The sequence below is a fragment of the Curtobacterium sp. MCLR17_059 genome, from assembly GCF_003234665.1.
GTDB lineage: Bacteria > Actinomycetota > Actinomycetes > Actinomycetales > Microbacteriaceae > Curtobacterium > Curtobacterium flaccumfaciens.
The window spans coordinates 230687-288357 of record NZ_QKSU01000002.1; the positions used below are offsets into that span (position 1 = coordinate 230687).

Annotated in this window: 53 protein-coding genes (2 of these 53 running past the window's edge); 46 read left to right on the forward strand and 7 right to left on the reverse strand. The window is 71.5% G+C overall.

Annotation, left to right across the window (positions count from 1 at the left end; translation table 11 throughout):
- The 5 genes from DEJ12_RS04870 to DEJ12_RS04890 all read left to right on the forward strand — a co-directional run.
- Positions 1 to 60: the 3' end of a MoxR family ATPase gene (locus DEJ12_RS04870; RefSeq protein ID WP_027465773.1), read on the forward strand. Its footprint begins 912 nt before the window's first position; the window shows 60 of its 972 coding nt (coding positions 913–972); its start codon lies off the left edge, out of view; the stop codon is at positions 58 to 60.
- Positions 61 to 158: 98 nt separating this feature from the next.
- On the forward strand, positions 159 to 1472 hold the full coding sequence (locus DEJ12_RS04875) for a DUF58 domain-containing protein (RefSeq protein ID WP_258370535.1): 1314 nt from the start codon (positions 159 to 161) through the stop codon (positions 1470 to 1472).
- Positions 1469 to 3946: a DUF3488 domain-containing protein gene (locus DEJ12_RS04880; protein WP_111029237.1), complete on the forward strand. Its 2478-nt coding sequence runs from the start codon at positions 1469 to 1471 to the stop codon at positions 3944 to 3946. The genes DEJ12_RS04875 and DEJ12_RS04880 overlap by 4 nt, the downstream gene beginning before the upstream one ends.
- Positions 3943 to 5940 carry a zinc-ribbon domain-containing protein gene (locus tag DEJ12_RS04885; RefSeq protein ID WP_111029238.1) on the forward strand — a complete coding sequence of 666 codons (1998 nt, stop codon included), beginning with the start codon at positions 3943 to 3945 and terminating at the stop codon, positions 5938 to 5940. Before DEJ12_RS04880 ends, DEJ12_RS04885 begins: the two co-directional genes overlap by 4 nt.
- Before the next feature lie 65 nt (positions 5941 to 6005).
- Complete coding sequence (locus DEJ12_RS04890) at positions 6006 to 6794, forward strand: hypothetical protein (RefSeq protein ID WP_111029239.1); 789 nt, start codon at positions 6006 to 6008, stop codon at positions 6792 to 6794.
- Positions 6795 to 6879: 85 nt separating this feature from the next.
- On the opposite strand, the gene DEJ12_RS04895 is transcribed toward DEJ12_RS04890, so the two are convergent.
- Positions 6880 to 7872 (reverse strand): asparaginase, encoded by a 993-nt coding sequence (locus DEJ12_RS04895; RefSeq protein WP_111029240.1) that lies wholly within the window; start codon positions 7870 to 7872, stop codon positions 6880 to 6882.
- Positions 7873 to 7906: 34 nt separating this feature from the next.
- Here DEJ12_RS04895 and DEJ12_RS04900 point away from each other — a divergent pair, with 34 nt between their 5' ends.
- From DEJ12_RS04900 to rbfA, 12 genes are all read left to right on the forward strand, one after another.
- Positions 7907 to 8416: an OsmC family protein gene (locus tag DEJ12_RS04900; RefSeq protein ID WP_071404620.1), complete on the forward strand. Its 510-nt coding sequence runs from the start codon at positions 7907 to 7909 to the stop codon at positions 8414 to 8416.
- A gap of 6 nt (positions 8417 to 8422) precedes the next feature.
- Positions 8423 to 9394 (forward strand): FKBP-type peptidyl-prolyl cis-trans isomerase, encoded by a 972-nt coding sequence (locus tag DEJ12_RS04905; RefSeq protein WP_071404621.1) that lies wholly within the window; start codon positions 8423 to 8425, stop codon positions 9392 to 9394.
- Positions 9395 to 9396: 2 nt separating this feature from the next.
- Positions 9397 to 10509: a 1-deoxy-D-xylulose-5-phosphate reductoisomerase gene (gene dxr / locus DEJ12_RS04910; protein WP_111029241.1), complete on the forward strand. Its 1113-nt coding sequence runs from the start codon at positions 9397 to 9399 to the stop codon at positions 10507 to 10509.
- A gap of 128 nt (positions 10510 to 10637) precedes the next feature.
- Positions 10638 to 11972, forward strand: coding sequence for an RIP metalloprotease (locus tag DEJ12_RS04915; RefSeq protein WP_181433063.1), 1335 nt, complete (start codon positions 10638 to 10640; stop codon positions 11970 to 11972).
- 24 nt (positions 11973 to 11996) lie between these two features.
- The gene (locus DEJ12_RS04920) at positions 11997 to 13469 is read left to right on the forward strand and encodes a cytosine permease (RefSeq protein WP_111029243.1); all 1473 of its coding nucleotides are present in this window, start codon (positions 11997 to 11999) and stop codon (positions 13467 to 13469) included.
- Entirely contained in the window at positions 13466 to 14026 is a 561-nt protein-coding gene (locus DEJ12_RS04925) for a cysteine hydrolase family protein (protein ID WP_111029244.1), read from the forward strand. Before DEJ12_RS04920 ends, DEJ12_RS04925 begins: the two co-directional genes overlap by 4 nt.
- A 56-nt stretch (positions 14027 to 14082) precedes the next feature.
- Complete coding sequence (ispG, locus tag DEJ12_RS04930; RefSeq protein ID WP_171907786.1) at positions 14083 to 15237, forward strand: flavodoxin-dependent (E)-4-hydroxy-3-methylbut-2-enyl-diphosphate synthase; 1155 nt, start codon at positions 14083 to 14085, stop codon at positions 15235 to 15237.
- Positions 15238 to 15913: 676 nt separating this feature from the next.
- On the forward strand, positions 15914 to 17665 hold the full coding sequence (locus DEJ12_RS04935) for a proline--tRNA ligase (RefSeq protein WP_111029245.1): 1752 nt from the start codon (positions 15914 to 15916) through the stop codon (positions 17663 to 17665).
- Positions 17666 to 17808: 143 nt separating this feature from the next.
- A complete protein-coding gene (gene nusA, locus DEJ12_RS04940; protein WP_071414715.1) occupies positions 17809 to 18804 on the forward strand; it encodes a transcription termination factor NusA in 996 nt (331 codons plus the stop codon).
- Between the two features lie 68 nt (positions 18805 to 18872).
- The gene (locus tag DEJ12_RS04945; RefSeq protein ID WP_031259737.1) at positions 18873 to 19184 is read left to right on the forward strand and encodes a YlxR family protein; all 312 of its coding nucleotides are present in this window, start codon (positions 18873 to 18875) and stop codon (positions 19182 to 19184) included.
- Between the two features lie 74 nt (positions 19185 to 19258).
- The gene (gene infB / locus DEJ12_RS04950) at positions 19259 to 22111 is read left to right on the forward strand and encodes a translation initiation factor IF-2 (RefSeq protein ID WP_110864590.1); all 2853 of its coding nucleotides are present in this window, start codon (positions 19259 to 19261) and stop codon (positions 22109 to 22111) included.
- 113 nt (positions 22112 to 22224) lie between these two features.
- A complete protein-coding gene (rbfA, locus tag DEJ12_RS04955) occupies positions 22225 to 22698 on the forward strand; it encodes a 30S ribosome-binding factor RbfA (RefSeq protein WP_111029246.1) in 474 nt (157 codons plus the stop codon).
- Here rbfA and DEJ12_RS04960 read toward each other — a convergent pair.
- On the reverse strand, positions 22695 to 23621 hold the full coding sequence (locus tag DEJ12_RS04960) for an A/G-specific adenine glycosylase (protein WP_372444888.1): 927 nt from the start codon (positions 23619 to 23621) through the stop codon (positions 22695 to 22697). The genes rbfA and DEJ12_RS04960 overlap by 4 nt on opposite strands.
- A 52-nt stretch (positions 23622 to 23673) precedes the next feature.
- On the opposite strand from DEJ12_RS04960, the gene DEJ12_RS04965 reads away from it, so the two are divergent.
- Genes DEJ12_RS04965 through DEJ12_RS04985 form a run of 5 tightly spaced genes read left to right on the forward strand, consistent with a single transcriptional unit; the run spans position 23674 to position 26939 of the window.
- Positions 23674 to 24120 (forward strand): hypothetical protein, encoded by a 447-nt coding sequence (locus tag DEJ12_RS04965; RefSeq protein ID WP_071414719.1) that lies wholly within the window; start codon positions 23674 to 23676, stop codon positions 24118 to 24120.
- Positions 24121 to 24142: 22 nt separating this feature from the next.
- Positions 24143 to 25105, forward strand: a complete 963-nt coding sequence (gene truB, locus DEJ12_RS04970; protein WP_071244775.1) for a tRNA pseudouridine(55) synthase TruB — start codon at positions 24143 to 24145, stop codon at positions 25103 to 25105.
- Positions 25102 to 25467 carry a hypothetical protein gene (locus DEJ12_RS04975; protein ID WP_071403707.1) on the forward strand — a complete coding sequence of 122 codons (366 nt, stop codon included), beginning with the start codon at positions 25102 to 25104 and terminating at the stop codon, positions 25465 to 25467. The genes truB and DEJ12_RS04975 overlap by 4 nt, the downstream gene beginning before the upstream one ends.
- A gap of 45 nt (positions 25468 to 25512) precedes the next feature.
- Entirely contained in the window at positions 25513 to 25968 is a 456-nt protein-coding gene (locus DEJ12_RS04980) for a hypothetical protein (protein ID WP_071403708.1), read from the forward strand.
- Between the two features lie 8 nt (positions 25969 to 25976).
- Positions 25977 to 26939 carry a bifunctional riboflavin kinase/FAD synthetase gene (locus tag DEJ12_RS04985; protein ID WP_071414720.1) on the forward strand — a complete coding sequence of 321 codons (963 nt, stop codon included), beginning with the start codon at positions 25977 to 25979 and terminating at the stop codon, positions 26937 to 26939.
- 99 nt (positions 26940 to 27038) lie between these two features.
- Here the strand turns inward: DEJ12_RS04985 and DEJ12_RS04990 are convergent, their stop codons facing one another.
- Together DEJ12_RS04990 and DEJ12_RS04995 are read right to left on the reverse strand one after the other, a co-directional pair.
- Complete coding sequence (locus tag DEJ12_RS04990) at positions 27039 to 28271, reverse strand: DUF349 domain-containing protein (RefSeq protein ID WP_173034022.1); 1233 nt, start codon at positions 28269 to 28271, stop codon at positions 27039 to 27041.
- Positions 28272 to 28384: 113 nt separating this feature from the next.
- Complete coding sequence (locus DEJ12_RS04995) at positions 28385 to 29197, reverse strand: peptidylprolyl isomerase (RefSeq protein WP_181433064.1); 813 nt, start codon at positions 29195 to 29197, stop codon at positions 28385 to 28387.
- 132 nt (positions 29198 to 29329) lie between these two features.
- On the opposite strand from DEJ12_RS04995, the gene DEJ12_RS05000 reads away from it, so the two are divergent.
- The 9 genes from DEJ12_RS05000 (at position 29330) to aroB (ending at position 39910) form a co-directional block, all read left to right on the forward strand.
- Positions 29330 to 30682, forward strand: a complete 1353-nt coding sequence (locus DEJ12_RS05000; RefSeq protein ID WP_110864582.1) for a replication-associated recombination protein A — start codon at positions 29330 to 29332, stop codon at positions 30680 to 30682.
- A 234-nt stretch (positions 30683 to 30916) separates the two neighbouring features.
- Positions 30917 to 31546, forward strand: a complete 630-nt coding sequence (rpsD, locus tag DEJ12_RS05005; protein WP_017887166.1) for a 30S ribosomal protein S4 — start codon at positions 30917 to 30919, stop codon at positions 31544 to 31546.
- 421 nt (positions 31547 to 31967) lie between these two features.
- Positions 31968 to 32150 carry a hypothetical protein gene (locus tag DEJ12_RS05010; protein WP_027465751.1) on the forward strand — a complete coding sequence of 61 codons (183 nt, stop codon included), beginning with the start codon at positions 31968 to 31970 and terminating at the stop codon, positions 32148 to 32150.
- Positions 32151 to 32209: 59 nt separating this feature from the next.
- Positions 32210 to 34867 (forward strand): alanine--tRNA ligase, encoded by a 2658-nt coding sequence (gene alaS / locus DEJ12_RS05015; RefSeq protein WP_111029247.1) that lies wholly within the window; start codon positions 32210 to 32212, stop codon positions 34865 to 34867.
- Between the two features lie 8 nt (positions 34868 to 34875).
- Positions 34876 to 35319, forward strand: coding sequence for a Holliday junction resolvase RuvX (gene ruvX, locus DEJ12_RS05020; RefSeq protein WP_181433071.1), 444 nt, complete (start codon positions 34876 to 34878; stop codon positions 35317 to 35319).
- Between the two features lie 93 nt (positions 35320 to 35412).
- On the forward strand, positions 35413 to 36975 hold the full coding sequence (mltG, locus tag DEJ12_RS05025) for an endolytic transglycosylase MltG (RefSeq protein WP_181433065.1): 1563 nt from the start codon (positions 35413 to 35415) through the stop codon (positions 36973 to 36975).
- 42 nt (positions 36976 to 37017) lie between these two features.
- Entirely contained in the window at positions 37018 to 38238 is a 1221-nt protein-coding gene (gene aroC / locus DEJ12_RS05030) for a chorismate synthase (RefSeq protein ID WP_110858979.1), read from the forward strand.
- Positions 38235 to 38816, forward strand: coding sequence for a shikimate kinase (locus DEJ12_RS05035; protein ID WP_181433066.1), 582 nt, complete (start codon positions 38235 to 38237; stop codon positions 38814 to 38816). Before aroC ends, DEJ12_RS05035 begins: the two co-directional genes overlap by 4 nt.
- Positions 38813 to 39910, forward strand: coding sequence for a 3-dehydroquinate synthase (gene aroB, locus DEJ12_RS05040; RefSeq protein WP_111029250.1), 1098 nt, complete (start codon positions 38813 to 38815; stop codon positions 39908 to 39910). Before DEJ12_RS05035 ends, aroB begins: the two co-directional genes overlap by 4 nt.
- 9 nt (positions 39911 to 39919) lie before the next feature.
- Here the strand turns inward: aroB and DEJ12_RS05045 are convergent, their stop codons facing one another.
- Positions 39920 to 40099, reverse strand: coding sequence for a hypothetical protein (locus DEJ12_RS05045; RefSeq protein ID WP_110864577.1), 180 nt, complete (start codon positions 40097 to 40099; stop codon positions 39920 to 39922).
- Between the two features lie 313 nt (positions 40100 to 40412).
- Between DEJ12_RS05045 and DEJ12_RS05050 the strand changes: the two genes are divergently transcribed.
- From DEJ12_RS05050 to DEJ12_RS05115, 14 genes are all read left to right on the forward strand, one after another.
- Positions 40413 to 42104 (forward strand): AarF/ABC1/UbiB kinase family protein, encoded by a 1692-nt coding sequence (locus tag DEJ12_RS05050; RefSeq protein ID WP_181433067.1) that lies wholly within the window; start codon positions 40413 to 40415, stop codon positions 42102 to 42104.
- Positions 42105 to 42252: 148 nt separating this feature from the next.
- Positions 42253 to 42816, forward strand: coding sequence for an elongation factor P (gene efp, locus DEJ12_RS05055; protein WP_017887175.1), 564 nt, complete (start codon positions 42253 to 42255; stop codon positions 42814 to 42816).
- Between the two features lie 11 nt (positions 42817 to 42827).
- A complete protein-coding gene (gene nusB / locus DEJ12_RS05060) occupies positions 42828 to 43280 on the forward strand; it encodes a transcription antitermination factor NusB (RefSeq protein ID WP_111029252.1) in 453 nt (150 codons plus the stop codon).
- A 24-nt stretch (positions 43281 to 43304) separates the two neighbouring features.
- Positions 43305 to 43904 (forward strand): bifunctional pyr operon transcriptional regulator/uracil phosphoribosyltransferase PyrR, encoded by a 600-nt coding sequence (gene pyrR / locus DEJ12_RS05065; RefSeq protein ID WP_017887177.1) that lies wholly within the window; start codon positions 43305 to 43307, stop codon positions 43902 to 43904.
- Positions 43904 to 44878: an aspartate carbamoyltransferase catalytic subunit gene (locus tag DEJ12_RS05070; protein ID WP_071403715.1), complete on the forward strand. Its 975-nt coding sequence runs from the start codon at positions 43904 to 43906 to the stop codon at positions 44876 to 44878. Before pyrR ends, DEJ12_RS05070 begins: the two co-directional genes overlap by 1 nt.
- Positions 44875 to 46233 carry a dihydroorotase gene (locus DEJ12_RS05075; RefSeq protein ID WP_111029253.1) on the forward strand — a complete coding sequence of 453 codons (1359 nt, stop codon included), beginning with the start codon at positions 44875 to 44877 and terminating at the stop codon, positions 46231 to 46233. The genes DEJ12_RS05070 and DEJ12_RS05075 overlap by 4 nt, the downstream gene beginning before the upstream one ends.
- Positions 46230 to 46793 carry a hypothetical protein gene (locus DEJ12_RS05080; protein ID WP_111029254.1) on the forward strand — a complete coding sequence of 188 codons (564 nt, stop codon included), beginning with the start codon at positions 46230 to 46232 and terminating at the stop codon, positions 46791 to 46793. The genes DEJ12_RS05075 and DEJ12_RS05080 overlap by 4 nt, the downstream gene beginning before the upstream one ends.
- Positions 46790 to 47989 (forward strand): glutamine-hydrolyzing carbamoyl-phosphate synthase small subunit, encoded by a 1200-nt coding sequence (gene carA / locus DEJ12_RS05085; RefSeq protein ID WP_111029255.1) that lies wholly within the window; start codon positions 46790 to 46792, stop codon positions 47987 to 47989. Before DEJ12_RS05080 ends, carA begins: the two co-directional genes overlap by 4 nt.
- Positions 47989 to 51282 carry a carbamoyl-phosphate synthase large subunit gene (gene carB / locus DEJ12_RS05090; protein WP_111029256.1) on the forward strand — a complete coding sequence of 1098 codons (3294 nt, stop codon included), beginning with the start codon at positions 47989 to 47991 and terminating at the stop codon, positions 51280 to 51282. The genes carA and carB overlap by 1 nt, the downstream gene beginning before the upstream one ends.
- Before the next feature lie 11 nt (positions 51283 to 51293).
- Entirely contained in the window at positions 51294 to 52178 is an 885-nt protein-coding gene (gene pyrF, locus DEJ12_RS05095) for an orotidine-5'-phosphate decarboxylase (RefSeq protein WP_111029301.1), read from the forward strand.
- The gene (gene gmk, locus DEJ12_RS05100; RefSeq protein ID WP_239001435.1) at positions 52175 to 53098 is read left to right on the forward strand and encodes a guanylate kinase; all 924 of its coding nucleotides are present in this window, start codon (positions 52175 to 52177) and stop codon (positions 53096 to 53098) included. The genes pyrF and gmk overlap by 4 nt, the downstream gene beginning before the upstream one ends.
- A gap of 27 nt (positions 53099 to 53125) precedes the next feature.
- A complete protein-coding gene (rpoZ, locus tag DEJ12_RS05105; RefSeq protein ID WP_017887186.1) occupies positions 53126 to 53389 on the forward strand; it encodes a DNA-directed RNA polymerase subunit omega in 264 nt (87 codons plus the stop codon).
- 5 nt (positions 53390 to 53394) lie between these two features.
- Positions 53395 to 54606: a methionine adenosyltransferase gene (metK, locus tag DEJ12_RS05110; RefSeq protein ID WP_110858970.1), complete on the forward strand. Its 1212-nt coding sequence runs from the start codon at positions 53395 to 53397 to the stop codon at positions 54604 to 54606.
- An 8-nt stretch (positions 54607 to 54614) separates the two neighbouring features.
- Positions 54615 to 56597: a primosomal protein N' gene (locus DEJ12_RS05115; RefSeq protein WP_111029257.1), complete on the forward strand. Its 1983-nt coding sequence runs from the start codon at positions 54615 to 54617 to the stop codon at positions 56595 to 56597.
- Positions 56598 to 56720: 123 nt separating this feature from the next.
- Here DEJ12_RS05115 and DEJ12_RS05120 read toward each other — a convergent pair whose 3' ends face one another.
- Positions 56721 to 57176 (reverse strand): DUF4383 domain-containing protein, encoded by a 456-nt coding sequence (locus tag DEJ12_RS05120; RefSeq protein ID WP_111029258.1) that lies wholly within the window; start codon positions 57174 to 57176, stop codon positions 56721 to 56723.
- A 14-nt stretch (positions 57177 to 57190) separates the two neighbouring features.
- Positions 57191 to 57520: a hypothetical protein gene (locus DEJ12_RS05125; RefSeq protein ID WP_111029259.1), complete on the reverse strand. Its 330-nt coding sequence runs from the start codon at positions 57518 to 57520 to the stop codon at positions 57191 to 57193.
- 134 nt (positions 57521 to 57654) lie between these two features.
- Between DEJ12_RS05125 and fmt the strand changes: the two genes are divergently transcribed.
- Positions 57655 to 57671, forward strand: partial view of a methionyl-tRNA formyltransferase gene (gene fmt / locus DEJ12_RS05130; protein ID WP_111029260.1) — the 5' end (the start) only. 919 nt of this gene lie beyond the right edge of the window; 17 of the gene's 936 nt are visible here — the first part of the coding sequence; the start codon lies at positions 57655 to 57657; its stop codon lies beyond the right edge, outside the window.

Consider the following 57671-nt stretch of genomic DNA (forward strand, 5'->3'; position numbering starts at 1 on the left):
AGCGTCATCGCGCAGCTCCTGGTGGAGACCCCGCCGCCCGCCGACCGAGTCACGACGTGACGGACCGCCGGCCCGTCTCCACGCGCTCGCGCCGTCCGTCCTCGACGCGGTCGCGTCGTGGCACGACGGCGTACGAGCGCACGGGGACGGTCACCGGCATGACCAACGTCCGGACGCGCATCGTCGGTGACCGCGAGGGCGTCGCAGCGGATGCGGTCATCGGGATCGTCCGGCTCTGGGCAACGGCCTGGAGGCTCGTCCTGCGTCTCTGGGGCGAGGTCTCCTCCGTCGTCACCGGGCTCGGGTGGACGGTCGCCGCCCTGACGCTCGTCGCGTTCGTGACCGGCTACCGGTTCGGCCTGCGGGAGATCGTCGTCGTCGGGTTCGCCGGCGCCGTGCTCGCGGTGGTCGCCGCGGTGGCGTTGATCGGCCGGTCGCGGCTGGTGATCCGGATGCGGCTGCCGCAGCACCGTGTGGCGGTCGGCGACGACGCCGGCGTGATCATCACGGCCGAGAACCCCACGCGTCTGCCGTCGGTGCCGACCACCGTCGAGGTCCCGGTCGGATCCGGCCTCGTCGACGTCGCCATCCCGGCCATCGGGCCGCACGGCACCTTCGAGCGGGAGGTCCCCGTCCCGACGCTCCGCCGCGGGGTGCTCGACGTCGGTCCCGTGACGGGCGTCCGCGCCGACCCGGTGGGACTCGTGCGCCGCGAGCTCGTCTGGACCGCCCGTGAGCAGGTCATCGTGCACCCGCGCACCATCGCGATCCCGTCGACGAGCACCGGCTTGGTGCGCGACCTCGAGGGGCAGGCGACGACGGACCTGTCACCCGCGGACATCGCCTTCCACGCCATCCGCGAGTACATGCCCGGCGACGACCCGCGCACCATCCACTGGAAGTCGACCGCCAAGTCCGGCGCGCTCATGGTCCGGCAGTTCGAGGACACCCGTCGCTCGCACCTCGTCGTCGCGCTCGGCATCGCCCGCGGTGAGTTCGCCGACGACGAGGAGTTCGAGCTCGCCGTCAGCGCGGCCGCGTCCCTCGGCGCGCGGGCGATCCGCGACGGCCGTGAGGTCTCGGTCGTGGTGTCGCGGCGCACGCCCGAGTTCGCGAAGCGTGCCGTGTACGCGGTGCGGACGCTCCCCACCGTCACGCCGACGCGCCTGCTCGACGACTTCGCCTCGGTCGGCCTCGCTGACGCGTGCCTGCCGATCGCCGAGGTCTCACGGATCGTCGGGAGCGACACCGAGGGCATCTCCGTCGCGTTCCTCGTGGTGGGGTCGACCGTCGGCCTGCCCGCGCTCCGACTCGCCGCCACGCGGTTCCCCGTCGGGGTGGAGGTCGTCGCGGTGATCTGCGAGCCCGAGGCCCAGCCGCGGTTCCTGCGCGTCGCGGGTCTGACGGTGATGACCATCGGCTACCTGGACGACCTCCGGCACGCCCTGCACCGATTGGCGTCGGCAGCATGAGCGCCGCACCCGTGACCACCCCGGCCCCGGCACCGGACCGGGCGAGGCGCTCGACCCGACGGTCCGACCGTCGCGACGCACGGCGGCTCGTGCCGTTCCGGCTCGCCGGCGGCACGCTGGCGGTCTGGCTGTTGCTGGCCGTCGCGAGCACGTCCTGGTGGCCGGTGTACCGGGACGGCGCGATGATCACCGCCGCGGTGACCGCGATCGTCATCGGGACGGTCGTCGCGCTCCTCGGCACCCTGTTCCGGCTCCCGACGGCCGTCGTGGCGATCGCGACCGTCGCCGCCTTCACGCTCACGGGCGTCCCCGCCGCCGTGCCGAGTCAGGCCAACGGCCTGCTGCCCACCGGACGCGGCCTGCTCGACCTCTTCGCCGGCGTCGCCCTCGGCTGGAAGCAGCTGGTGACCATCAGCCTGCCGGTGGGCTCCTACGAGGCGCTCCTCGTGCCGTACTTCGTAACGCTGCTCGTGGCCACGGTGACCGCCGTGAGCGTGGCGACCCGCGCCTCCAGGCAGGAACTCGCGAGCATCCCGGCACTGGTGCTCTTCGCGGTGGGGGTGGTCGTCGGGCCGAGCCGGCTCGACACGTCGATCGTGACGGCGGTCGTCCTGGTGGGCCTCGCCCTCGTCTGGGCGCTGACCGTGCGCCACGCACGGCGCGCCGTCGCGGTGGCGACTACGATCGGTGCACGCGTGCCGGTCGCGCGGTCGATCGTCCGCCCCGCCCTCGTGGGAACCGGCACCATCGTGGCCGCGGCGGTCGTCGCGACCGGACTCGGCCTGGTGGCACCTCCGTCCGGTGAGCGCACCGTCGCACGCACCGACGTCGTGAAGCCGTTCGACCCACGCGACTACGTCAGTCCGCTCAGCGGGTTCCGCGCCTACGAGGAGTCCACCGCCTCGGACGCGACCCAGCTCCGGGTGACCGGCCTGCCCGAGGGCGGGTTCGTGCGCATCGCGACGCTCGACACCTACGACGGCGTCGTCTACCGCGTCGGCGGGGCCGACGGTTCGGCCGGCTCGGGCACCTTCGAACGTGTGCCGACCGCGGTCGACGTCCGCGGTGTCCGGGGCACCACGGTCGACGTCGGTGTGACGGTCGACGGGTACCGCGGGGTGTGGCTGCCGACGGTCGGTGACCTGGAGCGCGTGGAGTTCACCGGGCAGGACGCCGACGACGAGCGCGGCGCCTTCTTCTACAACGGATCGACCGGCACCGGCGCCGTGGTTGGCGGAGTCGGGGACGGCACGTCCTACGACCTGACGGCGGTGCTGCCCGACCAGCCGACGGAACGCCAGCTGGCCACCGCGCGCCCGGGGAGCGCCGCCGTGCCCACCGCACGGGACGTCCCCGACGCCGTGCGCGACACCGTGGAGTCCACGACGAAGGACGTGTCGGCACCCGGTGCGAAGCTCCTCGCCGCGGTGCAGTCGCTGCAGCGGAACGGGTACGTCAGCCACGGTGTCGGCGACGACCGGATGAGTCGGTCCGGTCACGGTGCCGACCGTGTCCAGGAGCTCCTCACCGCACCCCTGATGATCGGGGACCAGGAGCAGTACGCCGCGGCGGCTGCACTGATGGCGGACGAGATCGGCTTCCCCGCACGGGTCGTGATGGGCTTCACGGCCGGGGGAGACTCGGGCCGCGACGGCACCGCAGCGCCTGGCGGGACGACGACCTTCCGTGGGTCCGACGTCACGGCCCGCATCGAGGTGGACACCGCGCAGTGGGGATGGGTGATGCTCAACCCCAACCCCGAGGTGCGCGAGATCCCGAACGAGCAGCAGCAGACCCCGCAGCCGGTCACCCGACCCGAGACGGTGGTGCCGCCGCCCCCGGTCGACCGGCAGGACCAGGACCAGCAGACGCCCCCCGAGAGCGACCGGAACACGCCGCCGGTGCAGCCGCTCTGGCTCCAGATCCTGCTCGCGGTGCTGCCCTGGGCCCTCGGGACCCTCGGCGTGGTCGCGCTCGTCCTGCTGCCGTTCGCCGTGATCGTGCTGCTGAAGCGACTGCGGCGCCGCCGACGGCGGAACGCCACCACGCCCCGCGGCCGCATCGTCGGCGCCTGGGACGAGTACCGCGACGCACTGCTCGACCGCGGGCACGACGTGCGGCAGGCAGCAACCCGACGCGAAGCCGTGGTCGGTGCACCGGGCGACGGTGGCGCCGGACTCGCCGCGCTGGCCGACCGCGCGGTGTTCGGTCCGAGTGACGCCGACCAGACCACCGCCGACCGCATGTGGGCGGCGACCGACGATGCGATCGGTTCGCTCCGGACAGGGCGGACCAGGCGGGAGCGGTTCCGCACCGCCGTCTCGCTCCGGTCCCTGCGGGGAACGGGACGCCGTCCGACGGCACGGTCCCGTCGGAGGACCGACCGCCAGGCTGCGTCGGGGCGCGGCGACTACGATGTCCAGAGGCCGGACGAGCGTCGTGGACGGCCGAGTGAGGACAGAGGCACCACGTGATCAGATGCGAACACTGCGGATCGATGCTCCCGGACGGAGCGATCTTCTGCGGTGAGTGCGGTCGCGCGGTCACCGCCGCCGCGAGCCGTCGCCCGGTCGCGCCGACCCCCGTCGAACAGGCACCGCCGCCACCGTTGCAGCAGCCCGACGCCCACGGCCGACGGTCCGACCCGGCTTCCGACGCCTGGTTGCCCGAAGCCACGCTCGATCCCGCCACGCGTGCCTGGCTCACCGGTGCCGACCGTCGCGGGACCGAACCGCCGGCACCCGTGCCGGTGCAGCGTCCTGATGCCTTCGCCCCGCGCCAGGCCCCCTCCCACGTGCACGGTGCCGGCTCCGGGCTCGAGGACTGGTCGGGTGCGCCGGGCGAGTCCGAGCCTCCCCTCGACCCCGACGCGTACCCGTCCGAACCCCTCGATGCGGACGACCCCGAACGCACGCGGATCGCCCCGGCTCCCGGTCGCCCCGAGACGCCCGAGGACCCGATCCGCGATGCTCCGTCGTCGGTGTCGGACCAGGCGATGCGACAGCCCGTCGAGTCCCAGCCCGTCGAGTCCCAGCCCGTCGAGCCGCCGCCCGCTGCCGAGCCCTCCGTTCCGGTGTGGGCGCCGCCCGCTGCCACCGCACCCCCGGCGGCACCCGCCGGTCCGTCCTGGTGGGTCGGTCGCGGTACCCCGGCTGCCGAGGCGCCGGCCGATCCGGTCGTACCGCCGATGCCGGGAGCACCCGCCGAACCTGCTGGCGAGCAGGACGCTGCGGCTCCTGCGCCCGACGAACACGGCGCACAGGAACCCCATAACGCACAGGATGCCCAGGAACCCCGGGACGCACAGGGTGCCCGGGACGCCTCCGAGCCGGAGCCCGACGAAACGATCGTGGCGGCGTCGGAGACCAGCGCCACCGACGACCAGCCGGCCGTCGTGTCGCCCCCGCAGCCCGGGGACACGGCCGTGGTCGAGCCACTGATCGACCGTCGACCGCCCCGTCCGGCCCCGCTCGTCACCCCGGGCATGCACGAGACGACCATCTGCCACGTCTGCGGCAACCGGCTCGAACCCGACGACATCTTCTGCGGCGAGTGCGGAGCCGTCCGTCCGGCGGTCACCGCGGCCTTCACCGGCCCGGTCATGCCGCTGCCGATGACCCGACCCGACTGGGCCGCCGAGGAGTCCGACGGCACGCAGGCCTCCGACGCGGGCAACGCTGCGGACGAGCCGGACGTGCTGGACGAGCCCGACGCGGATCCGGCCGAGTCCGCGGGTCCGAACGGGTCCGACGAGCGCGCTGCAGGCGACGAGCCGGACGACGAGATCCCGGTGGACGACGAGTCCCTCCGCGCCGAGGTCGAGCAGTCCGATGCTGGCCGACGTCCCCGCGGAGCGCACGCTGCACCGGTGATCGAGCCGGATCCGCCGACCGAGGCGTCCGCCGTGCCGCACGCGCCGATCCCGCCGGTGCCCGGTTCCGCCACCGTCCCGTCCTCGGCACCGTCCGCCGACACCGCGGGCGTGCCCTCCGCTGCACCGCTGCCCCCGATCCCGGGAGCGACCGGACCCGCGCTGCCGCTCCCGCCCGTCGACCGGTCGGAGTCGCCCGCAGTGGCCGGCGCGCTCGACGACCTCGACGAGGACGTCGACGAGACCCGCATCGTCGCGAAGACCCCGACGCGGGCACCGTTCGTGCTGCACTTCAGCACGGGTGAGCGGCTCGGCGTCCACGGCACGGGCCTGCTCGGCCGGCTGCCGCGACCGCAGCCGGGGGAGCGCTACGACGACCTGCTGACCGTGCACGACCCGGGCAAGTCCGTGTCGAAGACGCACCTCGAGCTCGGCCGCGACGGCGACGACCTGTGGGTCTCCGACCGGTTCTCCGGCAACGGCACGGTCGTCCGGCACATCGACGGATCGATCCGCCGCTGCGAGCCCGGTCGCCGGTACCGCGTCGAGCGTGGTGCCCGCGTTGACATCGGTGAGCAGTTCTTCCTGGTGCAGTAGGCGACTTCTCCACAGATCGGGTCCCGGGCCAGCGCTGAGCTGCTCGTTCCTGGTGCGATGGGGTCATGTCCCGGTTCACCGCACGTTGCGTGATCGTGGGGGCCGCGGTCGCGCTCGTCGTGGCCGGGGTCCTCGCGCCGATCAGCGGCGCGGGGCAGGGCGTCCTGCTCGGCGCGGGTGCGTGCTGCGCGCTGGTCGACGTGGTGCTGCACCGTTCGGCCTCGCCGGACCCGGACCCGGACCCGGTCGCGGTCGCGGTCGTCGCGCCGCCCGGGCCCGACCAGCCTGCCGAGTCCGAATCGCTCGGTGCGCCGGAAACGCTGACGGGCATCGTTCCCGAGGACGGCGACGGCACGCTGGCACTCGTCCTCGGGCACGGTCCGGGCGGCCGCGTGCTCCGGGTCGACGCCGCGTCCCACGTCGTGGTCGTCGGCGCCGGAGCACTCGCCGTCGCGGTGTTCCGCGGGCTCGCCGAGCAGCTCAGAGCCGCTGCCGTCCACACCGAAGAGGACCTGCGCTGGGCTGCTTCCCCCGAGGGCCTCGACGCCGTGCGGACCAGCAGCCCCGAACCAGCCCCGAGCGCCCGGTCAGCGAGCACCCGGGCAGCGAGCAGCCTGTCAGTGCACCCCCTGCCATCGGGGACCTCGGTCGCGGTGCGGATGGGGGCCGACGGCCGACCGCACGGGTCCGTGGTGCTCGTGGCCGGACTCGGATCGGCGCCTCGTCAGCAGGACGTCACCGTCGAGGTCTCACGGTACGGCTGCTCCGTCCGTCGACCCGACGACCACGCGGTCGTCCGGGTGTCCCCGGCGCTGCCGGTCCTCGTCCCCGACCCCGTGAGCGCCGATCGATGACCACCGCCGACTCTTGACCAGCGCTGACCCTTGACCAGCGCCGACCCTTGACCGGCGCTGACCCTTGACCAGCCCCGAGCAACGATCAGCGCAACCCGGCGCCGACCCGCACCGCGCCGACGGGCACGCCACCGCCGAGCACCCGCTCACCGGTCGCCTCGAGCACCTCGGCCACCCCGTCCGACGCCACGAGCCCGTTCCGCTCGAGCAGCGCCAGGGCCGCCAGGGTGCCGGCCCGCTGCGAGCCGTCGAGCACCTTCACGGCCACGGCGGCGCCTCCGGGCAACCCCATGACCATGACGCCCTCGGCACCGAGCTTCGCCAGCACCTGCAGTCGCTCGATGGTGACCGTGTTCGCGCGTCCGACGCCGTCGATCGCCCACGGGTGCGCCAGGACCGCATCGGTCAGGGCAGCGGAGTCGTCGTCGGCCCGTGCCACGACACCGGCGAACCCGCGTGCCAACCCCGTCAGGGTGAGCGGGAACACGGGGGCGCCGCAGCCGTCCGTACCGACCAGGTCGACGGTCTCGTGCGTGTACTCCTCGACGACGGAACGCACCCGCTGCTGCAACGGGTGCTCGATGTCGAGGTACGTGGCTTCGTCCCACCCGTTCACCCGGCAGGCAGCGAGCATGCCGGCGTGCTTGCCGGAGCAGTTCATCGCCAGTCGGCGGGGGCCGTCCATCGTCCGGGCGGTCCCGCGGTCGAAGGGCATGTCGGGCGGGCAGCCGAGGTCGGATTCGACGTGGTCGAAGGACTCGAGCATGTGCAGGGCGAGCGCCTGGTGGGCCGCGGTGCCGGCGTGGCTCGCGGTGGTGAGGACGAGTTCCTCGTCGGAGAACAGCGCACCGGCACCTCGGACGGCCAGGGCCTGGAACGGCTTCATGGTGGAACGCGGGTAGATGCTCGCGGTCACGTCGCCCACGGAGTCGATCACGGTGCCGCTCGCGTCGACGACGACGCCGGCGCCGACGTGCCGGCTCTCGTCGAACCCTGAGCGTTCGAGCACCGCCAGCTCGACAGAACCGTCGGCGGTGAGAGGATGGCGATCACTGCGGACTTCGGGGCTCACCGTCATGCCGCCATGCTAGCCAAGGCGAAGGGGCGCACCCGTGCACGACCACTCCTACGAGGTCTCCGTCAGCTGGACCGGCGACCGCGGGACCGGCACCTCCGGGTACCGCGACTACGGCCGCGAACACGTGGTCTCCGCGACCGGCAAGCCCGACGTCCCCGGCTCCGCCGACCCGACGTTCCGCGGGGACCGTGACCGCTGGAACCCCGAGGAGATGGTGGTCGCGGCGCTGGCCCAGTGCCACATGCTCAGCTACCTGCACGTCGCGGTGACGAAGGGCTTCACCGTCGTCGACTACCAGGACACCGCGACCGCGTCGCTCCGCCTGAACCGCGACGGTTCGGGTGAACTGACCGAGGCGACCCTGCACCCGGTCGTCACGATCCTCGAGGCCGACCGGGTCGCGGACGCCGAAGCAGCACACGTCACCGCCAACGAGCTCTGCTTCATCGCGCGGTCCGTGGCGTTCCCGGTGCACCACGAGCCGCAGCTGGTCGTCCGACCTGCGTCATTGGCAGGGGACTCTTCGACAGGTGGGGCAGACTAGGTCCTCGTGAAGCGTCTCCGCCTGCTCCCGATCGCCATCGTCCCCGCCGTCGTGCTGGGACTCGCCGCCTGCTCCGGCTCCGGTTCGAACGGGTCCTCGGCTTCGCCGACCCCGTCGGCCAGTGCCACGGCCTCGGCGATCACCTCCTGCCCCGACCCGGGCAAGTCGTCCGATGCCATCAAGGCGACCGGGTCGTTCGGCGGACCGAAGGCCCCGACCGTGAAGTTCTCGTCCGGCCTGTCCGCGAAGACGCCGCAGGCCACCCGCCTCGTGAAGGGCAAGGGCGCGGCGCTCGACGAGGGTGACTACGCGCAGGTCTCCTACAGCGTGTACGAGGCTTCGGACGCCAAGAAGCTCGGCACCGTCGGCTTCGACGAGGGCAACCCGCAGGTGCTCTCCGTCGGCGGATCGGGCTTCGGCGCGCTCCTCGCCTGCTCGAAGGTGGGCGACCGCGTCGCCGCGGTCGGACAGTCCTCGGCACTCGGCTTCAACACCGGCGGTGAGATCGTCGTGGTCGCCGACGTCGTCGCACAGACCCCGACCAAGGCGACCGGCACCCCGCAGGACCAGGACCCGGGCCTGCCCACGGTCAAGGACAAGGCCTCGGGCGAGCCGGAGATCACGGTCCCCGACGGCGTCAAGGCGCCCACGAAGACCACGGTCGAGGTGCTCAAGCAGGGCGACGGCACCGAGATCGCCGACGGCGACACCGCACTCGTGCAGTACAAGGGCGTCGTCTACGACACCGGCAAGGAGTTCGACTCCTCGTGGTCGAAGGGTGTCCCCACCACCTTCACCGTGTCGGAGAGCGCGCTCATCAAGGGCTTCGTCACCGGGCTCGTCGGGCAGAAGGTCGGCTCGCAGGTCCTGATCGTCGCCACGCCGGAGGACGCCTACGGCGCGAACCCGCAGGAGGGCTCGGGCATCCCGAAGAACGCCACGCTCGTCTTCGTGGTCGACATCCTCGCCAAGGGCTGACCGTGACGGACGGCCGCCTCGGCAGCACCGGTCCTGATCGTCGGCGCATCGTCGTCCTCGGCAGCACCGGCTCGATCGGCACCCAGGCGCTCGACGTGGTCGCCCGCAACCCCGACCGGTTCGAGGTCGTCGGGCTCACCGCCGGCAGCAACCGCGACCTCGTCGCCGAACAGGCCGCCCGGTTCGGGGTCCGCGACACGGCGTTCGGCGCGGCCGACTCGGAGCAGCTCGTCCGGAGCGTCGAGGCCGACGTCGTCCTGAACGGCATCACCGGCTCGGTCGGCCTCGGCCCGACGCTCGCGGCGCTCGAGAGCGGTGCCACCCTCGCCCTTGCGAACAAGGAGAGCCTGATCGTCGGTGGCTCCCTCGTGCAGCAGGCCGCGGCGCCCGGGCAGATCGTGCCCGTGGACAGTGAGCACTCCGCCATCGCGCAGGCGCTGCGCTCCGGCGCCGACGCCGAGGTGCAGCGGCTCGTCCTGACGGCGAGCGGCGGTCCGTTCCGTGGGCGCACCCGCGAGCAGCTCCGTGACGTCACCCCCGCCCAGGCACTGGCGCACCCGACCTGGGACATGGGTCTCGTCGTCACGACGAACTCCGCGACCCTGGTCAACAAGGGGCTCGAGGTCATCGAGGCCCACCTGCTCTTCGACGTGCCGTACGACCGCATCGACGTCACCGTGCACGCGCAGTCGATCGTGCACTCCATGGTCGAGTTCGTCGACGGCTCCACCATCGCCCAGGCGTCGCCGCCGGACATGCGTCTGCCGATCGCGCTCGGCCTGGCCTGGCCGGACCGGGTGCCCGGCGTCGGCGTGCCGCTCGACTGGACGACCGCGAGCACGTGGACGTTCGAGCCGCTCGACCAGGACGCCTTCGGCGCCGTCGCCCTCGCCAAGCGGGTGGGTGAGCTGGGCGGCACGTTCCCGGCCGTGTTCAACGCCGCGAACGAGCAGGCCGTCGCCGCGTTCCACGCTGGTGCGATCGGTTTCCTGGACATCGTCGACACGGTCGAGCGCGTCGTCGAGGAGCACACCGCGGGGGAGCCGTCACTCGACGGGGTGCTCGCGGCGGAGCAGTGGGCCCGCACCGCTGCGGACCGCGCGCTGACCCGCTGACGCGAGTCGCGCCTCCCGTCCGACGCGGAGGCGGCAGACCGCGGACGTGACGCACCGGCCTGGAGGCCCAGCTCGCCTCTCAGACGGCGCTCGGCTCCGTCATGGAATCAGTCCCGTACTCTTTCCCGGTGACCGTCGAATCCGTCCTGCTCTTCGTCCTCGGCGTGGTCGTCTTCATCATCGGCCTGCTGGTCTCGATCGGACTCCACGAGCTGGGGCACCTGTCCTTCGCGAAGCTCTTCAACGTCAAGGTGACGCAGTACTCGCTGGGCTTCGGCAAGGCGATGTGGTCGTTCAAGCGGGGTGAGACCGAGTACGGGATCCGCCCGATCCTGCTCGGTGGGTACATCTCGATGGTCGGCATGCTCAAGCCGCGCGCCTCGGGCCGGGCGAACGCCATCACGAACACCGGCATGTACGGCGCGTTCGTGCAGGACGCCCGCCAGGCCAGCGCCGAGCAGATCGCGGACTCCGGCGGTGACGACTCCCGCGCCTTCTACCGCCTGACGCCGTGGAAGCGGATCATCGTGATGGTCGCGGGCCCGGCGATGAACCTGGTGATCGGCATCGTGCTGTTCGGTGTGCTGCTGTGCGGGTTCGGGGCGCCGACGACGACCTTCACGTCGAGCGTCGGGTGCGTGCTGCCGAACAGCCAGACGACCGAGTGCTCGCCCGGCGACGCGGTGTCCCCGGCGAAGCAGGCCGGCATCGAGTCCGGCGACGTCGTGCTCTCGGTGAACGGTGAGCAGGACCCCACCATCACCCGCGTCTCCGAGGTCTTCCAGGAGTCCGCCGGTGAGCAGGTCACCGTGGTCGTCGAGCGCGACGGTGCCCGCAAGACCCTCGAGATCACCCCGACGACCGCCACCCGCGACGTCTACGACTCCGAGGGCAAGGTCGTCAAGAACGACGACGGCACCACGAAGACCCAGCGCGTCGGCGTGGTCGGCGTCAGCATCGGGCAGTCCCTGGTGCGGCAGTCCCCGGCCGAGGTGCTGCCCGCGACCGGCGCCCAGATCGCGGCGTCCGCGCACCTGATCATCGACCTGCCGCAGCGCCTGGTCGCCGTGTGGAACGCCGCGTTCGGTGCCCAGGAGCGGTCGCAGGACAGCCCCGTGTCGGTGGTGGGCGTGGGCCGTGCAATCGGCGAGGTCTCGTCGATGAGCGGTGTCCCGGTGGTCGACAAGGCGTACACGATCCTCGGGCTGCTGGCCTCGCTCAACATCGGCCTGTTCGTGCTGAACATGGTGCCGCTGCTGCCGCTCGACGGCGGACACATCGCTGGTGCGCTCTGGGAAGCGATCAAGCGACGGTCGTTCAAGCTCGTCGGCAAGGCGGATCCGGGGCCCATCGACCTGGCGAAGACGATGCCCCTGACGATGGTCGTCGTGGTGCTGCTGGCGGGGATGAGCGCGCTGCTGATCTACGCCGACATCGTGCGGCCGGTGAACCTGTTCGGGTAGTCGCTCCGGCGCTACGCTCAGCGGATGACCACAGCCGCCCCGAACCCTCCCGAGGTTCGCACCGTCGAGCGCCAGGGCCTCGACGTCATCGCCGAGTCCGATCGGAAGGGCACCCCACGGGGACTGTTCTGGCCGTGGTTCGCCGCCAACATCTCCGTGCTCGGCATCGCCTACGGGGCGTTCGTCATCGGGTTCGGCATCTCCTTCTGGCAGGCCACCGCCGTCTCGGTCGTCGGGGTGGTGTTCTCGTTCCTGCTGTGCGGCGTGGTCGCGATCGCCGGCAAGCGGGGGTCGGCGCCGACGATGGTGCTGAGCCGTGCGGCGTTCGGCGTGCGGGGCAACCGGGTGCCCTCGTTCCTCAGCTGGATCCTCACCGTCGGGTGGGAGACCTCGCTCGCCGCACTGGCGGTCCTGGCGACCTCCACGGTCTTCACCGAGCTCGGCTGGGACGGCGGGGTGCTGACGAAGGTCGTCGCGCTGGTCGTCGTCGCCGCGCTCGTGGTCGGGGCCGGCGTCGCGGGCTTCGACGTGATCATGCGCCTGCAGACCTGGATCACGGTCATCACGGGGGTGCTCACCGTCGTCTACATCGTGCTCGCGGTGCCCTCCATCGACTTCGCCGCGATCGCCGCGATGCCGTCCGGCAGCGGTCAGCAGGTCATCGGGGCCCTGGTCCTGGTGATGACCGGCTTCGGCCTCGGCTGGGTGAACGCTGCTGCCGACTACTCCCGGTACCTGCCGCGGGCCGCGTCCACCGGTGGGGTCGTCGGGTGGACGACCTTCGGCGGCGCACTGGCCCCGGCGATCCTCGTGGTCTTCGGCGTCCTGCTCGCCGGGTCGTCGCCGGACCTGAACGCCGCCATCCAGGACGACCCGATCGGCGCGCTCACCACCATCCTGCCGATCTGGTTCCTCATCCCGTTCGCGATCGTGGCGATCCTCGGGCTCGTCGGGGGAGCGGTCCTCGACATCTACTCGTCGGGCCTCGCGCTGCTGAGCGTCGGCGTGAAGATCCCGCGGCCGGTCGCAGCCGGGGTCGACGGAGCGTTCATGGTCGCCGGCGCCGTGTACATCGCCTTCTTCGCGACCAGCTTCGCGAAGCCGTTCCAGGCGTTCCTGATCACCCTCGGCGTGCCGATCGCGGTGTGGGCCGGCATCTTCGTCGCGGACGTCCTGCTGCGCCGACGCGCCTACGCAGAGGCCGAGCTCGACGACCGCCGCGGCCGCTACGGTGACGTCCGGTGGGGCGCGATCGCGCTGGTCCTGGTCGGCACGGCCCTGGGCTGGGGACTCGTGACGCTCTCGTCGCCCGCGTGGTTGACGTGGCAGGGCTACCTGCTCGGCCCGTTCGGCCTCGGTGGCCGCGAGGGGCCGTGGGCCTACGCGAACCTCGGCGTCCTCGTCGCCCTGGTCGTCGGGTTCCTCGGCACGCTGCTGTTCGCTCGCGGCTCGATCCGCCGCCAGGAAGCACTCGCCACGCCGGACGACCTGCGATGAGCGCGGAGATCCCCGACGACGCCTGGCTCGTCGTCATCGACATGCAGCAGGTCTTCACCGGCGAGAACCCGTGGGCCGCCCCGCGGTACGACCACGCCGGCGCCGGCATCGAGCGGCTCCTCCCGCGGTTCACGGGCCGCACGGTCTTCACCCGCTTCGTGGCTCCGGCGGAGCCCGAGGGTGCGTGGGTGCCGTACTACCGCGACTGGCCCTTCGCACTGGTCCCGGACACCGACCCGCTGTACGCGCTCACCGAGCCGTTCGCATCAGCCGCCGCGGACCGGAACGACCCCGTCGTGACGGAACCGACCTTCGGCAAGTGGGGGACGAGCCTCCAGGCCGTCGTCGGCGACCACCCGCACCTGGTGCTCACGGGGGTCTCGACCGACTGCTGCGTGCTGTCGACCGCGCTGGCGGCGGCCGACGCGGGTGCGACGGTGACCGTCGTGGCGGACGCCTGCGCCGGCGCGACCGACGAGGACCACGACCGAGCGCTCGCGGTGATGCGGCTCTACGCCCCGCTCATCACGGTCGTCGACTCGGTCAGGGAGCTCTGAACAGACGCACGGGGACCGGACCCGGCACGGTCAGACCGAGCGCGTAGAGTGCTCACGTGCCCGCAGTCAACCTCGGTATGCCCAAGTCCCCCGAAACCCTCGCTCCGCGTCGCAAGTCGCGGCAGATCCGGGTCGGCAAGGTGCTCGTGGGCGGCGACGCCCCGGTGTCCGTGCAGTCGATGACCACGACGCAGACCACCAACATCAACGCGACGCTGCAGCAGATCGCCGAACTCACGGCCTCGGGCTGCGACATCGTCCGGGTCGCCGTGCCCACGCAGGACGACGCCGACGCGCTGGCGATCATCGCGAAGAAGTCGCAGATCCCCGTGATCGCTGACATCCACTTCCAGCCGAAGTACGTCTTCCAGGCGATCGACGCCGGCTGTGCCGCCGTCCGCGTCAACCCGGGCAACATCCGCAAGTTCGACGACCAGGTCGGCGCGATCGCCAAGGCAGCCAAGGATGCCGGCGTCTCGCTCCGCATCGGCGTGAACGCGGGGTCGCTCGAGCCGAGCCTGCTGCAGAAGTACGGCAAGGCCACCCCCGAGGCGCTCGTCGAGTCCGCGGTGTGGGAAGCCTCCCTGTTCGAGGAGCACGACTTCCACGACTTCAAGATCTCGGTCAAGCACAACGACCCGATCGTGATGGTCAAGGCCTACCGGCAGCTCGCCGCCGCCGGCGACTGGCCGCTGCACCTCGGCGTGACCGAGGCCGGCCCGGAGTTCCAGGGCACCATCAAGAGCGCGACCGCGTTCGGCATCCTGCTGGCCGAGGGCATCGGCGACACCATCCGCGTGTCCCTCTCCGCCCCGCCCGCGCAGGAGGTCAAGGTCGGCCTGCAGATCCTGCAGTCGCTCAACCTGCGCGAGCGCAAGCTCGAGATCGTCTCCTGCCCGAGCTGCGGTCGCGCGCAGGTCGACGTGTACCAGCTCGCGAACGACGTCACGAAGGGGCTCGAGGGCATGACCGTCCCGCTCCGCGTCGCCGTCATGGGCTGCGTCGTGAACGGCCCGGGCGAGGCGCGCGAGGCCGACCTCGGCGTCGCCTCGGGCAACGGCAAGGGGCAGATCTTCGTCAAGGGCCAGGTCGTCAAGACCGTGCCCGAGGCCGAGATCGTCCAGACCCTCATCAACGAGGCGAACCGCATCGCGGACGAGATGGGTCCGGCCGCCGCCACCGGCACGCCCCAGGTGATCATGGCGCCGTAGGCGCGACCACCCTCCGGACCGGAGGCCCGGTGCCAGCTGGCACCGGGCCTCCGGTCCGTCGTCGTGCGGCGCCGACGCTGGCGCCAGCGCCGGTCGGCACGGTGCGCGCTTCGCGCTTCCGTGCCGCGTTGATCGCCCCGTGCGAGGCTGCAGGCGCGCACGGAGCGGCTGGTGCCGCACCGGCCGATGAACCTCGCACGGTGCGGCTCCGCTCCGCGACGACTGCGACGCGCGTGCCGGACCGGGGCCCGGCTCGGGGGCCCGTTGCGGCTGCTCGACGTGCGTCCCCTCCGCACGGTGCGGACTTCGCGAGCGGCCGCCGGGCTGATCGCCCCGTGCGAGCGTTCAGGCGCGCACGGAGCGGCTGCCGCCGCACGGGCCGGCGAACCTCGCACCGTGCGGCTCCGCTCCGCGACGACTGCGACGCGCGTGCCGCAATGGGGCCCGGCTCGGAGGCCCGTTGCGGCTGCTCGACGTGCGTCCCCTCCGCACGGTGCGGACTTCGCGAGCGGCCGCCGGGTTGATCGCCCGGTGCGAGCCTGCAGGCGCGCACGCAGCGGCTGGCGCCGCACGAGCCGGCGAACCGCGCACCGTGCCGAACCGCGCCGCCAGCGCCCAGCGGCGGGGACACTGCAGGGAACCCGCGCCGTCGGCCCGCCGCCACTAGGCTTGCCCCGTGGTCACACGGCTTTCGCATCTGTTCCTCCGTACGCTCCGCGACGACCCCTCCGACGCCGAGGTGACGAGCCACAAGCTGCTCGTCCGCGCCGGGTACGTCCGTCGCCAGTCCCCGGGGATCTTCGCCTGGCTGCCGCTCGGCCTCCGGGTGCGCGCCAAGATCGAGGCGATCATCCGCGACGAGATGGTCGCAGCCGGTGCGCAGGAGGTCCTGCTGCCCGCGCTCCTGCCCCGTGAGCCGTACGAGGCGACGAACCGCTGGACCGAGTACGGCGACGGCATGTTCCGCCTGCAGGACCGCAAGGGTTCCGACTACCTGCTCGCACCCACGCACGAGGAGATGTTCGCGCTCCTGGTGAAGGACCTGTACTCGTCCTACAAGGACCTGCCGGTCACGCTGTTCCAGATCCAGGACAAGTACCGCGACGAGGCCCGGCCCCGCGCCGGACTCCTGCGCGGCCGCGAGTTCACCATGAAGGACGCGTACTCGTTCGACCTCACCGACGAGGGCCTCGAGCGCAGCTACCAGGTCATGCGCGACGCGTACGAGAAGATCTTCGCCCGCCTCGGCCTCGACTACGTCATCGTCAAGGCCGACGCCGGCGCGATGGGCGGCTCGAAGTCCGAGGAGTTCCTGCACCCGATCGGCGTCGGCGAGGACACCTTCGTCCGCAGCGCCGGCGGCTACGCGGCCAACGTCGAGGCGTACGTCACCCCCGTCCCCGAGTCGCTGCCGATCGAGGGCCAGCCGGAGCCCGTGCTGCTGCCGGCGTCGGACACCCCGACGATCGACACGCTCGTCGCCCACGCGAACCAGGTCGCGCCGCGCGAGGGTGCACCGTGGACCGCGGCGGACACGCTGAAGAACGTCGTCCTGGCGCTCACCCACCTCGACGGCACGCGCGAGGTCGTGGTCGTCGGCCTGCCCGGTGACCGCGACGTCGACCTGAAGCGCGCCGAGGTGTCGTTCGCCCCCGCCGAGGTCGAGGCCGCCGGCGACGACGACTTCAAGAAGCACCGCGGCCTGGTGAAGGGCTACATCGGCCCGCAGGTCCTCGGCGCCGACAGCGCCACCGGCCTCCGCTACTTCGTCGACCCGCGTGTGGTCGACGGCACGAGCTGGATCACCGGCGCCAACGAGCGCGGCGTGCACGTGTCCGGCCTCGTCGCCGGCCGTGACTTCGTGGCCGACGGTGTCGTCGAGGTCTCCGACGTCCGCGCGGGTGACCCGTCCCCGGACGGCTCCGGCCCCCTCGAGACCGCGCGCGGCATGGAGATCGGGCACGTCTTCCAGCTCGGCCGCAAGTACGCCGAGGCGCTCGGTCTCAAGGTGCAGGACGAGAACGGCAAGCTCGCGACGGTCACGATGGGCTCGTACGGCATCGGCGTGACCCGCATCCTCGCGATCCTGGCCGAGTCCCACAACGACGAGAAGGGCCTGGTCTGGCCGAAGAACGTCGCGCCGTTCGACGTGCACATCGTCGCCACCGGCCGTGACCAGGTCGCCTACGAGCTGGCGGCGTCCGTCGTCGCCGAGCTCGAGGGCGAGCGGTTCGACGTGCTGTACGACGACCGCCCCAAGGTCTCGCCCGGCGTGAAGCTCCGTGACGCCGAGCTGCTCGGCATGCCGATCGTCGTCGTCGCCGGCCGCGGCGCCGCCGAGGGCGTCGTCGAGCTGTGGGACCGCGCGACCGGCGACCGCCGCGACGTGCCGGTGGCCGAGCTGCTCGACGCGGTCCGCGCGATCTAGACGCGACCCCTGACGGACAGCAGGCCCGTGGCGACCCCGCCACGGGCCTCCTGTCCGTTTCCTGGTTCTGGGGTACGCTTGTGGCCGACTTCTGCGCAGTTCCACCCCGCAGGAGCGACTCATCTGAATACGGAGGCACCTCGGTGAAGATCGATCTCGCAGTCCTGCGACTCATGGAGCGCGAGCGGGAGATCCCGTTCGACGAGCTCGTCCAGATCATCGAATCTGCCATCCTGACCGCCTACCAGAAGCACGCCGACGAGAACGGCGAGCCGGCCCACGCGCAGTCGCGTGTGGAGCTCGACCGCAAGTCCGGCGAGGTCAGCGTCTACGTCCCCGAGCTCGACGACGAGGGCACCGTCATCGGTGAAGCCGTCGACCAGCCGAGCGACTTCGGACGCATCGCGGCCTTCGCGGCGAAGCAGGTCATCAACCAGCGCCTGCGCGACATCGGCGACGACAAGATCCTCGGCGAGTTCCGCGGCAAGGAAGGCGACATCGTCGCGGGCGTGGTCCAGCAGGGCCCGAACCCGAAGATGGTGCACGTCGACCTCGGCACGATCGAGGCGATCCTGCCGCCCGAAGAGCAGGTGCCGGGGGAGTCGTACAAGCACGGCTCCCGCATCCGCGTCTACGTGACGAGCGTCGCCCGCGGCAACAAGGGCCCGCAGATCATCGTGTCGCGCACGCACCCGGGCCTCGTCCGGAAGCTCTTCGCACTCGAGGTCCCGGAGATCGCGTCCGGTGTCGTCGAGATCACCTCGCTCGCCCGCGAGGCCGGCCACCGCACGAAGATCGCCGTCAAGGCGAACGAGCCCGGCGTGAACGCGAAGGGTGCCTGCATCGGCGAGCTCGGCGCACGTGTCCGTGCGGTCACGAACGAGCTCGGCGCCGAGAAGATCGACATCGTCGACTACTCGTCCGACCTCGCATCGTTCGTCGCGAGCGCCCTGTCGCCGGCCAAGGTGACCAGCGCGTTCGTGCTCGACGCCTCGACGAAGGCCGTCCGCGCGCTCGTGCCGGACTACCAGCTGTCGCTCGCGATCGGCAAGGAAGGGCAGAACGCCCGCCTCGCCGCGAAGCTCACCGGTGCCCGCATCGACATCCAGCCGGACTCCATCCTGGACGGAGAGGACTAGGACGATTTCGCTCCCGGCGCGCCCTGCGAGGGCGCGCCGGATCGCGCACGTCCGAGGCAAGGAGTAGAGTGGTTCCCGTCAGAACGTGCATCGGCAGTCGTCGTCGCGCTTCCCGATCCTCCCTCCTCCGAGTCGTCGCCCTGAGCGATGGCCGTGTCGTGGCGGATCCGAAGGCAGTCATGCCGGGCCGGGGAGCGTGGCTCACACCGACCGTCGATGCCTACGATCTGGCCGTCAAGCGCAGGGCTTTCCGCCGTGCGCTCCGGTTGGATCGCGATCCCGACACGTCCGCGGTGCTCGACCACATCGTCGGTCTCCCACAGGAACCGGCCGAGCGCCCGGACATGACAGAACAGGCTGAACGGCTTATGGACAACTGATGAGCGGCTCGAAATGAGACCCGTCATCCATTGAGTCCTGCCCCTTCACGGGGTGGGACCCGTGAAGGAGAACAGTGGCTAAACCACGCGTACACGAGATCGCAAGCGAACTCGGCGTCGACAGCAAGACCGCACTCGAGAAGCTCAAGGAGCTCGGCGAGTTCGTCCGGGGTGCCAGCTCGAGCATCGAGCCCCCCGTGGCACGGAAGCTCCGTGCCGCCCTCCAGGCAGACGGCGCCCCCGCGGCGAAGCCCGCCGCCTCGGCCTCCGCGCCGAGCGCACCCGCCAAGGCCAGCGCGCCGAAGTCGAGTGCACCCAAGCCCGGCGGTCCCCGTCCGGGTCCGGCTCGTCCGGCACCGGCTCCCGAGCCCGAGGCCCCGGCAGCACCCGCTGCCGACGTCCCCGCACCGGCCGCACCGAAGTCCGTCGCCCAGCGACAGGCCGAGGCCGAGGCCGCGCAGAAGGCCCGTGCCGAGAAGCAGGCCGCTGAGAAGCAGGCCGCCGAGCAGGCAGGCGGGTCGACCGACGCTGCTCCGAAGTCCGACGCCGTGAAGCCGGGCACCAGCCCGAAGGCTCCCGCGGCAGCCGGTCCGAAGCCGGGTGGCCCCAAGCCCGGTGCACGTCCGGGCAACAACCCGTACTCGTCGAACCAGGGCATGGGCTCGCGCCCGCCGCGCCCCGGCAACAACCCGTACTCGTCCAACCAGGGCATGGGCCAGCGCCCGGCCGCCGGCGCAGCCGGTGGCGGTGGCATCCCGCGTCCGCAGCCCCCGCGTCCGGGCACGCCCCGTCCGGGTGCTCCGCGTCCGGGTGGTCCCGGTCAGGGCAACCGTCCCAACGGCTTCGGGCAGCGCCCGGGCCAGGGTGGTGGCCGTGGCGGCCCCGGTGCCCGTCCGGGTGCCGGCGGCGGTGCCGGTGGTGGCTTCCCGCGTCCGGCCTTCAGCGGCCCGCGTCCCGCCGGTGGCGGTGGCCGTGGTCGTGGCCCCGGTGGTGGTACCGCCGGTGCGTTCGGTCGCGGTGGCGGCAAGAGCCGTGCCCGCAAGTCGAAGCGGACGAAGCGCGCCGAGTACGAGATGCGTCAGGCCCCGTCGCTCGGCGGTGTGCAGGTCCCTCGTGGCGACGGCAACACGGTCGTCCGACTCCGTCGTGGTGCGAGCATCTCGGACTTCGCGGACAAGATCGACGCCATGCCCGGCAACCTCGTGACGGTGCTGTTCCACCTCGGTGAGATGGCGACCGCGACCGAGTCGCTGGACGAGGCCACGTTCGAGGTCCTCGGTGACGAGCTGGGCTACAAGATCCAGATCGTCTCGCCCGAGGACGAGGACAAGGAGCTCCTCGAGGGCTTCGACATCGACCTCGACGCAGAACTCGAGGACGAAGACGACGACGTGCTGCAGCAGCGGCCGCCGGTGGTCACCGTCATGGGTCACGTCGACCACGGCAAGACCCGCCTCCTCGACGCGATCCGCAACTCGAAGGTCGTCGAGGGCGAGGCCGGTGGCATCACCCAGCACATCGGTGCGTACCAGATCGTCGCGCAGCACGAGGGCATCGACCGCCCGATCACCTTCATCGACACCCCGGGTCACGAGGCCTTCACGGCCATGCGTGCCCGTGGTGCCCAGGTGACGGACATCGCGATCCTCGTGGTCGCGGCGGACGACGGCATCATGCCCCAGACCATCGAGGCGTTGAACCACGCGCAGTCGGCCGGTGTGCCGATCGTCGTCGCGGTCAACAAGATCGACAAGGAAGGCGCGAACCCCGCCAAGGTCCGCCAGCAGCTCACCGAGTACAACCTGGTGGCCGAGGAGTACGGCGGCGACGTCATGTTCGTCGACGTGTCGGCGCGGCAGAACATCGGTATCCAGGAGCTCCTGGACGCCGTGCTGCTCACCGCGGACGCCGGTCTCGACCTGCGTGCGAACCCCGACAAGGACGCCCGTGGTGTCGCGATCGAGGCCCGGCTCGACAAGGGTCGCGGTGCAGTCGCCACGGTCCTCATCCAGTCCGGCACGCTCCACGTCGGTGACGCCATCGTGGCGGGCACGGCCTACGGCCGAGTCCGTGCGATGACGGACGAGAACGGGGTCGCGGTCAAGGCCGCGACGCCGAGCCGCCCGGTCCAGGTGCAGGGTCTGTCCTCGGTGCCCCGCGCCGGCGACACCTTCCTCGTCACGGAAGAGGACCGCACGGCGCGTCAGATCGCTGAGAAGCGTGAAGCCGCCGAGCGCAACGCCCTGCTGGCGAAGTCGCGCAAGCGCATCTCGCTCGAGGACTTCACCCGTGCGCTCGAAGAGGGCAAGGTCGAGTCGCTCAACCTCATCATCAAGGGTGACGTCTCCGGTGCCGTCGAGGCACTCGAGCAGTCGCTCCTGGACATCGAGGTCGACGACAGCGTCCAGCTCCGCATCCTGCACCGCGGTGTCGGTGCGATCACGGAGTCGGACATCGACCTCGCCACGATCGACAACGCCATCGTCATCGGCTTCAACGTCCGTCCGGACGTCAAGGCCCGTGAGCGTGCGGCGCGCGAAGGCATCGACGTGCGCTTCTACTCGGTCATCTACAACGCACTCGACGACATCGAGCAGTCCCTCAAGGGCATGCTCAAGCCCGAGTACGAAGAGGTCCAGTCGGGCGTCGCCGAGATCCGCGAGGTGTTCCGTTCCTCGAAGTTCGGCAACATCGCGGGTGTCATCGTCCGCTCCGGCACGATCACGCGCAACGCCAAGGCGCGCGTCATCCGCGAGGGTGTGGTGGTCGCCGATGGCCTGGCCATCGAGTCACTGCGTCGCTTCAAGGACGACGTGACCGAGGTCCGCACGGACTTCGAAGCCGGTATCGGTCTGGGCAAGTTCAACGACATCCAGATCGGCGACGAGGTCGAGACGACCGAACTCGTCGAGAAGCCGCGCGACTGATCGCGTGACTCCTCTGGGCCCCGGCCTCCCCACGCGGGAGGCCGGGGCCCGACCCCTTTCCCACGCAGGACCACCGGCGGGAAGCGTCCCGCCACTGCCTCAGGAGGCACCCAATGGCCGATCCGCAGCGCGCACGCAAGATGGCGGACCGCATCAAGGAAGTCGTCGCACGTCGACTCGACAAGGGTCTGCGGGACCCGCGACTCGGGTTCGTCACGATCACCGACGTCCGTGTGACCGGTGACCTGCAGCACGCGTCGATCTTCTACACCGTCTACGGCACCGACGAGGAGCGTGCGGACTCCGCCGCGGCGCTCAAGGCCGCGACCGGCATGCTCCGGTCCGAGGTCGGCAAGAACATCACCGCCCGGCTCACGCCGTCGCTCGAGTTCATCGCCGACGCCCTGCCCGAGACCTCGGCGCACATGGAGGACCTGCTCGTGCAGGCCCAGGTGCGCGACGAGCAGGTCCGCGCAGCCTCGGTCGGTGCGACGTACGCCGGCGACGCCGACCCGTACAAGCGCGACGAGGGCGACGACGCCGACGACGCTGCCGAGACCGACGGCTCCGCCGAGCCGCGTTCCTAGACCCCGGGCAGCTGGTAGCCGCTCGCGTCGTCCCCGACGGCCAGTCCGTCACGCAGGAGCGACGCGAGCGCCCGGTCCCGCTGGTCGGCGTCCGGCCACACCGGTTCGATCTCGGACCGGGTGACCGGCACGTCGCTGGCGCGCAGCTCGGCCATGATCAGGCCGCGCACCTGGCGGTCACTGCCGGCGAACTTCGCCTGCCGCGGAGCCCGCGGCCCGTCGTGCTCCGGGTACCCGGCCGCACGCCACGCGCAGCGGTCCGCGATGGGGCACGCATCGCACGCGGGGGAGCGGGACACGCACACGAGCGCGCCGAGCTCCATCACGGCGGCGTTCGTGGCGGCGGCGTCGTCGCGGTCCGCCGGCAGCACGGACTCCATGAGCGGGAGGTCCTGCTTCGCCTTCGCCGGCCCGGGTTCGCCCTGGCCGAGGACCGCACGTGCGAGCACGCGGCGCACGTTGACGTCCACGACCGGGTGCCGGTCGCCGTACGCGAAGACCGCGACGGCGCGGGCGGTGTAGTCGCCGATGCCCGGCAGTGCGAGCAGCGCGTCGACGTCGCGCGGCACGACGTTGCCGTGGTCGGTCGCGATCGCGGTCGCCGCCGCGTGCAGCGCGAGCGCGCGTCTCGGGTAGCCGAGCCGGTCCCAGGCACGCACCGCCTCGGACGGGGGCGAGTCCGCGAGGTCGCGAGGCGTCGGCCACCGGGTGAGCCACGCCTCCAGTCGGGGCACCACGCGCGCGACCTGCGTCTGCTGCAGCATGATCTCGCTGACGAGCGTCCCCCACGCGGGGAAGCCGGGGCGGCGCCACGGCAGGTCCCGCGCCTGCTGCCGGAACCACGCGATCAGCGGGGTCGCGATGTCGGGCCGTTCCGGCGTGGCCGGCTCCTGCACACCGCGTCGCGCGGTCGGTTTGTCCACATCCGGTCTGGAGGCCCGACTCGCGTTCACCTCGACAGCCTACGGTGGACGCATGGCACGCTGGGCACCCGAAGAGACCGACACGATGGCTGCGATCGCTGCAGAGGCGATCGCGCAGGTCGGCACGAACCGCACCGTCATCGGCGTCGACGGGCAGGACGGCACCGACCTCGAGCGGGTCGCGGCCGCGCTCGTCACCGGTTTCGAGCAGCACGGGATCTCCGCGATGGCGGCCGCCGCGCCGTCCGCCGACCAGGACACGCTCCGGTCCGACCTGGTGACGCCCTTCCGCACGACCGGAGCCGGTGACGGTGTCCTGATCGTGCACGGGCGGGGCATCCTGGCCCCCGGGGTCCGTACCCTGTGGCGCTGGTCGCTGTGGGTCGAGCAGGAGTCCGGCCGACTCGAGCGTCGTGCCGACGTGAAGATCGCGGCCTCCGCGGTGCTCGACGTCACCGATCCCGAGCACCCTCGCCGCGAGTGGAACGACGCCTGCTGACCGGCGCTGGTAATCTCGCCTGGTGCTCGAAACCGCGCCGGACGGCATCCTCCTCGTCGACAAACCGCAGGGGATCTCCAGCCACCGGGTGGTCTCCATCGCCCGTCGGCGCCTCGGCCTGAAGAAGGTCGGCCACGCCGGCACCCTCGACCCCATGGCCACCGGGCTGCTGCTGCTCGGCATCGGGCCGTCCACCCGGTTGCTGACGCACCTGGTGGGCCTCGACAAGACCTACACGGCGACCATCCGGCTCGGTGTCTCCACGGACTCCGACGACGCCGACGGCACGCCGACCGCTGCGGTCGGTGTGGCCGCTGCGGACGTCTCGGACGACGCCGTCGAGACCGCCGTCGCGGCGCAGCGGGGCGTGATCGACCAGGTCCCGTCCACGGTCAGCGCGATCAAGGTCGACGGGCGCCGCGCCTACGACCTGGCGCGCAAGGGCGAGGCGGTGGAGCTCAAGTCCCGCACGGTGACCGTCTCGCAGTTCGACGTGACGACGCGGAACGAGCGGACCGTCGCCGTCGACGGCACCGACGTCGCCGTGGTGGACCTCGACGTCGTCGTGACCTGCTCGTCGGGCACCTACGTCCGTGCGCTCGCCCGTGACGTCGGCGCTGCCCTCGGCACCGGGGCGCACCTCGTCGCCCTCCGTCGGACCCGCGTCGGACCGTTCGACGTGCAGGACGCCATCGACCTCGAGGACGACGCCGTCGACGTCCGCGCCGCGCTCGCACGTCCGGCGGACATCGCCCGGCGACTCTTCTCGTCGGTGACGCTCGACGCAGCCTCGGCGAAGGACCTCACCGACGGCAAGCGTGTCGCGGCCGAGCATCCCGACTCGGACGGACCGGTGGCAGCGGTCACCGCGTCCGACGACCGGCTGGTCGGCCTCGTCTCCGTCCGCCGGGGGCTGCTCCGGGTCATCACGAACTTCCCGACGCCCGGTGCGTCGTCCTCCTCGCAGACCGGAGCCCGCGCGTGATCGAGTGGTACATGTGGGTGCAGCTGGTGCTCGCCGTCGTGGTGGGGCTCTTCGCGGTCGTCGTGGGGTTCATCGGCTGGAAGCCGAACGACTACACGGTCGGCGCGCTCGTGCTCATCGAGTTGCTGCTCCTTGCGCAGGGCGTCATCTCGATCGTGCTGCCGGCGACGGGCAGTCCGCCCGACGGCAACGCGCTCGAGTTCGGGGTGTACGCCGTTTCGGTGCTGCTCGTCCCGCCGGCCGCGGTCGTGTGGGCACTGATCGACCGCACGAAGTGGAGCACCGTGGTGCTCGGCGCCGGGGCCTTCACCGTCGCGGTGATGGTCTACCGGATGTACCAGATCTGGTTCGCGCTGAACTGACGCCGGAGGTCATGCGCGCAGCCGCGCGTCGGTAGAATCGGTGCAATGGCGACCAGATCCTCACTCGCGACCGGCATCGGCCGCGTCCTCATCGCCGTGTACGGCATCCTCGCGCTGGCGGCGACCGGACGCAGCGTCGTGCAGATCATCGAGAAGTTCTCGTTCGCACCGTTCGCCTACACGCTCAGTGCCATCGCTGCCGTCGTCTACATCGTCGCGATGATCGCCCTCATCGTGCCCGGCCGGTTCTGGTACCGGGTCGCCTGCGTCACGATCGTGTTCGAGATGACCGGCGTGCTCGTCATCGGCACCCTGTCGCTGTTCGACCGCCAGCTGTTCCCCGACGACACCATCTGGTCGTACTACGGCTTGGGCTACGCCTTCGCGCCGCTCGTGCTGCCGATCGCCGGGCTCTGGTGGCTCCGCAAGCACCACCGCACCGCGGTCACCGAGCCGTCGGCACCGGCTGCGTCCTCGTCCACCGCCCCGGCGAGCGAGTAGGAGCCGCCGTGCAGTTCTACGAGGACACCGCCGACGTGGCGGACGGGTTCGGCCCGAGCGCCGTCACCATCGGGAAGTTCGACGGCGTGCACGTCGGGCACCGAGCCGTCATCGCACACCTCGAGCGCGCCGCCCGCGAGCACGACCTCGTGGCCACCGTGGTCACGTTCGACCGCCACCCGCTCAACGTCATCGACCCGCCGCACGTCCCGCCGGCACTGACCAGCACCGCGCAGCGCCGCGAACTGCTCGAGGAGGCCGGGGTCGACGCCACCCTGCTGCTCCGCTTCGACCAGGAACTGCAGTCGAAGTCGCCCGAGGCGTTCGTGTCCGAGATCCTCGTCGACACCCTGCACGCCCGGCTCGTCTTCGTCGGCAGCGACTTCCGCTTCGGTGCGAAGGGCGCCGGTGACGTCGCGTTGCTGCGGACCCTGGGGGAGCAGCACGGCTTCACCGTCGAGCTCATCGACGACGTGGACCTCATCGACGACGTCCGACCCGACGGTGAGCGCCGGGTGTCCTCCACCTGGATCCGGGAGCTCCTGGGCCAGGGCCGCGTGGCCGAAGCCGCACGACTCCTCGGGCGGGAACACGCCGTGCGGAGCGTCGTGGTGCACGGCAACCAGCGAGGCCGTGCGATGGGGTACCCCACAGCGAACCTCGACCCGGCGTGCGAGGGCTTCGTCCCCGCCGACGGTGTCTACGCCGCCCGGGTGCTGCACGACGGCACCGTCTACCCGGCGGCGGTGTCGGTCGGCAACAACCCGACGTTCGAGGGTGTGCCCGCGAAGCAGATCGAGGCGCACCTGCTCGACGTCGACATCGACCTGTACGGCGATCGGATCTCCGTGCTCTTCGTGTCGTACGTGCGCGGCATGGTGAAGTTCTCGTCGATGGACGAGCTCGCCGCGCAGATGCGGCAGGACGACCTGGACATCCGGCTGCTGCTCGGACTGCCCGCGCCGGTCTGACCTGCCGAGCACACTGGTTCCCCCGTACGACGACGCCCCCGTACGACGACGCCCCCGTGACCGATCGGTCACGGGGGCGTCGTTCGTCGGGGCGGAAGCTCAGCCGCCCAGGGCGTCGAGCCAGATCTTGCGGGCGTCGAGGGCTTCCTGCGCGTCCTTGATCTTCCGCGCGTCACCGGTGGCCTGCGCCGCGGCGAGCTCGGACTGGAGCTTGCCGATCGCGTCTTCCAGCTGGCTCGCGAGGCCGTTCTGACGGGCCTTGCGCTCCGGGTTCGATTCCTTCCAGTGCGCGTCCTCGAGCCCACGGACGTGGTCCTCGATGGCACGCAGGCGGTCCTCGACCCGACGGACGTCACCGCGGGGGACCTTGCCGATCTCGTCCCAGCGGCGCTGGATGCCGGTGAGGGTCTTGCGCGCGGCGACCCGGTCGGTCGCCTGCAGGAGCGGCTCGGCCTCGGTCAGCAGGGCCTGCTTCGCCTCGAGGTTGGCGGAGAACTCTTCGTTCTCGGCTGCGCTCTCGGCGTGGCGCTGCTCGAACAGCACGTCTCCGGCGGCCTTGAAGCGTGCCCAGAGCGCGTCGTCGTGGCGCTTGCCGGCACGTCCGGCGTTCTTCCAGTCGTCGAGCAGCTGGCGGTAGTCCGGGATCGCATCGGAACCGCGGGGCGCGAGGGCCTCGGCCTGCGCCACGAGCTCCTGCTTGCGCGTCCGGGCGTCACGGTGCTGTGCGTCCAGCTCGGAGTAGAAGGCACGACGGTGCTGGTCGACGGTGGACCGTGCTGCGCGGAACCGCTTCCACAGGTCGTTCGCCTCGTTCTTGGGGATCCGCGGCCCGTCGTGCTGGTGCTGCTGCCAGCGCGCGAACACGTCGTCGAGCTGCGCCGTGATCTGCTTCCACTGCGCGCGTGCGGGGTCCACCGCGGCGAGTGCCTCGGCTTCCTCCACCAGGGCGGTGCGGTGCGCCAGGGCGTCCTGCAGGGCCTGCTGCGCCTGCTCCGCCTGCTCCTTGGTGAGCGAGCCGAGCTGCTCGGTGAGCGCGCCCACGCGGGTCTCGAGCGACTTGATGTCACCCACCACGCGCGCGTCGGCGACCAAGGCGGTCAGGTGCTCGACCGTCCGGGCGACGTCGTTCGCCGACGCACCGCGCTGGACGCGCTGCTCGGCGATCTTCACCTGCCCCTCGAGGTCGGCGTACTTCCGCGCGAAGTAGGCGAGGGCTTCTTCGGGGGTGGCGTCCGGGTACTCACCGACAGCACGTTCGGTCTCTTCGTACCGGACGTACACGGTCCCGTTCTCGTCGACCCGCCCCCAGGTCGTTGCTTCGTCAGATCCCACAGGTCTCGCCTCGATCGTGGTCGTGCATCGCCGACGTCACCGTCGGCACGGTCAGGTCGTCAGCCTATTGCACGGACGGGCTCCGCCGCCCGACCGGTGCGACGGGTTGTGGACTACTTCTGCTCCGCGATGCTCGCGTCGGTGATCTTCGTCGCCACCTTCGGCTCGCCGGTGCCGTCGCGGCCGGGGGACGCGATGCCCTTCGAGGCGATCTCCGACTCGAGCTCGGACAGCCCGCTCGTGACCTTGCCGACGACCGTGTAGCCGCCCGTGGAGCCGTCGAGCGTGGTGTCCCCGTAGACGATGAAGAACTGCGTCGACTGCGAGTACGGGGAGTCCGACCGCGCGATCGCGATCGTGCCCTTCTCGTAGACGCCGTCCTCCGGCACGTTCTCGAGCGGGCCGTACTCGAAGCCGGCGTCGCCGGTGCCGTCGCCGTTCGCGGAGCCGCACTGCAGGAACTTCAGGCCGTCGCTGTCGGCGAGCCGGTGGCAGGTCGTGCCGTTGTAGAACTGCTGACGGATCAACGAGATCTCGACGCTCGCGGCCTGCGGTGCCTTCGCACCGTCCAGCTCGATGCCGAGGTCGATGCTCTTGTTGAGCGTGAGGCTGCCGGTCCAGGTCGCACCCTTCGCGATCGACTTGCTCGGCACGTCGCCGGTGTTGGCGGCCGTGGCGCTGGCCGACGGCGTGGCCGTCGACGACGCGGAGGCGCTCGGGGCCGGGGCGTCCGATCCCCGCGATCCGGCGAAGGCGAGCTGCGACCCGGTGGCGAGGGCCGCGACGAGGACGAGGGCACCGGCACCGATCAGGTTGTCCCGCACGCGGCGGCGTCGCTGCCGCTCGTGGAGGCCCTGGCGGGCCTGGTAGAGGCGGAGGCGCTCGCGCGCCTCTCGGTTGTCACGCGCTGGGTTCTTCGGTGCCACGGTGCTGGTCTGCCCTCTCGTCGCAGTGTGCAACGAGCGTAGCCGAACGGTCACCACCACCACCTGGCGGGAGGCGCGGCCTGCGTCGGTGGACCGGCCTACGATTGCAGGATGGCAGCGGATCGTTCGGGAATGCACGCGCCCACCACGGGTGGTCGCGCCGGTCTCGCGCAGGGTTCCGTCCCGCTCGCCGTCCGGATGCGCCCCACCAGCCTCGACGAGGTCGCCGGTCAGCAGCACCTGCTCGGCCGGGGTTCGCCCCTGGTGCAGCTCGCCACCGGCACGCGTGAGAACCCCGGCGGGGTCTCCGTGATCCTGTGGGGCCCACCCGGCACCGGCAAGACCACGCTGGCGCAGGCCATCGCACGGCAGTCCGGTCGCGAGTTCGTCGAGCTCTCCGCCGTGACCGCCGGCGTGAAGGACGTGCGCGAGGTCATGGAGAAGGCCCTGACCCACCGCGACCTGTACGGGTCGACCACGGTGCTGTTCCTCGACGAGATCCACCGGTTCAGCAAGGCCCAGCAGGACGCCCTGCTGCCCGGCGTCGAGAACGGGTGGGTCATCCTGATCGCCGCCACCACCGAGAACCCGTCGTTCTCGGTCATCTCGCCCCTGCTGTCCCGCTCGCTGCTCCTGACGCTCAAACCGCTCACCGATCCCGACCTCGGCATGCTGGTCGACCGCGCGGTGGAGGACCCCCGCGGGCTCGGCGGTGCCGTCGTCCTCGGTGACGAAGCCCGCAGCGCGATCATCCGCCTCGCGTCCGGTGACGCCCGACGTGCCCTCACCGCGCTCGAGGCCGCGGCGGCGTCGGCCACCGCCGCACAGGACGAGGACGACGACACCGTGCCCGTCGTCGACGCTGACACCGTCGCGGCCGCGGTCGACCGTGCGCTGCTGCGCTACGACCGACAGGGCGACGAGCACTACGACGTCATCAGCGCGTTCATCAAGTCGGTGCGGGGGAGCGACGTCGACGCCGCCCTGCACTACCTCGCCCGGATGATCGAGGCCGGCGAGGACTCCCGGTTCATCGCGCGGCGGATCATCATCTCCGCGTCCGAGGACATCGGCATGGCCGACCCGCAGGCGCTGCCCATCGCGGTCGCCGCGGCTCAGGCCGTGCAGCTCATCGGGATGCCCGAGGGGCGGATCCCGCTGGCCGAGGCCGTCGTGTACCTGGCGACGGCGCCGAAGTCGAACGCCGCCTACAACGGCATCAACCAGGCGATGGCCGACGTCAAGGCGGGGCGCATGGGCACGGTCCCGATGCACCTGCGCGACGCGCACTACGCCGGGGCGAAGCGCCTCGGGCACGGCAAGGGGTACGTCTACTCCCACGACGCCGAGCACGGGGTCGCCGCGCAGCAGTACCTGCCGGACGCCCTCGAGGGCACCGAGTACTACACGCCGACGGCCAACGGCTACGAGCGCGAGGTCGGGCCGCGGCTCGAGCGACTCCGGAAGATCACACGCGGCCACTAGCGTCGGTGCTTCTGCGCTCGCCCCGATGCTGCTAGCATTGCCGGGCCTACGTCCTGGTCCTCGAGCACGGCTGCGTCGAGGACAGAGTGCCACTCCGGTGGTACGGGGGCAGAGGTTCGGACTGTAGCCGTCCGATCCCACAGGCTCATCCCTCTGGATCCCGTCGTCGGGGCCACCGGCGCTCGCGTGCCCGGCCTCCGGTGAGTATTCAGTTCGAACAGAGAAAAGGACCCTGTGTCTACCAAGTCACGTACCCGCAGCAAGACCCGCCTGTCGCGCGCACTCGGCATCCCGCTGACGCCGAAGGCCGCCCGTTACCTCGAGAAGCGCCCCTACGGGCCCGGTGAGCACGGCCGTACGCGCCGTCGTGCGGACAGCGACTACGCCGTCCGCCTCCGTGAGAAGCAGCGTCTGCGCGCCCAGTACGGCATCCGCGAGAAGCAGCTCCGCATCGTCTTCGAAGAGGCCCGCAAGACGAAGGGCCTGACCGGTGAGAACCTGGTCGAGCTCCTCGAGCAGCGCCTCGACGCCCTCGTGGTCCGTGCCGGCTTCGCCCGCACCACCGCGCAGGCCCGTCAGCTGATCGTGCACCGCCACATCCTGGTCGACGGCAAGCTCGTCGACCGCCCCTCCTTCCGCGTCAAGGAGGGCCAGCTGATCCACGTCAAGGCAAAGTCCGAGTCGATGGAGCCCTTCCAGGTCGCCGCTGCCGGTGGCCACCAGGAAGTCCTCCCGAAGGTCCCGGGCTACCTCGAGGTCGAGATCGAGAAGCTCCAGGCCCGCCTCGTGCGTCGCCCGAAGCGCGCCGAGGTCCCCGTGACCTGTGAAGTGCAGCTCGTCGTCGAGTACTACGCAGCTCGCTGATCCACTGATCACACCCGAACGGCGGGTCGTCCTCTCGAGGGCGACCCGCCGTTCGGCGTTCCGGCACCGCCTCCGCTTCGCAACACGCCGTCGTCTCATCGACGCGCCTCCGGATGCGCGAGACGCCTCTGGTTTCGGCGGCGTCCTGCCGACACGACGGCGTCTTGTGTGGGGCAGTGGACGTGAGCAGGGGCGGACGGGAGGCGCGGGGTGCGCCGTGCGCACGGCCTCCAGCCCGGCCCCTGGTCGGTCCGCAACACGCCGTCGTCTCATCGACGCGCCGCCGGGTGCGCGAGACGCTTCTGATTTCGGCGGCGTCCTGCCGACACGACGGCGTCTTGCGGACGGGGACGCGCGGAAGTGCCCGGCGACTAAGCTTGTCCGGGCATGCACCGCCCGGGTGCACAGAGGGAGAGGCACCGTGAAGCAGCTGTTCTTCGTCGCCGTCGGCATCGTCATCGGGTTCGCCGTCGCACACCGGGTCGCCCAGACCTCCGGTGGCGCCCGGCTCTTCGCCGAGGTGAACGCCAAGACGAAGGCCTTCACGGGTGCCGTCGCGGACGGCTACCGGTCGCGCGAGGCTGAGCTCCGTACCGACGTCTGAGCGCTCCGACCGAGCAGCCTCGACCCTCCTCCACCCACGACCTGAACCCAGGAAGCACCATGCAGACCGCAGAGATCCGCCGCCGTTGGCTCCAGTACTTCGGTGACCGCGGCCACACCGTCGTCCCGTCCGCGTCCCTCGTCTCCGACGACCCGTCGCTCCTCTTCACGGTCGCCGGCATGGTGCCGTTCATCCCGTACCTGACCGGTCTCATCCCGGCGCCGTTCCCGCGGGCGACGAGCGTGCAGAAGTGCATCCGCACGAACGACATCGAAGAGGTCGGCAAGACCCCTCGCCACGGCACGTTCTTCCAGATGAACGGGAACTTCTCGTTCGGCGACTACTTCAAGGAGCAGGCGATCCAGTTCGCCTGGGAGTTCCTGACCAACCCGGAGACCGAAGGCGGACTCGGCTTCTCGCCGGACGACCTCTGGGTCACCGTCTACGAAGAGGACGACGAGGCGATCGGCTTCTGGAAGCAGCACTCGTCGCTGCCCGACGAGCGGATCCAGCGCCTCGGCAAGGACACCAACTACTGGTCGACCGGACAGCCCGGACCCGCGGGTCCCTGCTCGGAGATCTTCTTCGACCGTGGCCCCGAGTACGGCATCGACGGCGGCCCGGCGACGGACGACGACCGCTACGTGGAGATCTGGAACCTCGTCTTCATGCAGTACCAGATCGCCGACGTGCGGTCGAAGTACGACTTCGAGATCACCGGCGAGCTTCCGAACAAGAACATCGACACCGGTATGGGGCTCGAGCGCGTCGCCTTCATCAAGCAGGGCGTCGACAACATGTACGAGATCGACCAGGTGCGCCCGGTGCTCGACCGTGCAGCCGAGATCTCCGGCCGACGCTACGGCGCCGTGCACGAGGACGACGTGCGGATGCGCGTCATCGCCGACCACGTCCGTTCCTCGCTGATGCTCATCGCCGACGGCGTGAGCCCGTCGAACGAGGGCCGCGGGTACATCCTCCGTCGTCTGCTCCGTCGCACCGTCCGCGCGATGCGCCTGCTCGGTGTCGAGGCGCCCACGTTCCCCGAGCTCTTCCCGGCGTCCCGGGACGCCATGCGCGACGCGTACCCGGAGGTGGCGTCCGACTACGACCGGATCTCCCGTATCGCCTACGCGGAAGAGGAGACCTTCCTCCGCACCCTGGCGCAGGGCACGACCATCCTCGACGTGGCCGTCGAGCGTGCGAAGCAGGACGGCGCCCCGTCGATCGGCGGTGACACGGCGTTCCTGCTGCACGACACCTTCGGGTTCCCCATCGACCTGACGATGGAGATGGCCGAGGAAGCCGGGGTCCACGTCGACCGCACGGCGTTCGAGACCCTGATGTCCGAGCAGCGTGCCCGGGCGAAGGCCGACGCGAAGAGCAAGAAGACCGCGATCGCCGACCTGAGCGTGTACAGCGCGTTCCGGGCCAAGGGCGAGACGACCTTCCTCGGCTACGACGCGCTCGAGGCCGAGACGCACGTGCTCGGCATCATCGTCGGCGGTGTGAGCGTCGACCGTGCGGTCGCCGGTGACATCGCCGAGGTGATCCTCGGCGAGACCTCGCTGTACGCCGAGTCGGGCGGCCAGGACGCCGACCAGGGCTCGATCGTCGGCAACGGGTTCGACCTCGAGGTCCTCGACGTCCAGCGACCGGTCTCCGGACTGTGGAGCCACACCGTGCAGGTCCGCTCCGGCGAGGTCGGCGTCGGTGACGCCGCGAGCACCGTCGTCGACGCGGAGTACCGCCGCGGCGCGACCCAGGCACACTCCGCGACGCACCTGGTGAACGCGGCGCTCCGCGACATCCTGGGGCCGGAGGCGCTGCAGGCCGGTTCGTACAACAAGTCCGGCTACATGCGCCTCGACTTCTCGTGGTCGCAGCCGGTCTCGCTCGAGACGCGCTCCGAGATCGAGGAGGTCGTGAACACCGCGATCCGCACCGACCTCGAGGTCTCCACGCGCATCCTGCCCATCGACGAGGCGAAGGCCCTCGGGGCGCAGGCCCTGTTCGGTGAGAAGTACGGCGCCGAGGTCCGCATGGTCGACATCGGCGGCCCGTGGTCCCGCGAGCTCTGCGGTGGCACGCACGTCGCCTCGAGCGCGCAGATCGGGCTCGTCAACCTGGTGGGGGAGTCGAGCGTCGGTTCGACGAACCGCCGTGTCGAGGCACTGGTCGGGCTCGAGGGGTTCCGCGACCTCGCCGTCGAGCGCACGATCGTGTCGCAGCTCTCCAGCGCGCTCAAGGCTCCCCGTGCCGACCTGCCGGCGCGCGTGCAGAACCTGATGGAGGACCTCCGGTCCGCCCAGAAGAAGCTCGCCGAGTACGAGTCGGCGAACCTGCAGCAGCGCGTGCCCGCCATCGCCCGGAACGCCACCACCGTCGGTGCCACCACCGTGGTCGCCGAGACGGTCGACGGCCTGCAGTCCGGCGACGACCTGCGCTCGCTCGCCACCGGCGTCCGGGGCCAGCTCGGTGACGGCGCGGCCGTCGTCGTGCTCGGTGCCGTCGTGGGCGGCAAGCCGATCGTGATCGTCGCGACGAACGACGCCGCCCGTGCTGCGGGCGTGCAGGCGGGCCCCCTCGCGAAGGAGGCCGCCGGCGTGCTCGGTGGCGGTGGCGGCGGCAAGCCGGACCTGGCGCAGGGCGGCGGGACGGACGCAGCAGCGCTCCCCGCGGCGCTGCGTGCCGTGACCGCACGGCTCGCGGGCTGACCGTGGGCATCCGGTCCGGGCGGCGGCTCGGCGTGGACGTCGGACGCGCCCGGATCGGGGTCGCCGTGTGCGACCGCGACGGCCTGCTGGCGACGCCGGTCGAGACCGTCCGTCGTGACGACTCGAAGGACCTCCGGCGCATCCTGGAGCTCGCGGACGAGTACGACGTGCTCGAGGTCGTCGTCGGGCTGCCGCTGTCGATGTCAGGTGGGGACACGGCCTCCACCGAGGACGCCCGCGTGTTCGCCGCCCGGATCGCGGTGCGTCGACAGGTGCGCCTGGTCGACGAACGACTGTCGACCGTGACCGCCCAGCGAGGGCTGCACCAGGCCGGCAAGAACACGAAGAAGTCCCGGGCCGTGATCGACCAAGCAGCCGCTGTTATCATTCTGCAACACGCGCTCGACCACGAGCGCAGTGCCGGTGCCCCTCCGGGCACCACGCTTCCCTGACAGGGCTGCCCGGTACCGCACATGGGTGCTCTCGTCGTCAGCTGTGAGGACGACGGTGCCCAGGTGGAGTTCCCGACCGAGAGACCGAGGACGTTGGCAGACGATCTGGACTGGAACGCGATCATCGCGCCCGGCAACGACGCCGAGCGGCGGAAGGCGACTTCCGACCGCGCGACAGGCACCGATGACCGCGACGACGCTGGTCAGGTGACCCCACCGCCGGCGCCTCCGTTGTCCCGACGCGAAGCCCGCGCCCTCGAGGCCGAACGAGCCCGCGTCGCAGCGACCGAGGAGCCGCCGGCCGCCGAACGGACCACCGAGGCTCCGCCAGCCGCACGCGACGAACGCCCTGCGTCCCCCGCCGACGCACCGATCGCCACCCGCCCCGAAGACCTGCACCCCGAGGTCGCCGCACTGCTGACCGGCGAGCTGCCGACCGAGTCCGCGGCGACCGCTGCGGCCGGCGGATCCGGAGCCGACGGGACGGACGACGGTGACGCGACCGGCGGCGGTGGTGCCGCGGGAGGCGGCGGACGCGGGGGACGAGGCGGCGGAGGACGCGCCTCCAGGCCGCCCCGCGAGCCACGGCCGAAGCGCCGGCGTGGACCGCTCGTCGCGGGGCTCGTCATCGTCGCGGTCGTGCTCGCTGCCGGCGTCGGGGCGTACACGTTCGCCGCACCCAAGATCCAGCAGCTCATCGCGGCGATCAGCGGCGCGCAGGAGCCCGACGACTACACGGGCAACGGCACCTCGAAGGTGACCATCACGATCAAGCAGGGCGACATCGGCGAGAACGTCGCCGCGACGCTGCAGCGCAGCGGCGTCGTCAAGGACTCGAAGGTGTTCTACAAGCTCCTGCTGGCATCGCCGGACGTGCAGTTCCAGCCCGGTTCGTACGCGCTGAAGAAGCAGATGAGCTCGAAGTCGGCGCTGGCGGCCCTGCAGGACAAGGACAACCGCGTCCAGGCGTCGATCATCATCCCGGAGGGCACGGCACTCGCCGACATCAAGGCCGGGATGGTCTCGAAGGCCGGCCTGACCGAGAAGCAGGTCGACGCGGCCGCGAAGGACCTGTCGGCCTACGACCTGCCGTCCGGCGTCACGACGCTCGAGGGCTGGCTCTTCCCCGCGACCTACCCGATCAACCCGGGCTGGACCGCCGAGCAGTACTTCAAGTCGATGGTCGACACCATGAAGGAGCACCTGTCCGCCGCCGGCGTCAAGGAGGCCGACCAGGAGCGCACCATCGTCTTCGCGTCGCTGGTGCAGAAGGAAGCCGGTCTCGCAGCCGACTACCCCAAGGTCGCCCGGGTGTTCCAGAACCGCCTCGACCAGGGCATGAAGCTGCAGTCCGACGCCACGGTTGCGTACGGCACGGGCAACACGCACACCGTGACGACCACGGACGCCGAGCGTGCGGACGCCTCGAACGAGTACAACACCTACGCGCACGAGGGGCTCCCGCCCGCACCGATCTCCAACCCGGGTGACATCGCGATCAAGGCCGTGACGAACGAGGCCCCGGGCAAGTGGCTGTACTTCGTGACGGTCGACCTGGAGTCGGGCAAGACCGTCTTCTCGGACACCTACGACCAGCACCTGGTGGCGGTCGAGCAGTTCCAGGCGTGGCTCCGGGCGCACCCCGACTACCAGTAGGCGACGACGTCGCACGGACGATCGCTGTGGGAGGATTGCGGCATGCTTCGTTGGTTGACTGCTGGTGAGTCCCACGGACCCGAACTGATCGCCATGCTCGAGGGCCTGCCCGCGGGTGTCCCGGTGTCGTTCGAGTCCATCCGTGCCGATCTCGCGCGCCGCAAGCTCGGCTACGGCCGTGGCTCGCGGATGAAGTTCGAGCAGGACGAGCTGCACGTGTCCGGCGGCGTCCGGCACGGCTACTCGCTCGGCAGCCCGATCGCGATCCGCATCGGCAACACCGAGTGGCCGAAGTGGGTCGAGGTCATGAACCCCGAGCCGATCGAGTCCACCGAGATGTCCCGCGGGCGGAGCGCGCCGCTCACCCGACCGCGTCCGGGCCACGCTGACCTGGTCGGCATGCAGAAGTACGGCTTCGACGAGGCGCGCCCGATCCTGGAGCGGGCGAGTGCCCGCGAGACCGCCGCACGCGTGGCGCTCGGTGCCGTCGCCAAGTCGTTCCTGGCCGAACTCGGCATCCGCTCGGTGGCACACACCCTGCAGGTCGGGACCGTCCGGGTCCCCGACGGCACGGACCTGCCGCTGCCCGACGACGTGGACCGCCTCGACGAGGACCAGCTGCGTTGCTTCGACGCCGAGACCTCCGCACGCATGGTCACCGAGGTCGAGGCCGCGAAGAAGGACGGCGACACCCTGGGCGGCGTCGTCGAGGTGCTGTTCTACGGCGTCCCGCCGGGCCTCGGCTCGCACGTGCACTGGGACCGCCGGCTCGATGCCCGCCTCGCAGCGGCGATCATGGGGATCCAGGCCATCAAGGGGGTCGAGGTCGGTGACGGCTTCGCGACCGCCGGTCGCCGGGGCTCCGCCGCGCACGACGAGCTGTACCGCGAGGACGGCGAGATCTACCGCACGAGCGACCGCGCCGGTGGGACCGAGGGCGGGATGTCCACGGGCACCGTGCTGCGCGTCCGCGCCGGGATGAAGCCGATCGCGACCATCCCGCACGCCCTGCACACGGTGGACGTCGTCTCCGGTGAGGACGCCTCGGCGCACCACCAGCGTTCGGACGTCTGCGCCGTGCCCGCTGCCGGTGTCGTCGCCGAAGCGATGGTGGCCCTGGTGCTCGCCGACGCGGTGCTCGAGAAGTTCGGCGGCGACAACGTCGTCGAGACGAAGCGCAACCTCGACGCCTACCTCGCGGCGATCCCGGAGACCCTGCGCACACGCCGGACCGAGCCGTCGGCGACGTCGACCGACCTGTGAGCACCGACGTCCGACGCGCCGACGCGCCCGTGGTCGTGATCGGCCCGATGGGCGCCGGCAAGTCGAGCGTCGGCAAGCGGGTGGCGAAGGCCCTCAGCGTCCCGTTCACGGACACCGACCGGGTCATCGTGCGCGAGCACGGGCCGATCCCCGGGATCTTCGCCGACCGCGGCGAGCCGGCGTTCCGCGCGCTCGAGGCCCAGGCGGTCCGGGCAGCGCTGGCCACCGGCGGCGTCATCGCCGTGGGCGGGGGAGCCGTCACCCACGCGGACACCCGGCAGGCCCTGAGCGGCGCGCGCATCGTCCTGCTCACCGTGTCGCCCGAGGCCGTCGCCGACCGGATCGCCGGGTCCGACCGGCCGCTGCTCGCCAACGGCGGGATCGACGCCTGGCAGACGATCATGGACGAGCGGGCGGCCACCTACGCCGAACTCGCGCACGTCGTGGTCGACACGTCCCGCCGGCCGATGTCCCGCGTGGTCGACGAGGTCGTCACGTGGCTGCGCAGCGACGCCGGCACCACCGCCGCGCCCGGCAGCACGACCAGCAGCACCACCAGCACCGAAGGAGCACCGTGACCGAGTCGACCCTGCCCGCCGGGACCACCGAGATCCGGGTCGGCGGTGACGACGGCTACACGGTGGCCGTCGGCACGGACCTGCTCGGTGCCCTGCCCGCGATCCTGGGCCCGCGTGTCGCCAAGGTCCTCATCGTGCACTCGCCGACGCTCGGTGCCCGGGCGAACGAGCTCCGTGCGCTGCTGGTCGAGGCCGGGCTCGAAGCCCTGATCGCCGAGGTCCCCGACGCCGAGGGCGCCAAGCGCGTCGAGGTCGCCGCGTTCTGCTGGCAGATCATGGGGCAGGCCGACTTCACCCGCACCGACGCGGTGATCGGCCTCGGTGGCGGTGCGGTCACCGACCTGGCCGGCTTCGTCGCCGCGACCTGGCTGCGCGGTGTGCCGTACGTGGCCGTCCCGACCAGCGTGCTCGGCATGGTGGACGCCAGCGTCGGCGGGAAGACGGGCATCAACACGAACGAGGGCAAGAACCTGGTCGGCGCCTTCTACGCCCCGCGTGCCGTCGTCGTGGACCTCGACCTCGCCCGCACGCTGCCGCGCAACGAGATCCTGACCGGGTTCGCCGAGATCGTGAAGGCCGGGTTCATCGCCGTGCCCGAGATCCTGGACATCGTCGAGGCCGACGTCGACCGGGTCACCGACCCGACGACCGCGGAGTTCCGTCGGGTCGTCGAGCTCGCCATCGCGCTCAAGGCCGAGGTCGTCTCGGACGACTTCACGGAGCAAGGGCGACGCGAGATCCTGAACTACGGCCACACCCTCGGGCACGCGATCGAACACGCCGAGCGGTACCAGTGGCGCCACGGTGCAGCGGTTTCGGTCGGCATGGTGTTCGCCGCCGAGCTCGCCCGACTGACCGGGCACCTGGACGACGCCACGGTCGACCGGCACCGGGCGATCCTCGAGTCGCTCGACCTGCCGACCTCGTACGGCGTCGGGCGCTGGCAGGGGCTGCTCGCCACCATGCGTCGTGACAAGAAGGCCCGTGCCGGCATGCTGCGGTTCATCATCCTGGACGGCGTCGGCAAGCCCGTCGTGCTCGAGGGCCCCGAGGACCACCTGCTCTTCACCGCCTACCAGGAGGTCGGCGTCTAGCCACGCCGGTCAGCGCAGGACCCGTCGCATCCTGCGCCACCACCAGGTGACACGCGTCGAGACGGTGACCACGCCGGTGCGCTGGGATTCCCGCCATTCGTCGACGGTGGCGCCGTGGTCCCAGGCGAAGAGGACGTCGTCGTCCTCGTCGAGGTCGGGCGCGTCGGGGAGCGGTCGCAGGATCGACATCAGTCGGAGGCCCTTCGTTCGTCGTCGTCATGTGCCTGGTCGGCGCTGGCTCGCCTGCGGAGCGCTCGGCTCGCGAGTCGGCGATCGGCCTTCGACCACCACGGTACGGTCTCCAGGTCTCGGAGCACCGTTGTCGAAATGTCGTATGTGCTCGGGCACGAGTGTCTCGCTCCAGGACCGAGCCCCGCGCCGGGCCCGCGCCGACCTGTGGAAGCCGCACCGGGCCTCCAGGCTGTGGAGGAGGATGGGGCGACGCGACGGACCGGGCCACGCGCACGCTGCGGACCCAGCACCGGGGAGCAGACTGGCGGGCGTGCCCACCCCACCCCGACTGAGCGACCTCTCCGGCCCGCGCGATGCCGACACCGGCACCCTGCGCTCCCGTGGTCGACGCTTCACCGAACTCCTCTCGATCGCCCGCCGCCACCACCTGGTGCCGTTCCGTCGTCTCGACTTCTCGCACGACCCGGCAACGTCGGAGCTGCGTCGCGACCAGGCCGAGCACCTGCGCCGGGCGCTCGAGGAAGCCGGTGGCGGATTCGTGAAGATGGGCCAGCTGCTCTCCACCCGTGACGACCTGCTGCCCGAGGAGTGGACCGAGGGACTCGCCCACCTGCAGCGGAACGTCACGGCGGCGCCGGCTGACGAGGTCCGTGCGCTCCTCGAGCAGGAGCTCGGCGCCCCGGTCGACCAGGTGTTCGCGACCTTCGACCCGGTGCCCGTCGCAGCGGCGTCCATCGCGCAGGTGCACCGCGCCCGACTGCCCGACGGCACCGCGGTCGCCGTGAAGGTGCAGCGGCCGGGGATCGACGCAGCGGTGCGCCGCGACGTGGACATCGCACTGCGGGTCGTCCGGTTCATGGCCCGGTGGTCGACCGAGGCGCGGCAGGTCGGCGTGCAGGACATCGCCGGCCAGTACGCGGACGACCTGATCCGGCAGGTCGACTTCGTCTCCGAGCTCCGGAACCTCACCGCGCTGCGTGCGGCCCAGGCCCGCAGCGCGCGTCCGGACGAGGTCCGGTTCCCGGACCCCTACCCGGACCTGTCCGGCCGGCGTGTGCTCGTCATGGAGTTCCTGGAGGGCGACACGCTCAGCGCGATCCGCGCCGAGCGTTCCGAGCGCGACCTCGACGCGCCGATGCGCGCGATCCTCCGCGCCTTCCTGCGCCAGGTCGTCTTCGACGGCCTGTACCACGCGGACCTGCACCCGGGGAACGTCCTGGTGCTGCCCGATGGTCGGCCCGCGTTGATCGACTTCGGATCGGTCGGGAGGCTCGACCCGGGTCTCCGGGACACGGTCCAGGACCTGTTGGCCGCGTACCTGCAGGACGACACGTCGCGGATCGCCGATGCGGTCCTGCGGATGGCACCCGTGCGCGATGCGCACGACGAGCCCGACTTCCGTCGGGACATCGCCCGCTTCGTCGCGGACGAGCTCGGCCCGGGTGCGCGCATCGGCGTCGACACCGTGGACGACGCGGTCGAGGTCTTCGGGCGGTACCGGCTGAAGCCGCCGCCGGACTTCGTCGCCGCGGCACGCGCCCTGGCCATCTTCGAGGGCACGCTCCGCACGCTCGCACCGTCGTTCGACCTGCTCGAGGAGTCCCGCGGACTCGCCCGGGAGCAGATCACCGACCAGCTCCGGCCGGGCAAGCTCCGCGATCTGGCGGCGAAGGAACTGCTCGGCGTCGTGTCGGCTGCCAGACGCCTGCCCCGACGGGTGGACCGCATCGGCGAGGCGATCGAGACCGGTCGCTTCACGGTGAACATCCGGCTCTTCGCGGACAGTCGCGACCGGCAGCTCGTGTCCGGGATGATCCGGCGCATCCTGCTCGTGCTGCTCGGTGCGGGGGCAGGGATCCTGGCGATCGTCTACCTGTCGTTGCCGGCACGACCGACGGCGGCCCTGTCCACCGGGGTCGCGGGCGGGTTGCTCGGGGGAGCGGCGGTGGTGCTGCTCGGCTGGGCGGCGATCGACGCCTGGCTCGCTCGACGGCGACGCTGACCGCGGGCCCGGCGCCCGTCCGTGACCGGCGCGTCCGGCACGCACGCGCACCGCTCCGGCCGCCGGGCGGGCGTCCGCTACACTCGTCCGGGGCCGTCCGCGGCCCGAGGACACTTCACAACACGACCGAACGGGACACCGACGACTCATGGCCAGTACCACAGACATCAAGAACGGCGCCGTTCTCATCATCGACGGCCAGCTGTGGTCGGTCGTCGAGTTCCAGCACGTCAAGCCGGGCAAGGGCGGCGCGTTCGTCCGCACGAAGCTCAAGAACGTCGTCTCCGGCAAGGTCGTCGACCGCACGTTCAACGCCGGCGCGAAGATCGACACCGCCGTCGTCGACCGTCGTGACTACCAGTTCCTCTACGAGGACGGCGACTCCTACGTGTTCATGGACACCGACACGTACGACCAGATCCCGGTCTCCGCGACCGTGGTCGGCGACGCCAAGAACTACCTGCTCGAGTCCGCGATGGTCACCATCGCGATGAACGAGGGCAACCCGCTGTACGTCGAGCTCCCGACGTCGATCGTCACCGAGGTCGAGACCGAGCCCGGCCTGCAGGGCGACCGCTCCTCCGGCGGCACCAAGGACGCGACCATCATCGCGACCGGCCACCGCATCCAGGTCCCGCTGTACCTCGAGAGCGGCACCCTGGTGAAGATCGACACGCGCGACGGCAGCTTCCTCGGCCGCGTCAACTCCTAGGCGCTGACCGTATGAGTGCTCGTTCGAAGGCCCGCAAGCGCGCCCTCGACATGCTGTACGTCGCCGAGGTGCGTGAGCTGCCGATCGCGGACGTGCTCGCCACCGAGACGGTCCGGCACCTGGACCAGCCGGAGCGTGCCTCCAGCTGGGACTACGCCCGCCAGATCGTCACGGGTGTCGACGACGCCCGTCACGAGATCGACTCCGTCATCGTCGACCACGCCCAGGGCTGGTCGATCGCCCGGATGCCGGTCCTCGACCGCTGCATCCTGCGGATGGCCGTGTGGGAGCTCCGGTTCAACCCGGAGGTGCCCGACGCCGTCGCGATCGCCGAGGCGGTCGAGCTCGCGCAGTCGCTGTCCACCGAGGACTCCGCCGGCTTCGTCAACGGCGTGCTCGGGGCCGTCGCCGGCGGTCGTGCACCGTCCGGTCGGACGGTCGCAAGAGACCAGGAGTCCCGGTAGGGTTGACCACGTCAGCATCCTTTAATGCCGTCCAGTGAGGCGGGGAAGGGGGTCGACGTGGGAACCAGAACGGTCCTGCAACAGCCCGACATCACGCGTGCCCTGACACGCATCGCGCACGAGATCCTCGAAGCCAACCACGGGGGCTCGGACCTCGTGCTCCTCGGCATCCCGACCCGCGGCGCCGTCCTGGCGGAACGCCTCGGCCGGATCCTGGCCGGCATCGAGCCGGAGTGGTCCTCGGCCGCCGGTGGCATCGGGACGGAGCGTGTCGGCACGCTCGACGTCACCATGCACCGCGACGACCTCGGCCACGGCATCGGCCGCGCGCCGCACCGGACGGTGATCCCCGCCGGCGGCATCGACGGCAAGGTCGTCGTGCTCGTCGACGACGTGCTGTACTCCGGTCGCACCGTCCGCGCCGCGCTCGACGCGCTGCAGGGCATCGGGCGGCCGCGTGCCGTCCGGCTCGCCGTGCTCGTCGACCGCGGCCACCGCGAGCTGCCGATCCGTGCGGACCACGTGGGCAAGAACCTGCCGACGGCGTCCGACGAGCGGGTCACGCTGCACCTGGCCGAGACCGACGGCGACGACACAGTGTTCATCGAGCAGGGGGTGGCGTGATGCGGCACCTGCTCTCCACCGCCGACCTGTCCCGCGACCAGGCCGTCCACATCCTCGACGTCGCCGAGGAGATGGCCGAGGTCAACACGCGCGAGGTCCGGAAGCTCCCGGCCCTGCGCGGCAAGACCGTGGTGAACCTGTTCTTCGAGGACTCCACGCGCACGCGCATCTCGTTCGAGGCCGCCGCGAAACGCCTGTCCGCCGACGTCCTCAACTTCGCCGCGAAGGGCTCGAGCGTCTCGAAGGGCGAATCCCTGAAGGACACCGTGCAGACCCTCGGCGCGATGGGCATCGACGGCATCGTCATGCGCCACGGTGCATCGGGCGCGCCGCGGGTGCTCGCCGACGCCGACTGGATCGACGTGCCGGTGGTCAACGCCGGTGACGGCACGCACGAACACCCGACGCAGGCGCTGCTCGACGCCTTCACCATGCGCCGCCGCCTGCACGGTGCCGGCTCGCGCGGCCAGGGCCTCGACGGCGTGCGCGTCCTGATCATCGGCGACGTGCTGCACAGCCGGGTCGCCCGGTCGAACGCCTGGCTGCTCCGCACCCTCGGCGCGAGCGTGACCTTCGCCGCGCCGCCGACGCTGCTGCCCGCCACCCCGTCGCCGTTCGGCGCCGCGGTGCACCACGACCTCGACACCGCCCTGGCCGAGGACCCGGACGTCGTCATGACGCTCCGCATCCAGCAGGAGCGGATGAACGACGCCTTCTTCCCGAACCCGCGCGAGTACACGCGGCACTGGGGTCTGACGGCGGCGCGCTTCGGTCGGCTGTCCGAGCGCACGCTGATCATGCACCCCGGTCCGATGAACCGCGGGCTCGAGATCGCCGGCGTCGCCGCCGACGACCCCCGTTCGACGGTCGTCGAGCAGGTCGAGAACGGCGTCTCGGTCCGGATGGCCGTCCTCTACCTCGCCCTGACGGGCAGTGCCGGAACCGGCACCGACGCGAAGGAGTCCGCCGCATGACCGCTCACCTGATCCGTGGCGCGCAGCTGGTCGACGGCTCGCGTGCCGACATCCGTCTGGAGGCCGGGCGCATCACCGCGGTCGGGTCCGGTCTCGACACCGCCGGCGCCACCGCCGTGGACGCGGACGGCCTCATCGCGCTGCCCGGTCTCGTGGACCTCCACACGCACCTGCGCGAGCCCGGGCACGAGGAGTCCGAGACCGTCCTCACCGGCTCGCGTGCCGCGGCCGCCGGTGGCTTCACCGCCGTGAACGCCATGGCGAACTCGAGCCCCGTCGCCGACACCGCCGGGGTCGTCGAGCAGGTCCAGGCCCTCGGTGACGACGCGGGCTACGTCACGGTCCGCCCGATCGGCGCCGTGTCGCAGGGGCTGCAGGGCACGCACCTGTCCGAGATCGGCGCCATGGCGACGAGCCGGGCGAAGGTCCGGGTCTTCTCCGACGACGGTTCCTGCGTCGCGGACCCGCTGCTCATGCGCCGCGCCCTCGAGTACATCAAGGGCTTCGGCGGGGTGCTCGCGCAGCACGCCCAGGAGCCCCGGCTGACCATCGGCGCGCAGATGAACGAGGGCCGGCTGTCCTCGGAGCTCGGCCTCGCCGGGTGGCCCGCCGTCGCGGAAGAGGCGATCATCGCCCGCGACGTCCTGCTCGCCGACCACGTCGGAGCACGTCTGCACGTCTGCCACGTCTCGACGGCCGGCAGCGTCGAGGTGATCCGGTGGGCGAAGTCCCGCGGCATCGACGTCACGGCCGAGGTCACCCCGCACCACCTGGTGCTCACCGAGGACCTCATCGCCGGCCACGACGGTGCGCCCGGCTACGACGCCCGCTACAAGGTGAACCCGCCGCTCCGCGCCCGCGAGGACGTCGAGGCGCTCCGCGCGGCCCTGGCCGACGGCACCATCGACATCGTCGCGACCGACCACGCGCCGCACACCGCCGAGGCGAAGTGCTGCGAGTGGCCCGCCGCCGCGAACGGCATGGTCGGCCTCGAATCGGCGCTGAGCGTGGTGCAGTCCGCCGTGGTCGACGACGGCCGGCTCGACTGGGCCGACGTCGCCCGGGTGCTGTCCGAGGCGCCGGCGCGGATCGGCCAGGTCGAGGGGCACGGGCAGCGCATCGCCGAGGGAGCACCCGCCGAGATCACGCTCTACGACCCGTCGGCCAGCCGCGAGTTCGCGGTCACCGACCTCGCCGGGCAATCGCAGAACTCGCCGTACCTCGGCATGACGCTGCCCGGCCGGGTCGTCGCCACCTTCCACCAGGGGTACGCGACGGTGCTCGACGGCCGGGTCGCCGACGCGGACACGATCGCGGCGCACGCCGCGGCGCTCCGGACAGGGGCGCGCGCATGAGCGGCGACGCGCAGCGCTGGCTCCTCGGCGCGGTGATCCTGCTCGCGGTCGCCGCCCTGTTCGTCGCGATGGCGCGCACCTGGCGGACGCGGACCAGGAAACAGGCGGAAGCCGTGCCTCCAGTCCGCGTGCCGGCCGACCTGGCACCGGAGGTCGGGTCGTGGGACGGGTTCACCGTCGCGACGACCCGCGCCGACCAGCCGTTGGAACGCATCACCGCAGGCGGCTTCGGGTTCCGCGGCCGCGGCGGGGTGACGGTCCACGCGACCGGCGTGGTGATGCGCCTCGCCGGTACCGACGACCGCTGGATCGCGCGTGACGCGGTCCGCGGCGCCGACCGCTCCACGTGGGCGATCGACCGGGTGGTCGAACCCGGGGGACTGGTCCGTCTGCGATGGACGGCGACCGGCGCCGCAGGTGCGACGGACCTGGACACCTACTTCCGGTTCCCGGAGGGCGACGCAGCCGCGCTGCACGCCCTGCAGGGACTGACCGAGACCGGGCCGCAGGCGACTGCGGCCGATGCTCCGCGAACCGCGGGCGAAGGGAAGAAAGCATGACACGCGAACGGGCCGTCCTGGTCCTCGAAGACGGCACCCGGTACGACGGCTGGGCCTACGGCGCCCGTGGGCGCACGCTCGGCGAGGTGGTCTTCGCGACCGGCATGACCGGCTACCAGGAGACGCTGACCGACCCCTCCTACGCCGGACAGATCGTGGTGCAGACCGCGCCGCACATCGGCAACACCGGGGTGAACGACGAGGACCCCGAGTCCCGTCGCATCTGGGTCGCCGGGTACGTGGTGCGCGACCCCAGCCGCGTGGTGTCGAACCACCGCGCGAACGCCACGCTCGACGACCACCTGGTGCGCGACGGCATCGTCGGCATCTCCGGCATCGACACCCGCGCACTCACCCGCCGCATCCGTGACGCCGGCGCCATGAAGGGCGGCGTCTTCAGCGGTGCGGACGCGGCGCTGTCGGCCGAGTCGCAGCTGGACGCGGTCGTGTCGCAGGCGACGATGGCCGGCGCGAGCTTCTCGGCGGTCGTGTCCACCCCGGAGACCTACGTCGTCCCCGCCGTCGGCGAGCAGATCGGCACCCTGGCCGTGCTCGACCTCGGCGTGAAGGCCTCGACCACCCGGTACCTCGCGGCCCGCGGCTTCGAGGTGCACGTGGTGCCGCAGGGCATCTCCGCTGCGGAGCTGGAAGCCCTCGCACCGGACGCCCTGTTCTACTCGAACGGCCCCGGCGACCCCGCCGCGTCGGACGCACAGGTGGAGCTGCTGCAGGACAGCCTGCGCACCGGCCGCCCCTTCTTCGGTATCTGCTTCGGCAACCAGCTGCTCGGCCGCGCGCTCGGCTTCGGCACCTACAAGCTGCCCTTCGGCCACCGCGGCATCAACCAGCCGGTGCTCGACACGACCACGGGCAAGGTCGAGATCACGAGCCAGAACCACGGCTTCGCGGTCGACGCGCCCCTCGGCGAGGTCCTCGAGTCCCCAGCCGGGTTCGGTCGGGTCGAGGTCTCGCACTACTCGCTGAACGACAACGTGGTCGAGGGCCTCCGCGCGCTCGACGTGCCGGCGTTCAGCGTGCAGTACCACCCCGAGGCCGCCGCCGGACCGCACGACAGCATGTACCTCTTCGACCGGTTCGCGGACATGGTGCGCGAGCGTCGCGACGGGGAGCCGCTCGACGCGGCCACCGCCGACGCCACGACCCCCGCAGCAGACATCACCAAGGAAGCGAACTGATGCCCAAGCGTGCAGACATCAACTCCGTCCTCGTCATCGGCTCCGGCCCGATCGTCATCGGTCAGGCCGCGGAGTTCGACTACTCCGGCACCCAGGCGTGCCGGGTCCTCCGGGCCGAGGGCGTCCGGGTCATCCTGGTCAACCCGAACCCGGCGACGATCATGACCGACCCGGACTTCGCCGACGCGACCTACATCGAGCCGATCACGAACGCGTCGCTCGAGGAGATCATCCGCATCGAGAAGCCGGATGCGGTCCTGCCGACCCTCGGCGGCCAGACGGCCCTGAACGCGGCCATCGCGCTCGACGAGGCCGGCATCCTCGCCAAGCACGGCGTCGAGCTCATCGGCGCCAAGGTCGAGGCGATCCAGCGCGGCGAGGACCGCCAGCTCTTCAAGGAGCTCGTGCTCGAGTCCGGTGCCGACGTCGCCCGCAGCCACATCGCGCACACGTTGGAGGAAGCGAAGGAGTTCGCGAAGGACCTCGGGTACCCGCTGGTCGTCCGCCCGTCCTTCACCATGGGCGGCCTCGGCTCGGGCTTCGCCTACAACGAGGCCGAACTCGTCCGCTTCGTCGGCGACGGGCTGCAGTCCAGCCCGACGACCGAGGTCCTGCTCGAGGAGTCCATCCTCGGCTGGAAGGAGTACGAGCTCGAGCTGATGCGCGACAACTACGACAACACCGTCGTCATCTGCTCCATCGAGAACGTCGACCCGGTCGGTGTCCACACCGGTGACTCGATCACGGTCGCCCCCGCGCTGACCCTGACCGACCGCGAGTACCAGAACATGCGGAACATCGGCATCGACATCATCCGTCGCGTCGGCGTCGACACCGGTGGCTGCAACATCCAGTTCGCCGTCGACCCGTCCAACGGCCGCGTCATCGTCATCGAGATGAACCCCCGCGTGTCCCGCTCGTCGGCCCTCGCGTCGAAGGCCACGGGCTTCCCGATCGCCAAGATCGCCGCGAAGCTCGCGATCGGCTACCGACTCGACGAGATCGAGAACGACATCACGAAGGTCACCCCGGCGAGCTTCGAGCCGACGCTCGACTACGTGGTCGTGAAGACCCCGCGGTTCGCGTTCGAGAAGTTCCCGGCCGCCGACGCCACCCTCACCACGACGATGAAGAGCGTCGGCGAGGCGATGGCCATCGGCCGGAACTACGCCACCGCCCTGCAGAAGTCGCTGCGCTCGCTCGAGAAGCGCGGGTCGAGCTTCCACTGGGACACCCCGGCGGCCGAGCTCGACAAGGACGCCCTGCTGGCGAAGTCGTCGATCCCGACCGACGGCCGCATCGTCACGGTCCAGCAGGCGCTGGTCGCGGGCGCCACCGCGGACGAGGTCTTCGAGGCCACCAAGATCGACCCCTGGTTCATCGACCAGATCGTGCTCATCAACGAGGTCGCGGACGAGGTCCGGGCCGCCGAGACCCTCGACGCGGACACGATGCGCTGGGCGAAGGAGCACGGCTTCAGCGACACCCAGATCGCGAGCCTGCGCAGCACGGACGCGGCACCGGTCTCCGAGCAGCAGGTCCGTGACGAGCGGCACGCCCAGGGCATCCGACCGGTCTTCAAGACGGTCGACACCTGCGCCGGCGAGTTCCCCGCCCTGACGCCGTACCACTACTCCTCGTACGACACCGAGACCGAGATCACGCCGAGCGACCGCAAGAAGGTCGTCATCCTCGGCTCCGGCCCGAACCGAATCGGACAGGGCGTCGAGTTCGACTACTCCTGCGTGCACGCGTCCTTCGCGCTGAGCGCGGCCGGGTTCGAGACGATCATGATCAACTGCAACCCCGAGACCGTGTCGACCGACTACGACACCTCGGACCGCCTGTACTTCGAACCGCTGACGGCCGAGGACGTCCTCGAGGTCATCGAGGCCGAGGCCGCCTCCGGCGAACTCGTCGGCGTCGTCGTGCAGCTCGGTGGCCAGACCGCCCTCGGCCTGGCGAAGCCGCTCGAGGCCGCGGGCATCCCGATCCTCGGCACCAGCCCCACCGCGATCGACTCGGCCGAGGAGCGCGGGCAGTTCTCCGCCATCCTCGACGCCGCCGGCCTGCTCGCACCGCGGAACGGCACCGCCCACGACCTGCCGAGCGCGACCACGGTGGCCGAGGAGATCGGGTACCCCGTCCTCGTCCGTCCGTCGTTCGTGCTCGGCGGCCGCGGCATGGAGATCCTCTACGACTCCCCGTCGCTCGCGGACTACTTCGACCGGATGGCCGACCAGGCGATCATCGGCCCGGAGCTCCCGCTGCTGGTCGACCGGTTCCTGGACGACGCCGTGGAGATCGACGTCGACGCGCTCTTCGACGGCGAGCGGCTCTACATCGGCGGCATCATGGAGCACCTCGAAGAGGCCGGCATCCACTCCGGCGACTCGGCCTGCACCCTGCCCCCGGTCGGTCTCGGCCGCGCGGAGATCCAGGGCGTCGTCGACGCGACCGAGAAGATCGCCCGCGGCATCGGCGTGCAGGGCCTGCTCAACGTCCAGTTCGCCATCGGCGCCGGCGTGCTCTACGTCCTCGAGGCGAACCCGCGCGCCAGCCGCACGGTGCCCTTCGTCTCGAAGGCGCTCGGCATCCCGCTGGCCAAGGCCGCGTCCCGCATCATGACCGGCACCACGGTCGCCGAGCTCGTCGCCGAGGGCATGCTGCCCGAGCGTGACGGGGCGTTCGTGCCCGCGCAGTCGCCCGTCGCCGTGAAGGAGGCCGTGCTGCCCTTCCGTCGCTTCCGCACCCGCGAGGGCCAGGTCGTCGACTCGGTGCTCAGCCCCGAGATGCGCTCCACCGGCGAGGTCATGGGCATCGACCGCGACTTCCCGCGGGCGTTCCTCAAGTCGCAGGACGCCGCGTACGGCGGCCTGCCGACCAGCGGCACGGTCTTCGTGAGCGTCGCCGACACCGACAAGCGCGCGATCGTGCTGCCGGTGCACCGCCTGCAGCAGCTCGGCTTCACGATCATCGCGACCGAGGGCACGGCCGAGATCCTCCGCCGCAACGGCATCGAGGTCGGGATCGTCGGCAAGTACAGCCAGGGCGGCGAGAGCGTCGTCGACCTGCTCGCCAGGGGCGAGGTCGACATCGTCATCAACACGCCGTCGGGTGCCGCCGGTCGTGCGGACGGGTACGAGATCCGCGCGGCCACGGTCGCGGCGGACAAGCCGCTGTTCACGACGATCGCGCAGATCGGGGCGGCCGTCGCGGCGATCGAGACGATCGGTTCGCCGCTCAACGTCCGCAGCCTGCAGGACTACGCGCTCGAGCGCGCAACCTGGTGACGGCTGCCAGCATGGCAACGACCCGGTCAGGAGGCCCGGCCTCCTTCGGCGACCGCCTCGCGTCCGCCATGGGGGAGCGTTCACCGCTCTGCGTCGGGATCGACCCCCACGCCGCCACCCTGGCGGCGTGGGGGCTCGCCCGCGACGAGCAGGGCCTGACGGCGTTCGGCGCCACCCTGGTCGACGCGGCCGCCGGCCGCGCGGCGATCGTGAAGCCGCAGGTCGCCTTCTTCGAGGCGGCGGGGGTCGCGGGCTACCGTGCGCTCGACGCGACGATCCGCCGGGCACGCGATGCGGGCCTCCTGGTCGTCGCCGACGTGAAGCGGGGCGACATCGGGACCACCGGTGACGACTACGCGCTGGCGTGGCTGGACCGCGACGGGCCGTTCGCGGCCGACGCGATGACGGTGTCGCCGTACCTCGGGTACGGCTCGCTCCGGGGCACGATCGACGTCGCGCGCCGGAACGGTGCCGGGGTCTTCGTGCTCGCGGCGACGAGCAACCCCGAGGCCCGTGTGCTGCAGACCGCGGTGCTCGCGGAAGGACCGCGTACCGGCCGGACGGTCGCGGCCGGTATCGTCTTGGACGTGGCAGACGACAACCGGTCCGTGGGCGATCAGGCCCTCGGCGACGTCGGGCTCGTGCTCGGCGCGACCCTTCACCTCGACGACTTCGGCATCGACGCGGACGCGATCGGCACCGCGCCGGTCCTCGCCCCGGGCTTCGGTGCCCAGGGCGCCCGCATCGAGGACCTCCGTGCGCTGTACGGCGCGCGTGCCGAGCAGGTGCTCGTGAGCGAGTCGCGCGGCCTGCTGACCGACGGTCCGGACGGCGTCGCGGCGCTCGTCACCGACCGCGCGGACCGCATCCGCACCGCACTGGTGGCGGCAGCGTGACCGACGAGCACGAGGGCCTGCCCGCCCACCGGACCCCGCCAGAGGTCGACCGCGTCGCTGCGGCGAAGGCCGCGGTCGCCGCGCGACGCGCCCGGGCCGCGGTGAAGGCCGCGATCGCGTCGGGGGAGCGCTCGGCACTCGACGTCGCCCGTGCCGCCTGGGACGACTCGCTGGTCGAGACGACCTCGGCGGAACGCTCGCTCCGGGTCCGTGACCTGCTCGTCAGCCTGCCGGGGATCGGCCCCGCACGAGCCGAGGCGATCATGGGGACCCTGCGGATCGCCCCCTCGAAGCGCCTCGGTGGCCTGGGGACCCGGCAGCGGACCGCCCTGGCGGACTGGCTCGCCGCCCGCGGTCGCAAGCGTGGCGCCTCGAAGCTCGTCGTGCTCGCCGGACCCACCGCGGTCGGCAAGGGCACGGTCAGCGCGCACATCCGACAGCACTACCCGGACGTCAACCTCAGCGTCTCCGCCACCACCCGGAAGCCGCGCCCCGGCGAGGTCGACGGCGTGCACTACTACTTCGTGGACGACGACGAGTTCGACCGCATGATCCGCGACCGCGAGCTGCTCGAGTGGGCGACCGTCCACAACTCGTACCGCTACGGCACCCCGCGCCCGCCGATCGACCGCGCGCTCGACGCCGGCGAGAAGGTCATGCTGGAGATCGACCTGCAGGGCGCCCGGCAGGTCCGCGACGCCATGCCCGAGGCGGTGCTCGTGTTCCTGCTGCCCCCGACGTGGGAGGAACTGGTGCGCCGGCTGATCGGCCGCGGCACCGAATCCGCGGAGGAACAGGCGCGTCGTCTCGAGACCGCGAAGGTCGAGCTGGCCGCGCAGGACGAGTTCGACGTGCGGATCGTGAACTCCGATGTCGGCACCGCGGCACGTGAGGTCGTAGACTTGTTCTCTGCGCCCTGACGGGTGCACTGACTTCGAGGAGACACCATGGCCAACCCCCAGGGCATCATCGACCCGCCCATCGACGACCTGCTCAGCAAGGTCGAGTCGAAGTACGCGCTCGTCATCTTCGCGTCGAAGCGCGCCCGCCAGATCAACGACTACTACGCCGACCTGCACGAGGGCTCGCTCTTCGACAACGTCGGACCGCTCGTCGACTCGACGATCGACGACAAGCCGCTGTCCGTCGCGCTCCACGAGATCAACGAGGACAAGCTCACCGTCACCAAGCAGCAGCAGCCCACCGACTGATCCCGGTGACTGCAGCTGCTCTCCGCCTCTTCACGTCCGAGTCGGTGACCGAGGGGCACCCCGACAAGATCTGCGACCAGATCTCGGACAGCATCCTCGACGCACTGCTCACGGTCGACCCGAACGCGCGCGTCGCCGTCGAGACGATGGTGACCACCGGGCTCGTGCACGTCGCCGGCGAGGTCACGACCTCCGGCTACGTCGAGATCCCCAAGCTCGTCCGTGACGTCATCACCGGGATCGGCTACAACTCGTCGGACGTCTCGTTCGACGGTGCCACCTGTGGTGTCGAGGTCTCGATCGGTGCGCAGTCGCCGGACATCGCGCAGGGTGTGGACGAGTCGCTCGACTCCCGCACCGGTGCGGTCGACCCGCTCGACCGTCAGGGCGCCGGCGACCAGGGCATCATGTTCGGCTTCGCGACGAACGAGACCCCCGAGTACATGCCGGTCGCGATCTGGCTGGCGCACCGCCTGGCCGAGCGCCTGGCCGCGGTCCGGAAGTCGGGCGAGCTGTCGTTCCTGCGCCCGGACGGCAAGACCCAGGTCACCATCGGGTACGACGGCGTCGTGCCGAAGACCGTCGAGACCGTCGTGCTCTCCACGCAGCACTCGCCGAGCGTCACGCTCGACGAGCTCACCGCCGCGATCACCGAGCACGTGATCCGTCCGGTCCTCGACCTGGTCGACCTCGACTCGTCGCACGTCGACGTCATCGTGAACCCGACCGGTCGCTTCGAGATCGGCGGCCCCCAGGGTGACGCCGGGCTCACCGGCCGCAAGGTGATCGTCGACACCTACGGCGGGGCCTCCCGTCACGGTGGCGGCGCGTTCAGCGGCAAGGACCCGTCGAAGGTCGACCGTTCGGCGGCGTACGCGCTGCGCTGGGTCGCCAAGAACGCGGTCGCCGCGGGGCTCGCCGACCGGCTCGAGGTGCAGGTCGCCTACGCGATCGGCCGTGCGAAGCCCGTCGGGCTGTACGTCGAGACCTTCGGCACCGGACACGTCGACGACGCCACGATCGAGGCCGCCATCCGCCAGGTCTTCGACCTGCGTCCGGCCGCGATCATCCGCGACCTCGACCTGCTCCGACCGATCTACGCGCAGACCGCGACCTACGGCCACTTCGGCCGTGAGCTCCCCGGGTTCACGTGGGAGCAGCTCGACCGTGTCGAGGAACTCCGCGCCGCCGCAGGACTCGTCGCCGCGACCGTCTGAAGCACCGCGTGACCACCGTCGCGCGCGTCGTCCTCGACTCGCCGCTCCCGCAGTTGGACCGTTTGTTCGACTACCGGGTGCCGGCCGAGCTCGAGGACGACTGCGTCGCGGGGGTCCGCGTCAAGGTGCCGCTGCGCACCGGGGCCCGGATGTCCGACGGCTACGTGGTCGAGATCGTCACCGAGGGCGAGTACCCGGGGGAACTCAGTCAGATCGAGGCCGTGCTGTCCCCGGTGCCCGTGCTCGCGCCGGAGATCTGGACCCTCGCGCGTGCCGTCGCCGACCGCGCCGCGGGTGTCGCCTCGGACGTCCTGCGCCTGGCCGTGCCGCCGCGGCAGGTGCGCGCCGAGAAGGCCTGGCTCGCCCGGGACACCGCGTGGTCGCCGCCGCCGGTGACCGCCCCGCCCGTCACCGGCTACGCCGACGGCGTCCTGGAGGCCGTGGTGACGGAGCGCGGGCGCGCCGCGGTCGCCGCCGTGCCCCAGCCCGTGGCGGTGGGTGACGCGGACGCACCGGTCTGGGTCCCGGGGTGGGCCGCGACGCTCGCCCAGGCCGCCGCACACACGGTGGCGGCCGAGCAGTCCGCGGTGATCGCCGTGCCGGACTTCCGCGACGTCATCGACCTCGAGCGCGCCCTGCTCGCCGTGCTGCCGCCGGAACGGGTGGTGCGGTTCGACGCCAAACAGACGAACGGGCAGCGCGCGAAGGCCCTGCTGCAGGCCCGCACGCACCCGGTGGTCGCGATCGGCAACCGCACGGCGATGTACGCGCCGGCGACGGAGCTCGGCCTGATCGCGATGTGGGACGACGGCGACGCCTCGTTCATCGAGCAGCGGGCGCCCTACGTGCACACGCGTGACGTGGCCCTGGTGCGGGCCGCCCAGTCCGGGGCCGCGCTGCTGTTCGTCTCACACGCGCGCAGCACCGACGTGCAACGGCTGGTGGAGCTGCACTGGCTGCAGGACGTCGTGCCCTACCGCGTGAAGACGCCGAAGGTCATCCCCACCGTGCAGCAGACCGGGGCCGAGGGGTTCGCCGCACAGGCCCGCATCCCGAGCTCCGCCTGGCGTGCCGCGCGCGAGGCCAGCCAGCACGGTGCCGTCCTGGTGCAGGTCGCGAGCCCGGGCTTCGGCACCGGGTTGGTCTGCGCCGAGTGCGGCGAACGCGCGCACTGCCGGGTCTGCGGCGGGCCGCTCGGCAGCCCGCACCGCGGCGCCACGCCCCAGTGCCGGTTCTGCGGCGCCCTGGCCGTCGGGTTCCGCTGCCCGACGTGCGGCAACGGCACCGTGAAGCCGGTCGGCCAGGGGGCACAGCGCACCGCGGAGGAGCTCGGGCGGGCGTTCCCCGGCACCCGGATCATCGTCGCGGACGGCTCCCGCCCGCTCGACGAGGTTCCCGCCAGGCCATCGGTCGTCGTCGCCACCCGTGGGGCCGAGCCGTCGGTGCCGGGCGGGTACGCCTGCGTGCTGCTGCTCGACGGCGAGAAGATGCTCGCCCGCGAAGGGCTGCGGGTGCAGGAGGACGTGCTGCGCTTCTGGACGAACGCGGCGGCGAAGTCGGCTCCCGGGGCCGAGGTGTACCTGGTCGGGATCGGTGGGCGGCTGGCGTCGGCGATGGCCTTGTGGCGGCTCGACGGTCCCGCGCACGACGAGCTCACCGACCGCCGCGAACTCCACTTCCCGCCGGCGGTGCGGGTGGCGACGATGACCGGCACCGACGAGGCCGTCACCGCTGCGGTCGAGGCCCTCGGCGACGCTGTCGTCGGTCCGGTGCTCGGCCCGGTCCCGGTCGAGGACGACACGTTGCCGGGCACGGTCCGGGCGATCGTGCGGTTCCCGTACGCGCACGGGGCCGAGGTCGCCGCGACGCTCAAGGCCGAGGTGATCCGGCGCTCGTCGACCCGGCGGGTGCTCAAGGGCGGCAACCGCCGACGGGCCGCTCCGACGCTGCGGGTGCGGTTGGACGACGCGGAGCCGTTCTCCGAGGTCTGACCGCGCCCGGGTCCGTGTGGGCCCGGGCGCTGCACGACGCAGAACGACACCGCCGACGTCGTGGGACGTCGGCGGTGTCGTTCGGGGTCTGCCGCCGTGCGGCGACCGGCTGGTGCGGGTCGGTCAGGCGTTGGCGGGCCGGCGACGCTCGCGAGGCAGCACGACGCCGAGGGCGACCATGCCGATGGCGAGGACGAGGTGCAGCCAGTTGTCGGCGTTGTTCAGCGGGACGAAGTTCGCACCCGAGCTGTGGCCGGCGGTGAACAGGCCGTAGATCCACAGCACGAAGTAGACGATCCCGCCGAGCACCAGGTACATCCGCGAGCCGGAGGCGCGGTTGGCGGCGAGCAGTCCGACGACGCCGAACAGCAGGTGCACGATGTTGTGCAGCACGGACACCTGGAAGATGCCGAGCAGCATGCCCATCGACTCGTGTCCGGCCCCGGCCAGGTCGCCGGTCGTGATGCCGGGGACGAACCCGGCGATCCCGACGAGCAGGAACACGATGCCGACCACGAGGGCGGCCTTCTGGACGGACGAACCGGCGTAGCGGTTGGTGGCGGTGGTGACGTCGCTCATGGTGTCTCCTGATCTCAGCGCGGTTGCGCGGGGTTGGTGGGCACGCCGTGGGACGGCGGGTTGATCGTCGGACCGGCGGTGGCCGGCGTGACGTCCGCGGGTGCCGAGGCCCCCGCAGACGTCTCGGGGAGGTGCTCCGGCACGGAACCGGTCGGCTCCGCACCGCCGTCCAGGGCCTCGATCCGGTGACGGATCCGCTCCAGCACCGGCAACCGCGCGCCGTGGGCGTGCTCGTGGTCGAGCAGCACCTGGAGCTGTTCGCGGTCGAGGGCCGTCAGGTGCTCCGTCAGGTTGCCGAGCGGGACGTGGTCGAAGTCCGGGATGGGCAGGTCTCGGTCGGTCATGGTGCTCCTTCCGTCGATGCAGCCAGAACCTACGCAGCCCACGCTCTGCTGGTGCACAGGCAGAGCCGAGCACCGCGTGCTCCGGACAGGCGGTCGGGGTCGGGTGGGGCCGTCGGCGTGGGAGGATCGAACCCATGCGTCTCGTCGTCGC

Coding starts and splice junctions, on each gene's coding strand:
- DEJ12_RS04875 (WP_258370535.1), top strand. CDS start 159: ATGACCAACGTCCGGACGCGCATCGTCGGTGACCGCGAGGGCGTCGCA.
- DEJ12_RS04880 (WP_111029237.1), top strand. CDS start 1,469: ATGAGCGCCGCACCCGTGACCACCCCGGCCCCGGCACCGGACCGGGCG.
- DEJ12_RS04890 (WP_111029239.1), top strand. CDS start 6,006: ATGTCCCGGTTCACCGCACGTTGCGTGATCGTGGGGGCCGCGGTCGCG.
- DEJ12_RS04895 (WP_111029240.1), bottom strand. CDS start 7,872: ATGACGGTGAGCCCCGAAGTCCGCAGTGATCGCCATCCTCTCACCGCC.
- DEJ12_RS04920 (WP_111029243.1), top strand. CDS start 11,997: ATGACCACAGCCGCCCCGAACCCTCCCGAGGTTCGCACCGTCGAGCGC.
- DEJ12_RS04925 (WP_111029244.1), top strand. CDS start 13,466: ATGAGCGCGGAGATCCCCGACGACGCCTGGCTCGTCGTCATCGACATG.
- rbfA (WP_111029246.1), top strand. CDS start 22,225: ATGGCCGATCCGCAGCGCGCACGCAAGATGGCGGACCGCATCAAGGAA.
- DEJ12_RS04965 (WP_071414719.1), top strand. CDS start 23,674: ATGGCACGCTGGGCACCCGAAGAGACCGACACGATGGCTGCGATCGCT.
- DEJ12_RS04980 (WP_071403708.1), top strand. CDS start 25,513: ATGGCGACCAGATCCTCACTCGCGACCGGCATCGGCCGCGTCCTCATC.
- DEJ12_RS05000 (WP_110864582.1), top strand. CDS start 29,330: ATGCACGCGCCCACCACGGGTGGTCGCGCCGGTCTCGCGCAGGGTTCC.
- alaS (WP_111029247.1), top strand. CDS start 32,210: ATGCAGACCGCAGAGATCCGCCGCCGTTGGCTCCAGTACTTCGGTGAC.
- aroC (WP_110858979.1), top strand. CDS start 37,018: ATGCTTCGTTGGTTGACTGCTGGTGAGTCCCACGGACCCGAACTGATC.
- DEJ12_RS05045 (WP_110864577.1), bottom strand. CDS start 40,099: ATGTCGATCCTGCGACCGCTCCCCGACGCGCCCGACCTCGACGAGGAC.
- efp (WP_017887175.1), top strand. CDS start 42,253: ATGGCCAGTACCACAGACATCAAGAACGGCGCCGTTCTCATCATCGAC.
- nusB (WP_111029252.1), top strand. CDS start 42,828: ATGAGTGCTCGTTCGAAGGCCCGCAAGCGCGCCCTCGACATGCTGTAC.
- pyrR (WP_017887177.1), top strand. CDS start 43,305: ATGCCGTCCAGTGAGGCGGGGAAGGGGGTCGACGTGGGAACCAGAACG.
- DEJ12_RS05070 (WP_071403715.1), top strand. CDS start 43,904: ATGCGGCACCTGCTCTCCACCGCCGACCTGTCCCGCGACCAGGCCGTC.
- DEJ12_RS05075 (WP_111029253.1), top strand. CDS start 44,875: ATGACCGCTCACCTGATCCGTGGCGCGCAGCTGGTCGACGGCTCGCGT.
- DEJ12_RS05080 (WP_111029254.1), top strand. CDS start 46,230: ATGAGCGGCGACGCGCAGCGCTGGCTCCTCGGCGCGGTGATCCTGCTC.
- carA (WP_111029255.1), top strand. CDS start 46,790: ATGACACGCGAACGGGCCGTCCTGGTCCTCGAAGACGGCACCCGGTAC.
- carB (WP_111029256.1), top strand. CDS start 47,989: ATGCCCAAGCGTGCAGACATCAACTCCGTCCTCGTCATCGGCTCCGGC.
- pyrF (WP_111029301.1), top strand. CDS start 51,294: ATGGCAACGACCCGGTCAGGAGGCCCGGCCTCCTTCGGCGACCGCCTC.
- rpoZ (WP_017887186.1), top strand. CDS start 53,126: ATGGCCAACCCCCAGGGCATCATCGACCCGCCCATCGACGACCTGCTC.
- DEJ12_RS05120 (WP_111029258.1), bottom strand. CDS start 57,176: ATGAGCGACGTCACCACCGCCACCAACCGCTACGCCGGTTCGTCCGTC.
- DEJ12_RS05125 (WP_111029259.1), bottom strand. CDS start 57,520: ATGACCGACCGAGACCTGCCCATCCCGGACTTCGACCACGTCCCGCTC.